Raw genomic sequence first — 56,723 nt, forward strand, 5'->3', positions numbered from 1 at the left:
CGGGTCATCGCCGACCAGCGGCCGGAACAAGCGCATTTCCTTCTTCACCAACGCGGTTTTCTCGCGATGGGGAAACATCGGGTCGAGGTAAATCACCTGCGGCGGCTCGCCTTCCCAGTTGCGCATCACTTCGATCGAGTTGCCCTTGAGCAAACGCATCCGCGCCACGATCGGCGCCACGTCGAAGTCTTCCGCGCCGCGCGCCAGGCCATCTTCAAGCAACGCGCCGATCAGCGGCTGGCGCTCGATCAGGCTCATCTCGCAGCCCAGGCTGGCCAGCACGAACGCGTCCTTGCCCAGCCCCGCCGTAGCATCCAGCACCCTCGGGCGCACGCCTTGGGCGACGCCGACCGCCTTGGCGATCATCTGACCGCTGCCGCCGCCGTACAACCGACGATGGGCCGCACCGCCCTCGACAAAATCCACCCGCACCGGTCCCGGTGCGTCCGGCCCCAGTTGTTGCAGCTGCAACCCCTGCTCGCCCACCTGCAAGGCAAACTCACCGTCATCCACCTGCAACGGCAACCCCAGGCGCTCGGCCCATTGCTCGGCCTGTGGCTGAAAGGTCGTGCCCAAGGCCTCGACATGGATGCGGCAGGCCGCAGGTTGCTCAATCATGGAAAACACGCTCGAAAAAATTAATGATCGGCAAAAACGGCCGATAACCAAACTATCGAGCATTTTGCCAGAGCTGAGCGTCGACCGAGAGAAATGTCAGACATTCAACGCACATCGATAGGTTACATCTCGCCCCACGGCGATTTTGGCCTGCGAAATTCCCAAGCACTGAGCGGCGTCAGTCACCTGTGGCAGGATTTTTTTGCCCAGGCTCTGGCCGATCAGTCGAGTGATGTTGCGCCCGCGTCTGGCACCTTCCCACCGGTCGATCTCGACAGCCCGGTCGAACCGACCGTTGGCAGCGAGCTGCTGGCACACATCATTTCCCAGCGCGAATGTGATGTAACAGAAACCGCAGTCCGCCCACCCGAGCCTCTGTTCCTGCCGATTGCCGAGTTCGAAATGGACTTGGCCGACAAACCGTTCCCGCCGTTCCCGCCGCAAGAAATCGTCGCGCAACAGAAACAACAGGACTTCGAAAGCGGCTGGGTACGCCCAATCGTGCTCACTGCCGGTCAACCGCTGCCAGAGCCTGCCACCGCACCGCAACCGCGTCCGCTGCACTTGCCAATCGCCGAGTTCGAACTCGATCTGCTGGACAAGCCGTTCCCGCCGTTCTCGCCCGAAGAGCTGGTGGAACAACAGAAACAACTCGATTTCGATAACGGCTGGGCACGCCCGATCGTTCTGCAGAACCTGCGCATCGCCGCATAATCCTTCAGCGGCACCGCCACCACGGCCCGACATCCACATGAAAGTGATTGCGATGGGCGGCGTTGTAGTCCGGGCTCAATACCACACTGAACATGTCGCACGCACCGTCGCGGACCTGATGGAGAAATCTCGCGTCCTGGTTATCCTTCGGCCAATCCTTGAGCACGCTGACGAATCGGCCGTCCGCCAGCCGGAATCCGCTGATATCCAGCGCATCGGCAGTGGCATGCTGGCTGCGTCTGCCGTTTTCACGGTTGTAGACGTTACGACAGGCGAAGCTGCCGAGATGGTCGACCCGTTTCACAGCCTGCCCGTAGACAGCCTGAGCCGCCGGTTGCAGGGCGTGGCGCTCGAACAAGGCGAACGCTACTGCCAGGCTGCAACTGGCGAGGAAACTGCTGCTCAGCGCCGCCTCGCCACTTTGCACACGCAAGGTGTTGGTCAACGGGCAAGTCGCGTCCGGGTTGTCGGCCTGACGGGCCACCCGCAAACCTGAGCTGCTCAGAACCTGGTCGCATAACTGCGGGTCATCGCGCAGGCGCATCAGTTTGTAGCGGGTCAGCAGGTTCGGTTCGGCCTTTACGTCCAGCGGCGCCCATGGGTTCCATTGCGCAGGAATGGAAACCCAGCCGCGCCAGACGCTTAACCCGGCAGCGCCGATGATCAACAGCACCAGCAACAGCCCCCACCGAAACCGCATCGTCAGCCTTTGAACAATTGATTGGCCTTCTGGAACGGCATCGAGCGGGAGGTAAAGCCGAAGGTCCCGTGTTGCTGGATTTCCTCGGCGGCGCGGAAGAACTCGCCATACGCCGCCAAAGCCAGGGCCGAACCGACGCTGATGCGTTTGACGCCCATTTCACTCAACTGCTCGACCGTCAGCTTGAGCCCGCCGGACATCAATACATTGACCGGTTTCGGCGCCACGGCTCGGACCACCGCCAAGACCTCTTCAGCGCTGCGCAGGCCCGGTGCGTAAAGCACGTCGGCTCCCGCCTCGGCGAATGCCTGCAAGCGTCGAATGGTATCGTCGAGGTCAGGATTGCCGTGCAGAAAGTTCTCGGCACGCGCCGTCAGCACGAAGGGAAAAGGCAAACTGCGAGCCGCCGCGACGGCCGCTTCGATACGCGCCACGGCATGCTCGAAGCAGTAGATCGGACCGTCTTCGCGCCCCGTGGCATCTTCGATCGAACCGCCAACGGCACCGGCCTTGGCTGCCCGCAGAATACTTTGGGCGCAGTCTGCGGGGGCATCGGCAAAACCGTTTTCGAGATCCACCGCTACCGGCAGATCAGTGGCCGCGACAATCGCTTCAACGTTCGCCAGGGTCTCGTCGAGCGTCAACCCACCATCGGGACGCCCCCGGGAAAAGGCGTAACCGGCACTGGTGGTCGCCAGCGCCTCGAAGCCAAGGCTGGCGAGCATTTTCGCCGAGCCGGCGTCCCAAGGGTTGGGAATGACAAAAGCGCCCTCGCGTTCGTGCAGTGCTTTGAACGCCTGGGCTCGAAGGGTTTGCGCATCCATTGGCAGACTCCTGAAAAAGGGGAAAGATGAACCGCTTTTCGTAGGAGCCAGGCTTGCCGGCGAAGGCGCACTCAAGGACGCCTTCGCCGGCAAGCCTGGCTCCTACAGCTGGGAAAGAAGCCGCTTCAGAGCAAGCCAAGTTGCTCGGCGGCGGGTTCTCTGTATAGCTCAGGTAGCGGCGGCAAGCCAGGCAAACGCAGCATCAGTTGTGCGTGAAAACGTTGTGCCAGTTTCGCTGCCAGCAGGTTATCGGCGGTGTGCAGGAAGATATAGGGCATGCGGCCCTCTTCGATCCAGACAGCGATTTTCTCGACCCACGGCACCAGGAATGGATCGTTGGCTTCAAGCACAGGATGGCCGATGAAACGCACCTGTGGAAACTGAGTAAACGCCGCGGGTCGAGGCGGCACCCTGGGCTTTTTCGATTGGGCGTGGAGCACCGAAGGATCGGTCGAGGTGCAGCTGAACAGCGCTCGCGGATCGAGGCAGATGCGCTCGACACCGCGGTCCAGCAACAGGCGATTGAGCATCCGCTCGGCATCGCCCTTGGCGAAGAACTCATCGTGCCGCACTTCGACCGCCAAAGGCCGGTCCACCGCATCGATAAAGCCGGCCAACTCGGACAAGCGTTGAGGGGTGAAGCTTTTGGACAATTGCAGCCAGAGGGGAGAAACCCGTTCACCCAGAGGGCTGAGCAATTGCAGAAAAGTCTCGGCGGCGGTCAATTGTTCGCGCAGGTCACCGCTGTGGCTGATGTCGCCGGGGAATTTGGCGGTGAAACGAAAGTGTTCGGGCATGATTTCGGCCCAACGCTGCACAGTGGCGGCAGAGGGGCTCGCGTAGAAGGTCGTATTGCCTTCCACGGCGTTGAACACTTGAGAATAAAGATTGAGAAACTCGGTGGGCCTGGCGTCTTGTGGATACAAGTAATCGCGCCAGGCGTTTTCACTCCAGGACGGGCAGCCGAGGTAGTAAGGCTGCAGCATCAGATGTACAGGTCGAGACCCAGTACATCCGCTTCCCAATCGACAAAAGTGGCGGTGCTCAGGTAACTGGCCAGTGCCATCGCCACGCTTTTGCTCATGGCGCGGTGATAAATCATGTCTTGTTGACGCGCGGGGAGATTGCTCAGGCGTTGTGCGGAAGCTTTGGCGGCGCGAGCGGCCAATTGCTCTTCGGTAGGGAATTCCAGCTCGCCGTCGATATCGACGTAGTCGTCATCCGCCACAGGGCCTTTGCGGGGCTTGCGCTTGATGGGGTAGGACTGGGAGGAAACGCCGTCTATACGCATGAGTACATGTCCGGTATCAGTGATGGCAGCTTAGTGGCACATAGCCCACTTCGCAAACTGCCGAGTGATAACTAGAACACAGAAAAGCGAAAAGGTTTAAAAGCGCAGGTTAGAAAGTGACGATTGGCTAGAGATGAAATGCTGATTGTGGCGAGGGGGCTTGCCCCCGTTGGGTCGCGAAGCGGCCCCAAAAACCACCACCACATTCCCCTGACACACCGCATTGGCTGGTTTTGCGACTGCTTCGCAGCCGAACGGGGGCAAGCCCCCTCGCCACAGGACCGTGTGGATTAACGCGCTTTGGGCGTCGCGACTTTATCGCGCAGATACACCGGCTGCGCCTCATCGGCCACGATCGCTTCACCGCGCTCCCAGGCAAAGCGCGCCAGGGTCAGCAGGTCTTCGGCGTGGGGCAGCATGCCGGCATCCGAGCCGCTCAGGTTGACGGCAATGCGCTCGGCATAGCCCCAACCGGTGCCCGCGCCGAACCACTCGCCGCTGGCATCGGCCGGCAATGCGGCGACTTCGGGTGGCAACACAGCTTCGTTGCCCACCAACCGCATCTCCCCCGCCGTTTCGCGGTAGCACCCCCAATACACCTCATCCATGCGCGCATCGATAGCTGCCGCGACTTGGCTGACGCCGTGTTCGCGATAGGCCCGCTGGGCGAGTACGGCGAGATTGGAGACCGGCAACACCGGGCGATCCAGCGCAAACGCCAGACCTTGCACCACGCCGATGGCGATCCGCACACCGGTGAACGCGCCCGGTCCACGGCCGAAGGCAATGGCATCGACCGCTTGCAGCGTGGTCCCGGCATCGGCCAGCAGTTGCTGGATCATCGGCAGCAGCTTCTGCGCATGCAGGCGCGGGATCACCTCGTAATGACTCGTGACGTTGCCGTCATGCAGCAAGGCAACGGAGCAAGCTTCAGTCGCGGTGTCCAGGGCCAGCAAGGTGCTCATCGATGTTTCCGTAAGAGAGGTCAGAAAAAGTGCGCCAGTATAAACAACTACGGCCCGCAAGCGGGCCGTAGAAGATGAAGCCGATCAGACTTTTCAGCTCAGTGCTTCAAGCACCTTGCCGGTGATCACTTCAACCGAGCCAACACCCGGAATATGGCTGTATTTCGGCTTGCCCTGCGCAGAGGCCAGCCCCTGGTAGAACTCTACCAGTGGTTTGGTCTGGGAGTGGTAGACCGACAGGCGATGACGCACGGTTTCTTCGGTGTCGTCCTTGCGCTGCACCAGCTCTTCACCGGTGATGTCGTCTTTGCCGGCGATTTTCGGCGGGTTGTAGACGGTGTGGTACACGCGGCCGCTGGCCTCGTGAACGCGACGACCGGCGATACGCTGAACGATTTCTTCGTCATCGACGGCGATTTCGACCACGTTGTCCAGTTCCACACCAGCATCTACCAGCGCTTCAGCTTGCGGAATGGTGCGCGGGAAACCGTCGAACAGGAAACCATTGGCACAGTCAGGCTGCGCGATACGGTCCTTGACCAAAGCGATGATCAGATCGTCGGAGACCAGACCACCGGCATCCATGATGCCCTTGGCTTTAACACCCAGCTCGGTACCGGCTTTTACAGCAGCACGCAGCATGTCGCCGGTAGAGATTTGCGGAATGCCGAATTTCTCGGTGATGAACTTAGCCTGAGTACCTTTACCGGCCCCGGGAGCTCCCAGCAGAATGACGCGCATTAGATGTGCTCCTCAATTTTTTATTTAGAATAACTTAAACAAAACAATGGATTCGCCACGTGGGGCCAATCTCAGAAATAGGGTCGTGACCGCCCAAACGGTCAAAGGCTGATCAAGATACACAGCAGGCCCTGCCCACACAAGCCGCCGAAAGTCGGAGAAACCCGCACCTGATGAGACCTTGCGAAGGGGTAACCCAAGTCGCAACCCCATCATTAACTGTCGCGTGACAGACCTTTTCGACCGCTCGCCAGCAGGCACTCGACGCTCACGCCGGGTGCCTGTCCCCCACGATGAAAACCTTAGCCGGTATTTCGCAAACCGGCGGCAATCCCCGCCACAGACACCAGCAACGCCTGTTCTACCGGGCTGCCCTGGGCCACATCCTGTTGCCGCGAACGTGCCAACAGTTCGGCCTGCAATAGATGCAGCGGGTCGAGGTAAGTGTTGCGCAGGCGGATGAATTCAAGGGTAGCTGGGCTATGTGCCAGTAGCTGCGACTGGCCGGTCAACCCCAGGACCACCGCACAGGCCTGCGACAATAGGTCGCGTAAATGCGCACCCAAAGGGAGCAGATCCGGCTCGACCAAGCGCTCATCGTAAGACTGGGCGATGTCGGCGTCGGCCTTGGCCAGTACCATTTCCAGCATATCGATGCGGGTACGGAAGAACGGCCACTGCTCGCGCATCTGCCCCAGCAACTCACCCTCGCCGCGCTCCAGCGCCTTGCTCAATGCCGCTTCCCAGCCGAGCCAGGCCGGCAGCATCAGGCGCGTCTGGGTCCAACCGAAGATCCACGGAATGGCGCGCAGGCTTTCAATCCCGCCAGCGCGACGCTTGGCCGGGCGGCTGCCCAACGGCAAACGCCCCAACTCCTGTTCCGGGGTGGACTGGCGGAAATACTCGACGAACTGCGGATTCTCCCGCACCACGGCGCGGTAAGCCTTGACGCCGTCGGCGGCCAATTCGTCCATCAAATGGCGCCAGGCAGGCTCGGGTGGTGGCGGCGGGAGCAAGGTCGCTTCCAGTACCGCTGCCAGGTACAGATTGAGGTTTTGCTCGGCGATGTCCGGTAGACCGAATTTGAAACGAATCATTTCCCCCTGCTCGGTGGTGCGGAAACGCCCCGCCACCGATCCCGGCGGCTGCGACAGAATCGCCGCGTGCGCCGGACCACCACCACGGCCCACGGTACCACCGCGACCGTGGAACAACAGTAGCTCCACTTGCTGCTCGCGACAGATGTCGACCAAACGCTCCTGCGCCCGATACTGCGCCCAGGCCGCTGCGGTGGTGCCAGCGTCCTTGGCCGAGTCGGAATAACCGATCATCACTTCCTGCGGCCCTTGCAGGCGCGAGCGATAACCGGGCAGCAGCAACAGTTTTTCGATCACCGGGCCGGCGTTATCGAGGTCGGCGAGGGTTTCGAACAGCGGCACCACGCGCATCGGCCGCAATACACCGGATTCTTTGAGCAGCAATTGCACGGCCAGCACGTCGGAAGCGGCACCGGCCATGGAAATCACATACGAACCGAGGGAAGCCCCCGGTGCCGCAGCGATTTCCCGACACGTCGCCAGCACTTCGGCGGTGTCGGCAGACGGCTTGAAGTACGCGGGCAGCAATGGGCGGCGATTGTTCAGTTCGCGCATCAGGAAGGCGATGCGCTCTTCCTCACTCCAATCCTCATAACGGCCCAGGCCGAGGTAATCGGTGATTTCGGTCATGGCCGCCGTGTGGCGGGATGAGTCCTGTCGCACATCAAGGCGCACCAGAAACAGCCCGAATGTCACCGCACGGCGCAGGCAATCGAGCAACGGGCCATCGGCGATGACGCCCATGCCGCATTCATGCAGCGAGTGGTAGCACAGCTCCAGCGGGTCCAGCAGGTCGCGGTTGTTTTGCAGCACATCGGCGGATGCTGGCGTGTTTGCCGTCAGGGATGCATGGGCCCAGTTACGGGTCGCGCGCAGGCGTTCACGCAATTGTTTGAGCACTGCGCGGTAAGGCTCGGCGCTGTCGCCGGCCTTGGCTTTCAAGGCGTCGCTGGCCTGCTGCATCGACAACTCGGCGGCGAGGTGATCAACATCGCGCAGATACAAATCGGCGGCCATCCAGCGCGCCAGCAGCAACACTTCGCGGGTCACTGCGGCGGTGACATTGGGGTTGCCGTCACGATCGCCGCCCATCCACGAGGCAAAGCGAATCGGCGCGGCCTCCAGCGGCAAGTGCAGGCCGGTGGCGTAATGCAGGGCCTGATCGGCCTTGCGCAAATAGTTGGGAATCGCCTGCCACAGCGAATGCTCGATCACTGCGAAGCCCCACTTGGCTTCATCCACCGGTGTCGGACGGGTACGGCGGATTTCTTCGGTGTGCCAGGCTTCAGCGATCAGGCGCTGCAACTTCGTCTTGATCTGCTCGCGCTCGGCGGTGGTCAGGTCGCGATGGTCCTGTGCGGCCAATTGCGCGGCGATCGCATCGTACTTCTGGATCAGCGTGCGACGCGCCACCTCGGTGGGGTGCGCGGTCAATACCAGCTCGATTTCCAGCCGGCCCAATTGCCGCGCCAGGGACTCGGCGTCATGGCCCGCGGTCAGCAGGCGAGCGAGCAATTCCGGCAACACCCGGGCCTCGAACGGCGCAGGCTGCGATTCTTCACGGCGATGAATCAGCTGATATTGCTCGGCGATATTGGCCAGATTGAGGAACTGGTTGAACGCCCGCGCCACCGGCAGCAACTCGTCTTCGCTCAACTGGTTGAGGCTCGCGCTGAGTTCGGCGTCCATCGAACCGCGACGGTCGGCCTTGGCACCTTTGCGGATCTGCTCGATTTTGTCGAGAAAGTCGTCCCCGTACTGTTCACGAATGGTGTTGCCCAACAGCTCACCCAACAGGTGAACGTCCTCGCGCAAGCGTGCATCAATGTCAGTCATCAGCAATTCTCCAGCGAAAATCCGGGCGGCTGTGTTCAATGTCAGTGTAGGAGCCAGGCTTGCCGGCGAAGGCGCTCTCAAGGACGCCTTCGCCGGCAAGCCTGGCTCCTGGACTGGCATTGGCGGCTATGCTTTGTTGTTAGAAGCTCTGTCATAGAGAGTGCCGTCGTAAAGCGGTTCTTACAAGCAGACGACGCCAAGGACTTCAAACACCGAGCGTTACCGCTAATCTCAACCATAAGCCGTACAACGGCGTACCACCGGCCACCGCCGGACACTCACCCGGCCTGCCACGAGCAGGTGCGCAACGAGGTCATCATGAAAATCCGCGAGCTCGCCAAGCATTGGGAAGAAAACGCCAAGGGTCGTCTGACCGACTCTGGCTACGCGATTCATCTGGACGTGGAAGCCGCCGCACGGCTGGCGGCAATTATCGACATGTACCCTAAACGGCACCCCGAAGAACTGCTCGGCGAGTTGATCGGCGCCGCCCTGGAAGAACTCGAAGCGAGTTTTCCGTACGTGAAAGGGTCAACGGTGGTGGCCACCGATGAAGAAGGTGATCCGCTGTACGAAGACGTCGGCCCGACCCCGCGTTTTCTCGCCTTGTCCCGTCGTCATTTGCATGATTTGTCGGGCGATAACGACAAGCAAAAACACTGATTCCTGTGGGAGCGAGCCTGCTCGCGAAGGCGTCAGTACAGTCAACATTGCGGATGACTGACCTACCGCTTTCGCGAGCAGGCTCGCTCCCACAGTTTGATGGCATTCTTCCTTCAAGACGGTGAATTTCCGGGCCACTTAAAGACCCGGGAGTATCCCTGCGTCGCCCGAAAATTCCCGACTTAGAGCCTTGTCCACTCGATCAGGTTTTTTTCGGTCGATAGCATTTTCTCTGAACTTTTGAAAAACACCTCGGGTCACACCCAGTAACCATGCCTGGGACGGCCGTTTCAAAAAGCACTCTGGAAATTGATGGTTGCGGCTCCTTGCCCAGGATGGATTCAGATGTTTTTCAGGAGTTATCCAATGGAGTTGAAAACCATGAAGACCAGCACCGCATCATCCTCGTTCCCCCCTCTGCGCGGTCTCAAACTGGCTGCTCTGGCCATCGGCAGCAGCTTCGTTCTGGCCGGTTGCGCCGGTAACCCGCCGAGCGAGCAATACGCTGTAACCCAATCGGCGGTGAACAGCGCCGTCAGCGCCGGTGGTACCGAATTCGCCGCCGTGGAAATGAAGGCCGCTCAGGACAAGCTCAAACAAGCCGAAATAGCCATGCACGACAAGAAGTATGACGAAGCCAGAATGCTGGCCGAGCAAGCCGAGTGGGACGCCCGTGTCGCCGAGCGCAAGGCCCAGGCGATGAAAGCCGAACAAGCTGTGAAGGACTCTCAGAAAGGTGTTCAGGAACTGCGTCAGGAAAGTCAGCGCACCGTGCAGTAAGCGCGCATCCCGACTTTCAGACCTGAAACTCTTATCGATAGAAAGGACGAACTATTATGCGCAAACAATTGATGATCCCCGCCCTCCTGGCCGCAAGCGTTGCACTGGCTGCCTGCTCCACACCGCCCAACGCGAACCTGGAGCAAGCCCGCACCAACTACACCGGCCTGCAAGCCAACCCGCAAGCCAGCAAAGTCGCGGCGCTGGAAACCAAAGACGCCAGCGAATACCTGGATAAGGCCAACAAGGCTTACCTGGATAGGGAAGACCAGGCCAAGGTCGACCAACTGGCTTACCTGACCAATCAGCGTGTTGAAGTGGCCAAGCAGACCATCGCCCTGCGCACCGCTGAAAACAACCTGAAAAATGCCGCGGCACAACGGGCCCAGGCTCGTCTGGATGCCCGCGACCAGCAGATCAAACAGCTGCAGGACAGTCTGAATGCCAAACAGACCGATCGCGGCACGCTGGTGACGTTTGGTGATGTGCTGTTCGCCACCAACAAGGCTGACCTGAAGTCCAACGGTTTGGTGAATATCAACAAACTGGCGCAGTTCCTTCAGGAAAACCCGGACCGCAAAGTGATTGTCGAGGGTTACACCGACAGCACTGGCTCGGCGTCGTACAACCAGTCGCTGTCCGAGCGTCGAGCGACCTCGGTGCAAGTGGCCCTGATCAAGATGGGTGTCGACCCGGCGCGCATCGTGGCCCAGGGTTATGGCAAGGAATACCCGGTTGCGGAGAACGCCAGCGTCTCGGGCCGTGCGATGAACCGTCGGGTGGAAGTGACCATTTCCAATGACAACCAGCCTGTCGTCCCGCGTTCGGCGATCAGCTCGAACTAAATTGAACCTGCGGTAACGCAAAAGCCCCTGTAGGAGCGAGGCTTGCCCGCGAAGAACGATGACTCGGTTTATCTGTTAGACCGCATCATCGTTCTTCGCGGGCAAGCCTCGCTCCTACGGGATGTTCATTGCTCGAGTTTTTGCGGGGTTTCCTGGCCCATGCAGCGCACGGCTTTTTTCTTGCTGTTGATCAGCACGCCGGTCAGGCCTTTCTGGTCGGTGTCGAACAGCACCAGCACGCCATCGATGCACTGGGCCACTTGCGGGGCCGGTTCCAGGGAGACCTTGTAGTCTTCGCCCGGCACGGTCTTGAGCATGGTGAAGTCGCTGAGCAGCAGCGCATCTTCGGGTTTGGCGAAGTGCAGGTAGCCGTACCACCACAGGGCGCCAACGGTGCCGAGGATGCTGCAAATACCGGTGATGATCAGCGGGATGGCGTTACGTTCTTCACTCATTGCGGACTCTCTGGTGGTTCATCTTCAGAATTCAGGGGCGCCGGGTAATTCGGGATTTCACCCAGGCGGCGCAAGCCGTTGAAATGCTGCGGGTCTTCGAGGTAGCGCAGCATGACCTTTTGCCAGACCGGGTCGGCGAAGGTTTGCACATGACCGCCCCGGGTCAGTTGCAGCACTCGCGGCGGCGGCGCAGCTTGATACAGTCGGATGCCATTGGAAAGGGGCACCAGTTGATCATCGATACTGTGATAGATCAGTTTCGGTACGCCGTTGAGCTGCTTCATGGAATGGATCGCGCTGTCGCCGTCCGGCACCAACCAGGACAATGGCACCTGGAACGGCCAGGTCATCCATGACGTGCTCAGGGCGAAACGCCCGACATCGCGGTAGCTGGCAGGCACACCATCGAGCACAAAAGCCTTGAGTTGCCGCTGGCGCTCGGGATGTTGGGCCAGGAAATGCACGGCCATCGAACCGCCAAGGCTCTGACCGAGAAGGATCAGCGGCTTGCCCTTGACCTCCGGGGCCTGGTCGAGCCATTTGAACGCGGCGTCGATGTCCTGATAAATCGCCGGCAACGCCGGTTTACCTTCGGACCAACCGTACCCACGGTAGTCCACCAGCAACACTTGATAGCCCTGCTCCGGCAACCACCAGCTCCCCCCCAAATGCCACGCCAGGTTGCCGCCGTTGCCGTGCAAATGCAGCACCGTGCCTTTGACCTCGACACCTTTTTTCGCCGGCAGCCACCAGCCATGCAGCTTGAGGCCGTCGGCAGTAATCAGGGTGACGTCGCGGAATTCGAGTTTGGCTTTTTCCGGGGTGAACGGCTGGCCGGGCTCGGGATAGAACAGCAGAGAGTCGCAACCGCCGAGGGCCAGGAGCAGGCAAAAGATGCCGAGGATTCTCATCCGGTGAAACCTCGCACTAACGATTGATAGCAGGTCCGTAGGATCGAGGCTTGCCCGCGAAGAACGATGACGCGGTAGATCAGATAGAGCGCGTTATCGTTCTTCGCGGGCAAGCCTCGCTCCTACAGGGTGTGTTGTGCTCACAAAATGTTGGAATAATCCGCTTCGATCCGGTCCAGGCTCAGGTGGTTGAGGAAGTTGGAAAAGCACATCCAGGCCGATAGCGCGTTCATGTCGCGGAATTGGTCGGGCAGGTACTTGGGCGGCACCACCAGGCCTTCGTCCACCAATTGGCGCAAGGTCCGCATGTCTTCCAGCGTGGTCTTGCCGCAAAACAATAGCGGTATCTGCTCCAGCTTGCCTTTACGCACGGCCAACTGAATGTAGTTGTAAACCATGATAAAGCCCTTGAGGTAGGACAAGTCTTTGGTAAATGGCAGACCGGTCGGCACCGAGCCGCGGAAAACCCGACTGGCGTTGCCGTAGCTTTCGGCCATTTCGAAGCCTTGCTCACAGAAGAACTCGTAGATCTGCAAGAAGTCCGCGCCCTCCTCCACCATGTGAATGGCACGGGTGCGGTTGGTCAGTTTGCGCAGGCGGCTCGGGTAGGAGGCGAAGGTGATGATTTCCATCAGTATCGCCAGGCCTTCCTGGGTCACGGTGGACGACGGCGGGCCTTTGGACAGGAAGGTGCAGATCGGCTGATTCAGGCCGTTGAGCGTGGTGCCCACATGCACCAACCCTTCGTGGACTTCCAGCGCACGCACGTCACGGTCGTTGAACATCGCGTCGGCGCGGATCTTGATGTAGTCGGCGCCGGCCGCCGCATCGGCGACGATCCCGTCGGACTCGAATACCCGAATGGTTTCCTCGGCCTCGCCAAACACCTTGTTCAACCGATGTTGCAGCAGGTCGACGGCTTCCTTGGCGGTAAGGATTTTCGGTTCGTCCTTGAGGTCGCCACGGCCGTCGATGTTGTTCAGGTAATCGGAGAGCATCAGGCCCAAGTCGGCCAGGGTTGGGTCGCCAGCGTGAAACGCATCGGACGCCGCGCCATACAACTCCTGGGAAATCAGCCCGAAATCCTCGGTGCCGCGCGCTTCGAGCATGCGCACCACCATCCGGTATTCCTTGCACATGCGGCGCATGATCTGGCCGACCGGGTTGAACTGGCCGAGCTGGCGGGTGATGTCGCGCTCGATGTTCTGGAATTCCAGCTTCACTTTGCTGGAATCAAATGCCAGAGGTCGATTGAGGTAGTAGTCGCGGTCCACGGCCGGCATTTCCTTGCCCTTGCCTTTGAAGAACCCCTTGCGAATGCTGTCGTCCCACTTGACCGCATCCAGAACGCGAATCGGCGTCTGCGCCAGCACTATGCGATCGGACAAAATGCGTATCGTCTGCTGGTATTCGTCCACCCGAAACTCCTGTAGTAAAACCGTTACGTGCTGGGTTTATTTGGTTTTGGCCTGGCGCTGATAACGCACCGCTTCGACGAAAACATCGGAATTGGCCGGGTCATCGAGGTAGGCAAACACCTGATCCAGGCTGTTGTTGATCAACACCCCGTCGCCGTCGTCGGTCCGGAAGCCTTGGCCACTGAGAGCTTCTTGGCCCATGGCCTGTTTTATCTGCTCGAGGTCGAGGTTGTAGACCACCAGTTCGTGCTTATCGTTGAGCTCAAAACCAGTGATGGTGAAGTTCCCGCCGAACTGCGCCGGCACCTTCGCCGACAGGTACCAGCGATTGCCATGGCGCGACACGGTGAAGGGATAGGCTTCACGCTCATGGGGCTTGGCCTTGAAGTAGCTGACCGCCTGATAGCGATTGTCGCCGATGCGCGTCAGTTCCAGATTCATCGGCTCGCCCCAGGCATTGGTGCTGGTCCATTTGCCGAGCAGCCCTTTGGGCGCGGGCTCGCTGGCGGGCAGCGGCTCCTTGAAAGTCACCAGACAGCCACTGAGCAGCAGGATCGACAAGGCGATCACAATGACGCGCCAGGCTTTCATTCAACACTCCCTATGAACACAGCGCCCCGAATGGTCACCGAACCTGTAGGAGCGAGGCTTGCCCGCGAAGGCGTTGTGTCAGTCAACACATATGTTGAATGTTATACCGCCTTCGCGGGCAAGCCTCGCTCCTACAGGGTCGAGTTGTCCTGCGGGATTTACACCGACGCCAGTACCAAATGCATGTAGCGGTTGAGGATGCCGAGCATTTCCTCTTCGGCCACAGGCTCGGCGTCGTTGAGCAGGCCCTGATATTCCATCCGTCCGATAATAGCAGTCAACACTTTGGCATCCTGTTGTGGCTCACGGGAACCCAATACTTCGAAAAGCTGGCAGGTGCCCTGCAGGAGAATTTGCTGATGGGAGCGCACCAGCAAGGCCAGGCGCGGGTTGAGCAACGCTTCCTGGCGGAAGGCTTGCTCAGCCATCAAGTGCTCGCGGCGATTGATCAGTTGCCGATGAACATAGTCTGCCATCAGCCGTGCGATATCGTCCGCCAGCTGTGAGCGGGACTCGGGAGTGCCATCGCCGCTGACAACCATCTCGCGCAACAGGCCTTCGTTGCTGGCCCACAACCGGGCCATGAACGCCGCGCTGCGTTCCACATATTGGGCGAAGGTATCGGTGAGCAGGTCATCGATGTCCTTGAAATAGTAGGTAGTGGCCGACAGCGGCACACCCGCTTCAGCGGCCACCGCACGGTGCCGCACGGCCCTCACGCCATCACGCACGACAATGCGCATCGCCGCGTCAAGAATGTCCTGTCGACGCTGTTCACTGCCCTGTCGGCTGGCTTTGCGGCCCTGGTACTGAACACTTTCAGCGACCGCAGTGGCGATACCCGCTGCACCTTCTTGAGCAATTGCACGATTCACGACAGGTATTCCTCTCTAAACGTCAAAAGTAACCAATTGATACGTTTGTACCAGACAGGCAATAAAAAGCCGCCTGTTATAGGCGGCTTTTTAATTGAAACACTTACGCTTGTGGCCGCATGTGCGGGAACAGGATCACGTCGCGGATCGACGGTGAGTTGGTCAGCAACATCACCAGACGGTCGATGCCGATCCCTTCACCGGCGGTCGGCGGCATGCCGTACTCCAGCGCGCGAACGAAGTCAGCGTCGTAGTGCATGGCTTCGTCGTCGCCGGCGTCCTTGTCGGCCACCTGCGCCATGAAACGCTCAGCCTGGTCTTCCGCGTCGTTCAACTCGGAGTAGGCGTTGGCGATTTCACGGCCACCGATAAACAGTTCGAAACGGTCGGTGACGTTCGGGTTCTCGTCGTTACGACGGGCCAGCGGCGACACTTCGAACGGGTACTGGGTGATGAAGTGCGGCTGTTCCAGCTTGTGCTCGACCAGCTCTTCGAAAATCATCACCTGCAGCTTGCCCAGACCTTCAAAGCCGAGCACCTTGGCGCCGGCCTTCTTGGCGATGGCGCGGGCCTTGTCGATGTCGGTCAGGTCGTCAGCGGTCAGCTCAGGGTTGTACTTGAGGATCGAGTCGAACACCGACAGACGCACGAATGGCTCGCCGAAGTGGAACACCTTGTCGCCGTACGGCACGTCGGTGCTGCCCAGAACCAACTGAGCCAGCTCGCGGAACAGCTCTTCGGTCAGGTCCATGTTGTCTTCGTAGTCGGCGTAAGCCTGGTAGAACTCCAACATGGTGAATTCAGGGTTGTGACGCGTCGAAACGCCTTCGTTACGGAAGTTGCGGTTGATCTCGAAGACTTTCTCGAAACCGCCGACAACGAGGCGCTTGAGGTACAGCTCAGGCGCGATACGCAGGAACATTTCCATGTCCAGCGCGTTGTGGTGAGTCTCGAACGGCTTGGCCGCCGCGCCGCCTGGAATGGTTTGCAGCATCGGCGTTTCCACTTCCAGGAAGTCGCGCTTCATCAGGAAGCTGCGAATGTGCGCAATCACTTGCGAACGAACGCGGAAGGTCTGGCGCACCTCTTCGTTGACGATCAGGTCGACGTAACGCTGGCGGTAGCGCTGTTCGGTGTCGGTCAGGCCGTGGTGCTTGTCCGGCAGCGGGCGCAGGGATTTGGTCAGCAGGCGCACGCTGGTCATTTCAACGTACAGGTCGCCCTTGCCGGAACGCGCCAGGGTGCCAACGGCTGCAATGATGTCGCCCATGTCCCAGGTTTTCACCGCGGCCAGGGTGTCTTCGGACAGGGTTTTACGGTTGACGTAAACCTGGATGCGACCGGTCATGTCCTGAATCACCATGAACGAGCCACGGTTGAGCATGATGCGACCCGCCACCTTGACCGGGATTGCAGCCTCTGCCAGCTCTTCCTTGGTCTTGTCCGCGTACTGTTTCTGCAAATCTTCGCAGTAATTGTCGCGACGGAAGTCGTTGGGGAAGGCATTGCCCTTGGCGCGCTCGGCAGCAAGCTTTTCCTTGCGCAGGGCGATCAGGGAGTTTTCTTCCTGTTGCAGGGCTTGCGGGTCGAGTTGTAGGTCGCTCATGTCTTTAAAAATTCCATCTCAGGTTCGTTGCCCCCGGCATTCGCCGGGGTTCGCGGGCAAGCCTCGCTCCTACAGGGTGGTGACAACCCTGTAGCGCGGGCCTTAGAGCCCTTGTTTCAGGCTGGCCACCAGGTATTCGTCGATGTCGCCGTCGAGCACCTTGTCGCAGTCGCTGCGTTCGATGTTGGTACGCAAATCCTTGATCCGCGAGGCATCGAGCACGTACGAACGGATCTGGTGACCCCAGCCGATATCCGACTTGGTGTCTTCCAGGGCCTGGGAGGCGGCGTTGCGCTTCTGAACTTCCTGCTCATACAAACGCGCCCGCAACATTTTCATCGCGGTGTCTTTGTTCGCATGCTGGGAACGTTCGTTCTGGCAGCTGACCACAGTGTTGGTCGGTACGTGGGTAATCCGTACGGCCGAGTCGGTGGTGTTAACGTGCTGACCACCGGCACCGGAGGAGCGGTAGGTGTCGATGCGCAGGTCCGACGGGTTGATGTCGATTTCGATGTTGTCATCGATTTCCGGCGACACGAACACGGCCGAGAACGAGGTGTGACGACGGTTGCCGGAGTCGAACGGGCTCTTGCGCACCAAACGGTGCACGCCGATTTCGGTACGCAGCCAGCCAAAGGCGTATTCGCCCTTGATGTGCACGGTAGCGCCTTTGATACCGGCGACTTCACCGGCCGACAGCTCCATGATGGTCGCGTCGAAACCGCGTTTATCCGCCCAGCGCAGGTACATGCGCAGCAGGATGTTGGCCCAGTCCTGGGCCTCGGTGCCGCCGGAACCGGCCTGGATATCCAGGTAGGCGTTGTTGGCGTCCATCTCACCGCTGAACATGCGACGGAATTCGAGTTTTTCCAGGGACTCGCGCAGGCGCTCGACTTCGGCAGCGACGTCATCGACGGCGGCCTGGTCTTCTTCTTCGGCGGACATCAGCAGCAAGTCTTTGGCATCGGCCAGGCCACTGTGCATTTCGTCGAGGGTTTCGACGATCTGAGCCAGCAGCGACCGCTCGCGGCCCAGTTCCTGAGCATACGACGGGTTGTTCCAGACAGACGGATCTTCAAGCTCGCGATTGACTTCAGTCAGACGCTCATGCTTTTGATCGTAGTCAAAGATACCCCCGAATAGTTTCGGAGCGCTCGGACAGGTCCTTGATACTGTTAAGGATCGGGTTGATTTCCATGGCGGGCAGCACTCGTTGGCGAACTTTTGAAAGCCGGCGAGTATAACGTAATCAAGCTGTCACGGCAGCCCGCCTGGCGGCTTTAGCGGTGAATGAACCCGATGGTTCATTCAATCCCCACCTGATTACGCCCATTGTTCTTCGCCAGGTACAGCCCCTTGTCCGCCGCCGAGATCAATTGCCGGCAATCGCTGCCCGGCTGCGGAATCATGGTCGACAGGCCGATACTGATGGTCAGGCACGAACCTTCGATCGGGAAAATGTGCGGGATCTTCAACCCGGCCACGGTCTGGCGCAGTTTTTCCGCCACCATTCGCGCACCGCCCGGCGAGGTGTTGGGCAAGACCAGGACGAACTCTTCGCCGCCGTAACGGGCCGGCAAGTCCGAAGGTCTGGAGCTGGCGTCGCGAATCGCCGTAGCGACTTTGCGCAAGGCCTCATCGCCTTCGAGGTGGCCGAAGCTGTCGTTGAAGGACTTGAAGTAGTCGACATCGATCATCAGTAGCGACAATTGAGTCTGGTCCCGCAGCGAACGCCGCCACTCCAGCTCCAGGTATTCGTCGAAATGCCGACGGTTCGACAGCCCGGTCAGGCCGTCGGAGTTCATCAAGCGTTGCAGCACCAGGTTGGTGTCGAGCAACTGCTGCTGGCTGACCCGCAGCGCGCGATACGCCGCGTCACGCTGCAGCAGGGTCATGTAGGAGCGCGAGTGATAGCGGATGCGCGCCACCAGTTCGATGTTGTCCGGCAGTTTGACCAGATAATCATTGGCACCGGCGGCAAACGCCGCGCTCTTGATCAGCGGGTCTTCCTTGGTCGACAGGACAATGATCGGGATATCCTTGGTCGCCGGGTGATTACGGTATTCGCGCACCAGGCTCAGGCCGTCGAGGCCGGGCATGACCAGGTCCTGAAGGATTACGGTCGGCTTGATGCGAATCGCCTGGGCGATGGCCTGGTGCGGGTCGGCACAGAAATGGAAGTCGATGTTTTCTTCGTTCGACAAACCACGCCGCACTGCCTCGCCGATCATCGCCTGATCGTCCACCAACAACACCATGGCGGCGTTTTCATCGGTTTTGAAGTCGTCGAGCTGTAATTCATTCATGTGCGGTCACCTGAGTACTGCTTTGGCCACGATTGCTGCTAATGATAGTCATTTTGAGAAGATCTCCAGCAATCGTGGCGCTATCTTGTCCAGTGGGCGAACTTCCACAGCCGCGTTAATGGCCGCGGCCGCCTTCGGCATGCCGTACACCGCACTGCTTTGTTGATCCTGAGCGATGGTCAGGTAGCCCTGTTGGCGCATGAGTTTAAGCCCCTGCGCGCCGTCGCGCCCCATACCGGTCAGCAGAACACCCACGGCGTCACCGCTCCAGTAACTGGCCACACTCTCGAAAAACACATCGATCGAGGGCCGATAGATCTCGTTGACCGGTTCGGCGGTGTAGGCCAGCGTGCCGTTTTTCAGCAAGCGAATATGATGGTTGGTCCCGGCCAGCAGGACCGTGCCGCTTTGCGGCGGTTCGCCTTCCTGGGCCAGGCGCACGTCCAGGCCACTGGCGCTGGCAAGCCATTCGGCCATGCCGGCGGCGAATACCTGATCCACATGCTGGACCAGCACGATGGCCGCCGAAAAATCTCGTGGCAGGCCCTTAAGCAACACTTCCAGTGCCGCCGGCCCGCCGGCGGATGAACCGATGGCCACCAAATGCTGGCGCGAGGACGAGTGGCGGTGCGAGCTCGGTGCCGATCGCACCCGGTTGCTGTGGTCACCAATCAGCCAGCCAATGTTCATGATCTTGCGCAGCAGCGGTGCGGCGGCTTCCTGAGGATTGCCGCCCCCGATAGCCGGGGTATCAACCACATCCAGCGCGCCGTAGCCCATGGCTTCGAACACCCGGTGCACGTTCTGCTCGCGGTCGACAGTGACAATGACAATCGCGCACGGGGTCTCGGCCATGATTCGCCGGGTCGCTTCCACACCGTCCATCAACGGCATGATCAAATCCATCAGGATCAGATCCGGGGTGTATTCGGTGCAACGTTGCACCGCCTCGGCCCCGTTGCTGGCGACCCAGACCACCTCGTGCGCCGGTTCGAACGCCAAAGCGCGGCGTAAAGCCTCTACCGCCATGGGCATGTCATTGACGATAGCGATTTTCATGCCCGCGCGCCTCCAATGAGCTCAACCACTGCATCCAGCAAAGCGTCATCATGAAAACTCGCTTTGGCTAGATAATAGTCGGCTCCGGCGTCCAGTCCACGGCGGCGGTCCTCTTCGCGGTCCTTGTAGGACACCACCATCACCGGCAGGGATTGCAGGCGGTTATCGCGGCGCAACAAAGACACCAGCTCGATGCCGTCCATGCGCGGCATGTCGATGTCGGTGATCAGCAAATCGAAATCCTCCGAACGCAGGGCGTTCCAGCCATCCATGCCGTCCACCGCCACCGCGACGTCATAGCCGCGATTGAGCAGCAATTTGCGCTGCAACTCACGAACGGTCAGCGAGTCGTCCACCACCAGAATCCGTTTACGCGCCGCTTCGACGGCCTGATTGGCATGCCGGGCAATGCGCTCCAGACGCCCGGTATTGAGCAGTTTGTCCACCGAACGCAGCATGTCTTCGACGTCGACGATCAGCACCACCGAGCCGTCGTCGAGCAAGGCCCCGGCGGAAATGTCCTGCACCTTGCCCAAGCGCTCATCCAGCGGCAGCACCACCAACGTGCGCTCGCCGATAAAGCGCTCGACTGCCACCCCGTAGATCGCCTCGCGCTCGCGGATGACCACGACTTTGAGGGTTTGCGCGTTGTTCTGGCTCGCCGGGCGATGCAACAGCTGACTGGCGGCGACCAGCCCGACATGCCGGCCTTCGTGCCAGAAGTGCTGCCGGCCTTCGACCTGCACGATATCTTCCGGCGCCAGGTCGCACATTCGCTCGATGTGCGCCAGCGGGAAGGCATACGCCTCATCACCGACTTCCACCACCAGGCTGCGCACTACCGACAGCGTCAGCGGCACTTCCAGATGAAAGCGACTGCCCTCGCCCGCTGTCTGCTCCAGCACCACGGCGCCGCGCAACTGGCGAACCATGTGCTGAACCGCATCCAGCCCGACGCCGCGCCCGGAGACTTCAGTGACGGAGTCGCGCAGGCTGAAACCCGGCAGAAACAGAAACGTCAGCAGCTCTTCTTCGCTCAACTGGGCAGCGGTTTCGGCTGGGGATAACTGCCGCTCGACGATGTTGCGACGGAGTTTTTCCAGATCGACGCCATTGCCATCATCGCTGAGTTCCAACACCAGCAAACCGGCTTGATGGGACGCGCGCAGACGGATCAGGCCCTCCTCCGACTTGCCGGCCAATAGCCGTTGTTCCGGGGTTTCGATGCCGTGATCCACCGCATTGCGCAGCAGGTGCGTCAGCGGCGCTTCGAGTTTTTCCAGCACGTCGCGATCGACTTGAGTCTTGTCGCCTTCGATCTCCAGCCGCACCTGTTTGCCAAGGCTGCGGCCGAGGTCGCGGACCATGCGCACCTGCCCGCTCAGCACGTCGGCGAATGGCCGCATACGACAGGCCAGCGCCGTGTCATACAACACCTGCGCACGCTGGCTGGCGTGCCAGGCGAACTCATCGAGCTCGGCGTTTTTTTCCGCCAGCAATCGCTGGGACTCTGCCAGTAACCGACGGGCATCACCCAAGGCTTCCTGAGCTTCGAGGCTCAAGCCAAGGTCTTTGAGATGGACGTTGAGATTTTCCAAGGCCCGCAAGCCGTTGCTCTGCATGCGCTTAAGGCGCTGCATAGTGGCCAGGTGCGGTTTGAGCCGCTGGGTTTCCACCAGGGATTTACTCGACAGGTCGAGCAAGCTGTTCAAACGCTCGGCCGTGACGCGCAACACACGTTCGCCACTTTCGGTGGTGCGTTTAGTCGTGGGCGCTGGCTCGGCGGGCGCTGCCGGTGGCGCTTCGGTGGTGGCCGGCATGATCGGCTCAACCTTGGGCGTCGGCGGTTCTAGCTGAAGCTCTGCCATCGGCGGCGTCATGGGGGCAGTGGCCGCCATGTGATCAAGCAGCCGCCCCATCAAGATGACGTAAGCGTCGATATCCGCAGGCGCCGGAGCATTGCCCGGCGTCGCAATCCGCATCAGCAGATCGGTGCCTTGCAACAGTGCATCAATGTGTTCGGGCCGCAGGTACAGGCGCCCTTCCTGGGCGCTGACCAGGTAATCTTCCATCACATGGGCGACACGGACCCCGGCATCGACACCGACAATCCGCGCCGCGCCCTTGAGTGAGTGGGCGGCGCGCATGCACGACTCAAGGTAATCGGCTTGGGTCGGATCACGCTCAAGCGCCAAAAGACCTGCGCTCAGCACCAGGGTCTGGGCCTCGGCTTCGAGGCTGAACAGTTCCAGCAAAGAGGCGTCACGCATCTGCTCGGGGGTCATGTGAGGCTCCGGGTCACGGCGGACAGCAGCTGCTCTTCATCCAGCCAACGCAGGCTGCGACCTTTGAATTGCAAGACACCACGGGTGTACTTGGCGCTGGCCTGAGTGCCGGACTGAGACGCCGCCTCGAGAATGCGCTCGTCGATGGCGTGAATCCCGTCGACCTCGTCCACCGGTACCACCACTGGCCCGCCGTGAGCGGCAATGATCAGCATCCGCGGCATCACCCGCGCGCCGGACGCCACGCCACTGGTAGCGTCGAGCCCCAGCAGTTCCACCAGCGACAGGCAAGCCACCAACGCACCGCGCACATTCGCCACGCCGAGCAACGCCCGGGAGCGCTGATGCGGCAAGGAATGAATAGCCTGCAGCGGCGCCACTTCGACCAGGCTGCGGGTGGCCAGGCCCAACCATTCTTCGCCGAGGCGAAACATCAGCAGCGAGCGGGTTTTCACATCGCTCCCGGCCACGGTGGAGACTTGCTCGCGGTCGTCCTGCTGCAACGCATAGCGGTCGAGCAAACGTGTGGCGGCAGCCGAATACACCGCGCAATTGCGACAATGAATGTGCTCGCTCAGCAATGGGCAGGACTTGTCGCCGTGGATACCGATGCGGTTCCAGCAGTCGTCGATGGCCTGGGCATCTTCATGGGTGACGCTCAAGGTGTCGGCGGCGCTCATCGTTTACGCTCACTGTCTGCGGCGCGCTCGCTGCGGACGGCGCGGGCCTGCAATCGTCTGGCACCGGCCGTGTCGCCCTGGGATTGCAGCAAGGTGGCCAGGTGCATCAACGCGTCGGGGTGTTGCGGTTCGAGGTACAACGCCTTGCGATAAAAGCCCTGGGCCTCGAGGGCGCTGCCGGCGACATCGCTGAGCAACCCCAGCCAATAGAACACCTGCGCCACTGGCTCGTGACTGCGCAAAAAACTGTCGCACGCAGCGCGGGCCTCAGCGCTTTTGCCTTCATTGGCCAGCGCAGCGATGTTCGCCAGCAGCGTGGCAGCGTCCGAAGGGGTAGCGTCCGAAGGGGTGGCCGAAGGGGCGGCGGCGACCTGAGGCATCGGCACGACCGTTGCGAAAGGCCGACTGCGCACTGGCGGCGGTGTCACGCTGCGCACCGGTTGCTGCACCGGCAGCGGCGTCGGCACGAAGGTCGCGAGCGGTTCCGGCGCACTTTGACGACTGAAGGCAAACGACTGCGGGATACCAATCGAGCGCATGCCGAAACGCCCCAGCAGACTGCCCTCCGCCGGGCCGATAAACAGCACGCCGTCGACGTGGGTCAGGCGCTTGAGCACTTCGAACACTTGCTGCTGGGTCGGCTGGTCGAAATAAATCAGCAAATTGCGACAGAACACGAAGTCATAAGGTGGCTCACTGGCCAGCAAGGCCGGATCCAGCAGATTGCCGACCTGCAGGCGCACCTGTTCAAGCACGCGCCCGCTGAGGCGATAGTTGTCGTTTTCAGCCGTGAAATGCCGCTCGCGGAAGTCGATGTCCTGGCCGCGAAACGAATTCTTGCCATACAGCGCGACCCTGGCCTTTTCCACCGACAGCGGGCTGACATCCATGCCGTCGACCTTGAACTGGTGCGGCGCCAGCCCGGCATCGAGCAACGCCATGGCGATAGAGTACGGTTCTTCGCCGGTGGAACATGGCAGGCTGAGAATCCGCAGGGCGCGCATGTTATTGATCGCCGCCAGACGTTTGGCCGCCAGTTTCGCCAGCGTGGCGAAAGATTCCGGGTAACGGAAAAACCAGGTCTCGGGGACGATTACCGCTTCGATCAGCGCCTGTTGTTCGTCGCGCGAGCCCAGCAAGGTGTGCCAGTACTCATCAGCCGTTAACGCCCGAGCCGCCGTGCAGCGCTGGCGCACCGCGCGTTCGATGATCGCCGGGCCGACCGAGCCCACATCCAGGCCGATACGTTCTTTGAGAAAATCGAAAAACCGTTGATCGCTGCTCATCCCTGCTCCTCAAACTGCGCCAGGTCCAACGGCGGCGAGGGAAACAACAAGGCGCGGACCTGTTCGTCCAGCAAATCGGCAACCCGCACCCATTGCAGTAAACCCTGGGCATCTTCGCGCACCGGCCCGAGGTACGGCGCCTGGCGATTGTCCAGGCCATAAGGCTGAAAGTCCGCCGGGTTGCAGCGCAACGTGTCGGTGGCCTGTTCCAGAACCAGCCCGAGCAATTGCGCGGGCGTCGCCTCATCCGGCCGATAGTGCACCAGCACCAACCGCGTGCTGGTGCGGGCCTGGGCCGGTTGGCCAAATGTCAGGGCGCTGAGGTCGATCACCGGCACCACCGCACCGCGATAAGCGAACACCCCCGCCACCCAGTGCGGCGCCCGGGGAATGGGTTTCAACGGCAGTTGCGGCAGCACTTCGGCCACCTCGATGGCCTGCAAGGCGTAACGTTCGCTGCCGATGCGGAACACCAGAAACAACGATTGTTTCACCGGCATCACCGCGCCGCGTTTGACCGCGAGCTCGCTCATCAGACTTTGAATCGCGAGACGCCGCCACGCAGCCCCACGGCCACCTGGCTCAATTCGTCGATGGCGAAACTGGCCTGACGCAGAGATTCGACGGTCTGGCTGCTGGCATCGCCCAACTGCACCAACGCGTGGTTGATCTGCTCGGCGCCGGTGGCCTGGGCCTGCATGCCCTCATTGACCATCAACACCCGTGGTGCCAGCGCTTGAACCTGATGGATGATCTGCGACAGTTGCTCGCCCACCGACTGCACCTCGGACATGCCTCGACGCACTTCTTCGGAAAACTTGTCCATGCCCATGACCCCGGCCGACACCGCCGACTGGATCTCGCGCACCATTTGTTCGATATCGTAGGTGGCCACAGCGGTTTGGTCCGCCAGACGCCGCACTTCGGTGGCGACCACGGCAAACCCGCGACCGTATTCGCCAGCCTTCTCGGCTTCGATCGCGGCGTTCAGGGACAACAGGTTGGTCTGGTCGGCGACTTTGACGATGGTCACCACCACCTGATTGATGTTGCCGGCCTTCTCGTTGAGGATCGCCAGCTTGGCGTTCACCAGATCCGCCGCGCCCATCACCGAGTGCATGGTGTCTTCCATGCGCGCCAGGCCTTGTTGACCGGAACCGGCCAGCACCGAAGCCTGATCGGCGGCGGTGGAGACTTCGGTCATGGTGCGCACCAGATCCCGTGAGGTGGCGGCAATTTCACGCGATGTCGCGCCGATTTCGGTGGTAGTGGCAGCGGTTTCGGTGGCCGTGGCCTGCTGCTGCTTGGATGTCGCGGCGATTTCCGTGACCGACGTGGTGACCTGCACCGAGGAGCGCTGGGCCTGGGACACCAGCGAGGTGAGCTCGGTCATCATGTCGTTGAAGCCGGTTTCCACCGCGCCGAACTCATCCTTGCGATCAAGGTTCAGGCGACTGCTGAGATCGCCGGTGCGCATGACTTCGAGGATATCCACGATGCGATTCATCGGCGCCATGATCGCGCGCATCAGCAGCAGGCCACAGAGACCGGCGACGATGATTGCCACCAGCAGAGAGACGCCCATGCTGATTTTGGCGGCTGTCACCGCTTCACCGATGGCCAGCGTGGCCTTTTCAGCCAGCTCGTGATTACTCTCCAGAAGGCTATTCAACTGCTTGCGCCCATTGATCCAGGCTGGCGCGAGTTTCTGCTCCAGGGCCAGGCGTGCTTGCTCGTACTCTTTGCGTTGATAGAGGTCGAGTACGTTGGTCATTTCTTGATTGTAGAGCCGATGACGCGCTTCGAATTCGTCGAAGAGGACCTGGTCTTCCGCGGTAAAAATGGTTTTGCGGTAATTGGCCATCTGCTCGCTCAAGCGCTCTTCGAAGCTCTTGTACATGGCCTGGTCGGCGGCGGTCATTTCGCGTTGCCCGGAAAGGCCGACAAGCTGCTGGGTGAGGTTAAAACTGTCGACCCAGGCACCGCGGATCATCGAACTGAAATACACCCCGGGCACTGCATCGGTGCGGACCCGGTCGGCGCTGGAGTCGATCGTCATCAGCCGAGAAAAAGACACCACGACCATCAACAGCATGATCGCGATAATCACCGCAAAGCTCGCCAAAATGCGTTGGCGCAACGTCCAGTTCTTCACAGTCAGTCCTCGGTGCGGTTCAAATTGCGAGGGAGTATAGCCGAGGGCCTGTGGGAGCGGGCTTGATCGCGAAGAACGAAAACGCGGTAATTGACGAACCTTGTGGCGAGGGGGCTCGCCCCCGTTCGGCTGCGCAGCAGTCGCAAACTCGGAACATGCAATTTCGCTGAATCACCGCGATTACTGATTTGGGGGAGGGCTTCGCCACCCAACGGGGCGATGCGGCGTTCCGACAAGCCCTCTCGCCACAAGCCAAAAATCTGTTGCCTGACACACCGCCTTCGCGGGCAAGCCTCGCTCCTACGGTTAATGGTCGTACGCCCCCCTTGTCGTTCGACACGATCCTGTAGGAGCGAGGCTTGCCCGCGAAGGCGGTCTGAAGACCTACATAGAAGCCTGCCGCACCTGCTTCTCCAACTCGGCCTTCAACCCCGGTTCCAGCTTCAACTGCCGCGCCAGTTCATCCAGATAGGACTTCTCCATGAAGTTCTCCTCATCCACCAGCATCACACTGGCGATGTACATTTCAGCCGCCATTTCCGGCGTGCTGGCGGCGCGGGCGACGTCGGTCGGGTCCAGCGGTTTGTTGAGTTCGGCGTGCAGCCAGTGTTGCAGTTCCTGATCATTGTCGAGTTTGCTGAACTCGCCCTCGATCAATTGGCGCTCACGCTCATCGACATGCCCGTCAGCCTTGGCCGCGGCCACCAACGCCTTGAGAATCGCCTGGCTGTGTTGCTCAACCTGGGCTGCTGGCAAGCGGTCGATAGTTTGCGGTTCGGTTGTGGCTGCGGTGCCTTGTTGAGCCTGCCAGTTGCCGTACGCCTTGTAGGCAATCACGCCCAATGCCGCGAGACCGCCGTAGATAGCCACTTTGCCGCCGACCTTGCGCACCTTCTTGTTGCCGAGCAACAGGCCCATGGCGCCAGCCGCCAGAGCACCGCCGCCGGCGCCGGATAGCACACTGCCGAGGCCACCCGAACCACTGGAGCCTGCGAGCAAACCGCCCAAACCACCGTTGGACGCTTTGTTCTGGACGCCACCAGCCTTGTTCTGCAACAGATCCTGACCGGATTTGAGTAGTTGATCGAGCAATCCACGAGTGTTCATTTTGCTGCCTCCACGAATTCGGGTTAACCGGATCTTTAAGGCCACCAGCCTGGATCGAAAGTGCCCGACGCCTCTCGATGAGAGTGCTTCCAGATGTTGCTCACGCTTAGGCAAACAGGCTGGAGCGCGCCCCCACGTAAACTATTTCATCGAATGCAGCCTTTGAGATTTGTCGACCGTGGGACCGAGCACTAGGCTGGATAAATCCATAAGACAGCCCGGCCTCAATCTGCCTCTCACAAAGCGCACTAAGCTAATAACAAGCCACTCACGGCGCATCACCCCGTTCAACATTGCCCCGACCATAATTTAAAGAAGAGGGTTCACCCATGCTTGTGCACAAGACCGCACTGCTCAGTGCAATCACCACGGCGCTGCTGGCCAGCACCAGCCTGCAGGCCGCCGAGCCGCTGAAAGCTGTCGGCGCCGGCGAAGGTCAGCTGGATATCGTCGCCTGGCCCGGCTACATCGAACGGGGCGAAACCGACAAGGCCTATGACTGGGTGACCGGTTTCGAGAAGGAAACCGGCTGCAAGGTCAACGTCAAGACGGCCGGTACGTCCGATGAAATGGTCAGCCTGATGGCCAAGGGCGGTTACGACCTGGTGACGGCATCGGGTGATGCCTCCCTGCGGTTGATCGCCGGCAAACGTGTGCAACCGATCAACACCGCACTGATTCCCAACTGGAAGAATCTCGATCCACGCCTCAAGGATGCACCGTGGTATGTGGTCAACAAACAGATCTACGGCACCCCATACCAGTGGGGTCCGAATGTGCTGATGTACAACACCACGGTGTTCAAGCAGCCGCCCACCAGCTGGAGCGTGATATTCGACGCGCAAAACCTGCCTGACGGCAAACCCAACAAAGGCCGGGTGCAAGCCTACGACGGCCCGATCTACATCGCCGACGCGGCGCTGTACCTCAAAGCCACCAAGCCGGAGCTGGGTATCCAGAACCCCTACGAGCTGACCGAAGCCCAGTACAAGGCAGTGCTCGACCTGCTGCGCGCCCAGCAAAAGTTGATCCATCGCTACTGGCACGACACCACCGTGCAAATGAGTGACTTCAAGAACGAAGGCGTGGTGGCTGCCAGCGCCTGGCCCTATCAGGTCAACGGCCTGATGAACGAAAAACAGCCGATCGCCTCGACCATCCCGAAAGAAGGCGCCACCGGATGGGCCGACACCACCATGCTGCACGCCGAGGCCAAGCACCCGAACTGTGCCTACAAGTGGATGGATTGGTCGCTGCAACCGAAAGTCCAGGGTGATGTGTCCGCCTGGTTCGGCTCGCTGCCGGCGGTCCCGGCGGGGTGTAAGGAAAGCGAACTGTTGGGCACCGAGGGTTGCAAGACCAACGGTTTCGACCAGTTCGAAAAGATCGCCTTCTGGAAAACCCCGCAGGCTGAGGGCGGCAAGTTTGTGCCTTATAGCCGCTGGACCCAGGATTACATTGCGATTATGGGCGGTCGTTAAGCCCTCTTCGCGAGCAGGCTCGCTCCCACATTTGATCGCGTTCCCCTGTGGGAGCGAGCCTGCTCGCGATGCTCTTGAAGACTCAGATTTTTGGAGCACCGCACCATGACGCTTGCAGTCCAGTTCACCAACGTTTCCCGTCAGTTCGGCGAAGTGAAGGCCGTTGACCGGGTTTCCATCGATATCCAGGACGGCGAGTTCTTTTCCATGCTGGGCCCATCCGGCTCGGGCAAAACCACCTGCCTGCGCCTGATCGCCGGTTTCGAACAACCCAGCGCTGGCTCCATCCGCATTCATGGCGCCGAAGCCGCCGGGCTGCCGCCGTATCAGCGTGACGTGAACACCGTGTTCCAGGACTACGCACTGTTCCCGCACATGAACGTACTCGACAACGTCGCCTACGGTTTGAAAGTCAAAGGTGTTGGCAAGTCCGAACGCCAGAAACGCGCCGAAGAAGCCCTCGACATGGTCGCCCTCGGCGGTTATGGCGAGCGTAAACCGGTGCAACTGTCCGGTGGCCAGCGTCAACGTGTGGCCCTGGCCCGCGCCTTGGTTAATCGCCCTCGCGTATTGCTGCTCGACGAGCCCTTGGGCGCCCTCGATCTGAAACTGCGCGAGCAAATGCAAGGCGAACTGAAAAAGCTGCAGCGCCAGCTCGGCATCACCTTTATCTTCGTCACTCACGATCAGACCGAAGCGCTGTCGATGTCCGACCGCGTGGCCGTGTTCAACAAGGGCCGCATCGAACAGGTCGACACACCGCGCAACCTGTACATGAAACCGGCGACCACTTTCGTCGCCGAATTCGTCGGCACCTCCAACGTGATTCGCGGTGATCTGGCGCAGCAGTTGAGCGGCAATCCACAGCCGTTTTCGATTCGCCCGGAACACGTGCGTTTCGCCGAAGGCCCGTTGGCCAGCCATGAAATCGAAGTCAGCGGCCTGCTGCACGACATCCAGTACCAAGGCAGCGCCACCCGCTATGAACTGAAACTGGAAAACGGCCAGACCCTGAACATCAGCCAGGCCAACGTCCAGTGGCTGGACGTCAGCGCGCAACATCAGACCGGGCAACGCATCAGCGCTCGTTGGGCGCGTGAAGCGATGATCCCGCTGCACGACAATGTTGTGGGCGGGGTGTGAGATGAACAGCGTGGCACCCTCTCAAACCCCGGCCAGCGGCTCGCCGCTGCGCCGGTTTTCCAACCTGCTGTACCGCCGGCCGAACCTGTATCTGTCGCTGCTGCTGGTGCCGCCGTTGCTGTGGTTCGGTGCGATCTACCTCGGTTCGCTGCTGACCCTGTTGTGGCAAGGCTTCTACACCTTCGATGATTTCACCATGGCGGTCACGCCCGACCTGACCCTGGCGAATTTCACCGCACTGTTCCAGCCGTCGAACTTCGACATCATCCTGCGCACCCTGAGCATGGCCATTGTCGTGTCGATCGCCAGTGCAATCGTGGCGTTCCCTATCGCCTACTACATGGCGCGCTACACCAGCGGCAAGACCAAGGCGTTTTTCTACATCGCGGTGATGATGCCGATGTGGGCCAGTTACATCGTCAAGGCCTACGCCTGGACCTTGCTGTTGGCCAAGGGCGGCGTGGCCCAGTGGTTTGTTCAGCACCTGGGGCTGGAACCGGTGTTGCAATTAGTACTCGGGATTTCGGGCGTCGGCGGCAGCACCTTGTCGACCTCGCACCTGGGGCGGTTCATGGTGTTCGTCTACATCTGGCTACCGTTCATGATCCTGCCGATTCAAGCGTCACTGGAACGCCTGCCGCCGTCCTTGCTGCAAGCCTCGGCCGACCTCGGTGCCAGGCCGCGTCAGACCTTTATGCAAGTGATTCTGCCGCTGTCGATTCCGGGCATCGCGGCCGGTTCGATCTTCACCTTTTCGTTGACCCTGGGCGACTTCATCGTGCCGCAACTGGTGGGCCCGCCGGGTTACTTCATCGGCAGCATGGTCTACGCCCAGCAAGGGGCGATTGGCAATATGCCGATGGCGGCGGCCTTCACGCTGGTGCCGATCGTGCTGATCGCCATTTACCTGTCCATCGTCAAACGTATGGGGGCTTTCGATGCGCTCTGATGCTTCATCTCAAGATCGGGCATCCCTGGGCCTACGTATCGCCGCCTGGGGCGGGTTGATGTTTTTGCACTTCCCGATCCTGATCATCTTCCTCTACGCCTTCAACACCGAAGACGCGGCGTTCAGCTTTCCGCCCAAGGGCTTTACCCTGAAGTGGATCGGCGTGGCGTTCTCCCGGCCCGACGTACTGGAAGCGATCAAGCTGTCGTTGCAAATCGCGGCCGTCGCCACATTGATTGCGATGATCCTCGGCACCCTTGCGTCGGCGGCGTTGTACCGACGGGATTTCTTCGGCAAGCAAGGCATCTCGCTGATGCTGATCCTGCCGATTGCCCTGCCGGGGATCATCACCGGCATCGCGCTGCTGGCGACCTTCAAGACTTTGGGGATTGAGCCGGGAATGTTCACCATCATCGTCGGTCACGCGACCTTCTGCGTGGTGATTGTCTATAACAACGTCATCGCCCGCTTGCGCCGCACTTCCTACAGTTTGATCGAAGCCTCGATGGACCTCGGCGCCGACGGTTGGCAGACCTTCCGCTACATCGTCCTGCCGAACCTTGGCTCGGCATTGCTGGCCGGGGGTATGCTGGCGTTTGCCTTGTCATTCGACGAAATCATCGTCACCACCTTCACCGCCGGCCATGAACGCACCTTGCCGCTGTGGCTGCTCAACCAGCTCAGCCGCCCACGAGACGTACCGGTGACCAACGTCGTCGCGATGCTGGTGATGATGGTGACCATGCTGCCGATCCTCGGCGCCTATTACCTGACCCGGGGTGGCGAAAGCGTTGCGGGCAGTGGCGGGAAATAGATCAGGAACAGACAACAACAATCTCCTGTAGGAGCGAGGCTTGCCCGCGAAGCTTTTAACATTCTTGAGGACGCCTTCGCGGGCAAGCCTCGCTCCTACAGGGATTCGGTTCCGACAGAAAAACAACAGCTTCGATGAGGACATAGCCATGCAAACAAAACTCTTGATCAACGGCCAACTCGTCAATGGCGACGGCCCCGCCCAAGCCGTGTTCAACCCGGCTCTGGGCCGTGTGCTGGTAGAAATCAACGAAGCCAGCGAAGCCCAAGTCGACGCCGCCGTGCGTGCCGCCGACAACGCCTTCGAAGCCTGGTCGCAAACCACGCCGAAAGAACGCTCGTTGCTACTACTCAAACTCGCCGACATCGTCGAAGCCCATGGCGAAGAGCTGGCCAAACTGGAATCGGACAATTGCGGCAAACCCTACAGCGCTGCACTGAACGATGAGATCCCGGCGATTGCCGACGTGTTGCGGTTCTTCGCCGGCGCCAGTCGCTGCATGAGCGGTGCGCTGGGAGGGGAATACCTGCCCGGCCACACCTCGATGATCCGTCGCGATCCAGTGGGCGTGATTGCCTCCATCGCGCCGTGGAACTACCCGCTGATGATGGTCGCCTGGAAAATCGCCCCGGCCCTGGCCGCCGGTAATACCGTGGTGCTCAAGCCGTCGGAACAAACCCCGCTGACCGCCCTGCGCCTGGTAGAACTGGCGTCGGACATCTTCCCGGCTGGCGTGCTTAACCTCGTATTCGGGCGTGGTCCTACGGTCGGCAGCCCATTGGTTACACATCCGAAAGTGCGCATGGTGTCGCTGACCGGCTCGATCGCCACTGGCTCGAACATCATTTCCAGCACGGCCGGCAACGTCAAACGCATGCACATGGAACTGGGCGGCAAGGCGCCGGTGATCATCTTCGACGATGCCGACATCGACGCCGCCGTGGAAGGTATCCGCACCTTCGGTTTCTACAACGCCGGCCAGGACTGCACCGCCGCCTGCCGTATTTACGCGCAAGCCGGCATTTACGACCAGTTCGTCGAAAAGCTCGGTGCGGCAGTCAGCAGTATCAAGTACGGCCTGCAGGACGATCCATCGACGGAGCTTGGCCCGTTGATCAGCGCACAACATCGCGACCGCGTGACCGGATTGGTCGAGCGTGCCATGGCGCAACCGCACATTCGTTTAATCACTGGCGGCAAAGCGGTGGAAGGCAATGGTTTCTTCTTTGAACCGACGGTGCTGGCCGATGTGCAACAGGACGACGAGATCGTGCGCCGCGAAGTATTCGGGCCGGTAGTGTCGGTCACCAAGTTCACCGATGAAGCACAGGCACTGGCCTGGGCCAACGACTCAGACTACGGCCTGGCGTCGTCGATCTGGACCGCGGACGTCGGCCGCGCCCATCGCCTGTCTGCACGTTTGCAGTACGGCTGCACGTGGGTGAATACCCACTTCATGCTGGTCAGCGAAATGCCGCATGGCGGTCAGAAACTGTCCGGTTATGGGAAGGACATGTCGATGTATGGGCTGGAGGACTACACCGTTGTGCGGCATGTGATGTTCAAGCATTAAAAGCTTCGCGGGCAAGCCTCGCTCCTACAGGGATCGCGTCGTTTGATCGATCGACACAAAACCTGTAGGAGCGAGGCTTGCCCGCGAAGGCCTCACCGCACAATCAAGGCAGACATCGGCGGCTTAACTCCGTAAAAGCCAAATGGCTCTCACGGTAACCACCTCCACTTAGAACCGCGAAACACTCCTCATCGCATCCACCAGATAGCGCATCGCAATCCGGTCGCTCTCCGACAGTTCGCGATACCGCTCCACCAACTTCAACTCCTCCGAACTGAGCCGACGCCTTCGTCGACCGGTGGTCAGGCAGGGGAAGATTCCTAATATTTCAGTGATGCCTTGTACTTTCGACATGGACGATGTCCTTCTATACGTCAGAGAAAACTTCAAAACCGCATCGCCCTATCACTTTCAGCGACCACCTTGTGCCTGCTGAACCCACCGGCCTGAAGGGCCGAAACCGGTCATGCCCATAGAATAGAAATTAAATCGGCGCTGAAAAGCAGTTTTTAGAGTAATTAGTCGAGAAAAGCAGATATGCCCTATAAATCAGAAAGTGCTGTGAGAAACGTTACCTGACATGTCTTGTTTCATTGCCGCACTGTCGTCGTGCCATCAATCATTTTTGCTCTGCAACCGAACGGTTTAAGCTATTTGGCATCTGTTCTAAAGTCCGTTGCGTTTGGCCAAGGCATGTCCGAACCGATATTTCTGATCCAGCACGTGCCAGGAACGGCGCGGGATTGTTCACGACAGGTTGTACTTATGCACCGCAGGAATTTGCTCAAAGCCTCCATGGCCATCGCGGCTTACACTGGTCTTTCGGCCACCGGCCTATTGGCTGCACGCGCCTGGGCTGGCAGCAGCGCTGCTGATGGCGACGCTGTGCCGTTCGACTTCGAAGCGCTGAAGAGCCAGGCAAAACAGCTCGCAGGCAAGCCTTATCAGGACACCAAGCAGGTGCTGCCGCCGACGCTGGCGACCATGACGCCGCAGAACTTCAACGCGATCCGCTATGACGGCAATCACTCGCTGTGGAAGGACCTGAAAGGTCAGCTGGACGTGCAGTTTTTCCACGTCGGCATGGGTTTCAAGCAACCGGTGCGCATGTACAGCGTCGATCCCAAGACTCGACTGGCGCGCGAGGTGCATTTCCGCCCGTCGCTGTTCAACTATGAAAAAACCACCGTTGACACTAAACAGCTCAAGGCCGATCTGGGTTTCTCCGGGTTCAAGCTGTTCAAGGCCCCGGAACTGGATCAGCACGACGTATTGTCCTTCCTCGGCGCCAGCTATTTCCGTGCGGTAGATGCCACCGGCCAGTACGGTTTGTCGGCCCGCGGCCTGGCGATCGATACGTACGCCAAGAAGCGTGAAGAATTTCCGGACTTCACCAAGTTCTGGTTCGAGACACCGGACAAGGACAGCACCCGTTTCGTGGTTTACGCCCTGCTCGATTCGCCGAGCGCCACTGGCGCCTACCGTTTTGACATCGATTGCCAGGCCGAGCGCGTGGTGATGGACGTCGACGCCCACGTCAATGCCCGCACCGCCATCGAGCAGCTGGGCATCGCGCCGATGACCAGCATGTTCAGCTGCGGCAAGCATGAACGGCGCATGTGCGACACCATTCACCCGCAAATCCACGACTCCGATCGCCTGGCCATGTGGCGCGGCAATGGCGAGTGGATCTGCCGCCCACTGAACAACCCGGCCACCCTGCAATTCAATGCCTTTGCCGACACCGACCCGAAAGGCTTTGGTCTGGTGCAGACCGATCACGAGTTCGCCAATTATCAGGACACCGTCGATTGGTACAGCAAGCGCCCGAGCCTGTGGGTAGAACCTACAACCGCGTGGGGCGAAGGCTCTATCGATTTGCTGGAAATTCCTACAACCGGCGAAACCCTGGATAACATCGTTGCGTTCTGGACACCGAAGAAACCGGTCGCGGCCGGGGACTCCCTCAATTACGGCTACAAGCTCTATTGGAGCTCCCTGCCACCGGTGAGCACGCCTCTGGCGCGGGTCAACGCTACCCGTTCGGGCATGGGCGGTTTCATTGAAGGCTGGGCGCCGGGCGAGCATTACCCGGAGGTCTGGGCACGACGCTTTGCCGTGGATTTCACTGGTGGTGGTCTGGACCGTTTGCCCGAAGGCGCGGGGATCGAGCCGGTGGTGACCTGCTCGAACGGCGAAGTGAAGGACTTCAACGTGTTGGTGCTCGATGACATCAAGGGCTACCGCATTACCTTCGACTGGTACCCGACCAATGACAGCGTGGCGCCGGTGGAGCTGCGGTTGTTCATTCGCACCAATGACCGGACGTTGAGTGAAACCTGGTTGTACCAGTATTTCCCGCCGGCGCCGGAGAAACGTAAGTACACCTGAGGGTAAGAGGTTGTCTGGGCGGTCCCCTTCGCGGGCAAGTCGGATCGCCGCACCGCTCGCTCCTACGGGATCGGTGATGAACGCTCCGCCTTGTAGGAGCGAGGCTTGCCCGCGAAGACGGCCTGACAGACAACAAACATCTCAGCACAGAAACGCAAAAAAGCCCCGGTCAACACGACCGGGGCTTTTTGGTTTTTACAGCGGCATTCAGTCACGCAAATCCGATTCATGAATCGGCTGGTCACGATGGGTGGCCCGCTGGTATTGCGCCGGCCAGATAGCTTTGTGCCCGCCCAGATCGTCATCGGCATGCAGCGGCCAATACGGATCACGCAACAATTCCCGGGCGAGGAAGATGATGTCGGCCTGACAGGTGCGCAGAATGTGCTCGGCCTGGGCCGGCTCGGTGATCATTCCTACGGTACCGGTGGCAATGCCTGACTCTTTGCGTACGCGTTCGGCGAAACGGGTCTGATAACCGGGGCCTGTAGGAATCTCGGCGTTTACCGCCGTACCGCCCGATGAGACGTCGATCAGGTCCACGCCCAGATCTTTGAGGCGTCGCGCCAGCTCCACGGTTTCATCGGGGTTCCAGCCGTCCTCCACCCAGTCGGTGGCCGACACCCGCACAAATACCGGTAACTCTTCAGGCCACACGGCCCGCACCGCTTCGGTGACTTGCAGTACCAGCCGAATCCGATTCTCGAACGAACCGCCGTACTGATCGCGCCGCTGATTGCTCAGGGGCGAAAGAAATTGGTGCAACAGATAACCGTGGGCGGCGTGTACTTCGACCACTTTGAAACCGGCGGTCAGCGCCCGTTTGGCCGAATCGACGAAGGCTTGGATAACGTCAGCGATCTCGCCCTCATCGAGCTGCTTCGGTGGTGTGTGCTGTGGGTCGAAAGCGATCGGCGAAGGACCGACCGGGGTCCAGCCGCCGTCTTCCGGCTTGACGCTGCCATGCTTGCCGAGCCACGGCCGATGCGTGCTGGCCTTGCGCCCGGCATGGGCCAACTGGATACCGGCAACGGCGCCTTGGGCGGCGATGAAGCGCGTAATACGTTGCAAGGGTTCGATCTGTTGATCATTCCAGAGACCGAGGTCTTGGGCGGTAATCCGCCCGTCGGCGGTGACCGCCGTGGCTTCGGTGAATACCAGACCAGCGCCGCCGATAGCACGGCTGCCGAGGTGGACCAGATGCCAGTCATTGGCCAGCCCATCGACGCTGGAGTATTGGCACATCGGTGATACCGCGATGCGGTTAAGCAGGGTCAATTGACGAAGGGTATAGGGTTCAAGCAGCAGACTCATGGGGCACCTCTCGAATCAGTGGGCAGGCTCCAGGGTTCTGTTTGAATAGTCGACGAGTGACAGGAAAAAAGGTGCAGCACCCGCCCCCGCGGGCAAAAAATTCGACAAGACGTCACAAGGATAATCAAGCAGTGCTTAGAGCCTAGTCGACATCGGGGGATGAGGGAGGGTTTAGAGAGATTCGGTGTGAGGGAAATTGCTTTCGCGGGCAAGCCTCGCTCCTACAGATTTCGGTGATCTGTAGGAGCGAGGCTTGCCCGCGAAGGCCTTAACGCGGTTCGATGTGGGCAATCATCAACTGAACGGTCTCGTTCCCACGGAACTCATTGAGGTCGAGCTTGTAAGCCAACTCGACCCACTTGATGGTCGGATTTGGCCAGATATCACGGTCGATACCGAAGGCGATTCCATCAAGCTTCACCGAACCGCATTCACTCTTCAGCACCACTTTGAGGTGCCGCTCACCCACGACGCGTTGCTCGACCAACTGGAACACCCCGTGAAACAGCGGCTCCGGGAAGTGTTGCCCCCAAGGTCCGGCGTGGCGCAGGGCGCGGGCCAGTTCCAGGTGAAACTCTTCGACCGCCAACGTGCCGTCCGACAACAGTCGCCCGGTCAGGTCTTCTTCGCGCAGTTGCCTACGCACTTCAGCGTCAAAGGCCTCGGCAAACAACGGAAAATTCGCTTCCGGCAACGTCAGGCCAGCCGCCATGGCGTGGCCGCCGTATTTACTGATCAGGTTCGGATGCTGCGCCGCGACCACGCTCAAGGCATCGCGAATGTGAAAACCCTGAACCGAACGCCCCGAGCCCTTGAGCAGGCCATCGCCGGCATCGGCAAAGGCAATGGTCGGACGGAAATAGCGCTCTTTCATACGAGAGGCGAGGATACCGATGACACCCTGGTGCCACTCGGGATCGAACAGGCACAGGCCGAACGGCATCGATTCCAGCGGTAAATCCTTGAGCTGGGCCAGCGCCTCACGCTGCATGCCCTGCTCGATGGATTTGCGGTCCTGGTTCATGCCATCCAGCTGAGCGGCCATTTCACGGGCAGCGCCCGCGTCTTCGGTGAGCAGGCATTCGATGCCCAGGCTCATGTCGTCCAGACGCCCCGCCGCGTTCAGACGCGGGCCAAGGATGAAGCCCAGATCAGTGGAGGTGATGCGCGAATGGTCACGCTTGGCCACTTCCAGGATCGCCTTGAGCCCCGGCCGCGCGCGCCCGGCGCGAATCCGCTCCAGGCCCTGATGCACCAGAATCCGGTTGTTGGCATCCAGCGGCACCACGTCGGCGACGCTGCCCAATGCCACCAGGTCCAGCAATTCGCCAATGTTCGGCTGCGGCTTGCTCTCGTACCAACCCAGGCTGCGCAAGCGCGCGCGCAGGGCCATCAGCACATAAAAGATCACCCCGACACCGGCCAAGGCTTTGCTCGGGAACGCGCAACCCGGCTGATTCGGATTGACGATGGCATCGGCCAACGGCAGCTCATCACCGGGCAAGTGGTGATCGGTGACCAGCACCTTGAGCCCGGCCTTTTTCGCCGCCGCCACGCCTTCGACGCTGGAGATGCCGTTGTCCACGGTGATCAGCAGGTGCGGTTCGCGGGTCAGCGCCACTTCGACGATCTCCGGCGTCAGGCCATAGCCGTACTCGAACCGGTTCGGCACCAGATAGTCGACATGCGCCGCGCCCAACAGGCGCAACCCCAGCATGCCCACGGTACTGGCCGTCGCACCGTCGGCGTCGAAGTCGCCGACGATCAGAATCCGCTGACGTTGCTCCAGGGCCGTCACCAGCAAATCCACCGCCGCATCGATGCCTTTGAGTTGCTGGTACGGAATCAGCCGCGCCAGGCTCTTGTCCAGTTCAGCCTCGGACTGCACGCCCCGCGCTGCGTAAAGGCGAGTCAGCAGCGGTGGAATATCACCGAGGAATGGCAGGGTGTCGGGCAACAGGCGAGGTTCGATGCGCATGGGGTGACAGGTGCTTCTCTTGAATACGTAGGATAAAACCGGGTAACTCGGTTCAGCGGCGAGTAATCAGCCGCGTTCACCGCTCAGCCATTGCAACTGGACTTCGTGCTGACCACGGTCGTCGGTGACGAAAATCGTTCCTTCGCTGATCATCACATCCCACTTGATAACGCGCGGCATGTCCTTGGCCAGGGTTTCCAGCACTTCCTGGGGCACAGCGGCGATGTGAACGTTTTTCAGGTTTTTGATCGCCGGGATCACTTTGGTTTCCCAGACACGCAGGCTGCCGTAAGCCAGCAGGCTGGTGCGCTCGGTGCGGCGCGAGCACCAGGTCAGGCGATCGGCGTCTGGTTGGCCGACTTCGATCCAGTGTAGGACACGATCATCCAGGCTCTTTTCCCACAGCGCTGGCTCATCCACGTCTGACAGACCGCGACCGAAGGACAGCTGCTCGTTGTACCAGAAGGCGTAGGCCAGCAGCCGCACGGTCATGCGCTCTTCGGTTTCCGAAGGGTGACGGGCGATGGTCTGCTTCACGCTCTCGTAGACGCTGCGGTCGAGGTCGGTGAGGTTCAGTTCAAACTTGTAGGTCGTGGACGGCTGGGCCATGAACGGGCTTCTTGATACGAGGAAAGGCGGCAAGTCTAACCGATGCAACAGGCAATCCACGAATTGAAGGCGATCAACTTTGGGCGATGGACGTCGGCCTATGTTAAAACTCTGCATCCGCCCAGCCTTTGTCCTACAGGATTCAGCATGCCGTTTTCCAACAAACCGCTCTCCGGTCTGAAAGTCATCGAATTGGGTACGTTGATTGCCGGGCCGTTTGCCTCGCGTATTTGCGGCGAGTTCGGCGCCGAAGTGATCAAGATCGAGTCCCCGGACGGCGGCGATCCGTTGCGCAAATGGCGCAAGTTGTATGAAGGCACTTCGCTGTGGTGGTTCGTTCAGGCGCGTAACAAGAAGTCTTTGACCCTGAACCTGAAACACCCGGATGGCCTGGCGATTCTGAAACAGCTGCTCAGCGAAGCGGACATCCTGATCGAGAACTTTCGCCCCGGCGTGCTGGAGAAACTCGGCCTGGGTTGGGAAGTCTTGCACGCGTTGAACCCGAAACTGGTGATGGTGCGGCTTTCGGGCTTTGGCCAGACCGGGCCGATGAACGATCAGCCGGGCTTCGGTGCGGTCGGTGAATCGATGGGCGGCCTGCGCTACATCACCGGGTTCGAGGACCGGCCGCCGGTGCGCACCGGGATTTCCATCGGTGATTCGATTGCCGCGCTCTGGGGTGTGATCGGTGCACTGATGGCCTTGCGTCATCGCGAGGTCAATGGTGGCTTGGGACAAGTGGTGGATGTGGCGCTGTACGAAGCGATCTTCGCCATGATGGAAAGCATGGTTCCTGAGTTCGACGTGTTCGGCTTCATCCGTGAACGCACCGGCAACATCATGCCGGGCATCACGCCCTCCTCCATTCACACCAGCGCCGATGGCAAACACGTGCAGATCGGCGCCAACGGTGATGCGATCTTCAAGCGTTTCATGCTGATCATCGGTCGCGAAGACTTGGCCAACGACCCTGTGCTGGCCAGTAACGACGGACGCGATAGCCGTCGCGACGAGATTTACGGGGTGATCGATCGCTGGGTCAACTCACTGCCACTGGACGCGGTGATCGAGCAACTGAACCAGGCCGACGTTCCCGCCAGCCGGATCTTCAGTGCCGAAGACATGTTCAGTGATCCGCAGTACCTGGCCCGGGAAATGTTCCTGCAAGCCAAGCTGCCCGACGGCAAGGACTTCAAGATGCCCGGCATTGTGCCAAAACTCTCTGAGACGCCCGGCAGCTCCGAATGGGTCGGGCCGCAGCTGGGTGAGCACAATGCGCAGGTCCTCCACGACCTTGGCTACGACTCGGCACAGATCGCACGGTTACGTGAAGACGGGGCCATCTAAGCTGAAGCGTCTGCTTTCATCCGCAATCGATTACGCCGGCATCGGGCGTGTGCTGGCGGTGCTCGGGCTGTTGGCGGGGCTGATATCCCCGGCCCTGGCGCAACCTAAAGAACATTTGCTCTGGCTGCTGCGCGATCTGCCGCCCGTGACAATCTTCGAAGGCCCGAAAAAAGGCCAGGGGGTTATCGATCAACTGATGCCGCTGTTGATCGCCGGTATGCCGCAGTACGAACACACTCTGATGCGGGTCAATCGCGCCCGCGGCATGCAAATGCTCCATGAAGAATCCTTTACCTGCGATCCCTCGCTGATCTGGAGCAAGGAGCGCGAACAATGGATCGCCTTTTCCATTCCGGCCTTCCGGGCCGTCAGCAATGGGCTGGTGATTCGACGTGAAGAGCGGTCGGTGCTGGAGCCCTTTCTCATTGGTGATGAAGTCGATCTGGCAGCACTGTTGGCCAGCGGTCGAGAGAAAGTCGGTGTGGTCGCCGAGCGCCGTTACGGTCAGTTCCTCGACACGCTGCTGCAACAAGCGCCGCCCGGCGCGCTGATGCGCCACTACGGCAACAACGCCCTCGGCAGTCTGTTGCAGATGCAGCGCCTGGGTCGTTTGCAGGTGGTCTTGGGTTACTGGCCGGAAATCCGCTATCAGGCTCGTCAGGAAAATATTACCGATGAGCAGTTGGAATTCTATCCGGTCAAAGGCACGGGCAAATACTTGTCCGGGTACATCGGTTGCTCGAATACGCCCCAGGGGCGACAGGCAATCAGTGAAATCAATAAGCTCTTGCGCGCCCTGCCCCGCGAGCGCCTGGACCCGCTGTACGCCGGTTGGCTCGATCCGCAAAGACGCAAGGACTACCTGGAAGAAACCAGGGCCTTTTTCGAGCGTCAGGCCGCACAGTGACAAATCGCAGGCAAAAAGAAACCCCGAGAAGTGGGGAGACGACTCGGGGTTAAACGTGGCCTAAATAAAGACCAGTGGCAACAAGCTACAAGCACCGGAGCACAATGCTTGATCCTGCTGTTACATGGTCTGACTGACCTTGGCGCAGGAAGGTTCCCACAAAAAACAATTCAATTCCGGCTGCCCAGGATTTTGTCCTGAGCAGCATTGCGCAACGCCGCGATGACACAGGGCTCCAGACGTCCTTCAGCGATCAGCACGTCGCGGTGCAGCCCGTCGACGACATCCGTCAGCAGACGTTTATCGGTTAACTGGGCCTGATTGAACGCCCGTTCGACCACGATAGCGCCGCTCGTACTCTTCAGTGTCACCAGGCATTCGCCATGGGCACCCGATGGGGTCAACTTGACCAGATACGGGCTCAGAGCCTCACCGAGCAATAGACTGATACTTTCCATCTCGATCACCACTCAATAGTCCGAAAACAAAGTGCCTGGGGCGTGTCCACAGCAAATGACCACAGGCCCGAGAAGAAAGTTCTGGATTCCAACGGCAGGCGCACCGGCGCCTCTGGTAGATAGAGCATGCACGGTAAAGATGACAGTAAAAAAACAGCCGCTTCATGCCTGACAGGTCAGTCAAGACGCAGAACCTGTGGGAGCGTGGCTTGCCCGCGAAGAATGCACCGCGGTTTTGAGGGTTAATACGCGTCATCGTTCTTCGCGGGCAAGCCACGCTCCCACAGAATTTTCGGCGCTCAAATTTCTTAACTTAACGCTTCACCCCTGCCTTGTACGCTGGCCGATATCGCTCCATCCGCCCAGTAGTCCTCGCAATTGACCGTCCGCACTGTAAAACGGCACCGTCCACTGGTAGATATCCCTGGCGCCATCCTTGAATATCAACTGACGTTCGCTGAAGCGGGTCTTGCGAGTACCGAGCTGAGTCATGAACTCGGCGTGCAACTGCTCGGCAGTCTCTTTGGGCAAGACATCGAGTTCGATCAGTTGTCGCCCCTGAACCTGGTCGAAACGGGTCGACAAGCGCTCCTCATAGCTTTTGTTGCACATGATCAAACGCCCTTCCAGATCACGCACGAACATCGGATCGGGCATGGCGTCTATCAATGCGTGCTGGAATGCGAGCTGGTCATTGAGGTCTTTCTCGGCGTCCCGACGTTGCTTGATCAGTGCAGCGAGCCGGCGGTTCCAAAGCAATGAGAGCAAGCCGAACAGGCTAACGATGAACAGGCTCCAGCAACCCCACTGGGTTATCCGCTGCCAGGCCGAGGGCGCGTGTACCGGAGCAATTCCGTTCAGCCATTGCAGCCGTATGGCGAGTAACTCGGCGGGTGGAAATGCCTCCAGCGCCTTGTTGAGGATGCTCAATAACTGCGGCTGTCCTTTGCGGACTGCCAAATGATCAGCCTCCCATTTGCCTTCCACCGCATGCCCTACCTTGAGCCGGCCCGAAGGATAGAGCTGCGCTCCGATTTCGTTTTCAATGGTGGCGTAGGCCTCGCCACTTTCCACCAGTGCCCGGGCTTCAGCGTAGGTTTTGACCGAGCGCAGCTCGATCGCCGGGTAGTCACGACGAATCGCCCCCTCCAGAGCGTGCCGGGCCGGCAGAACCAGAACCCTTTTCGAAAGCTGTTCCAGGGACTGTAACGCAGGCGTGCCGGCCAGCCCCACGAGTACCCAGCCCGCCCCGCCGAACGCATGGCTGAAATCCAGAAACACCTTGCGCTCGTCATTCATTGCCAGTGTCGTGCTCATGTCCGCCGCGCCGCTTTCCAGTCGCTCCAGCAGTTGGTCGGTGGAAAAAGACTCTTCATGGACGAACCGCAACCCTGTCATGGCGCTGATGCGGTTGAGCACATCGTTGTTCAAACCGCTCCAGTGACCGTGCTCATCCTTGAACAGGTACAGCGGGTACTGCGCCGACGCGACGATAACCATCGGATGTTCAGCAATCCATTGCCGCTCCTGAGCATTCAGCTCAATGCGTGCGACGGTGGCTGACTCCCGGGGTTCATGTGTCGCCAATTGTGCGGCCTTTACCCATTGCCCAAAGCCCAGGGCGCCCAATAAAAATATCCAGCACACGGCTGGTTTAAACCCTCTGAAAAACAACATTGCCACTTCCTTGGTGATCGTCTCGCCCGTCCTTCATGGGCGGCTCTTCTTTTACGAAACCCGACAAGTGTGGCATGCAGAAATGAGAAAGCCCGTCAGGAGACGGGCTTCAAAATGTGACAGCTTTTACCGGTTACAGCGGCTTGCCGCGGTTGCCATGCTGACTGACAAAGGCCTGCACGGCTTTCAGGTCGTTCGGCAACACGGTGCAACGCTCATCTCGCTCAAACAAATCAGAAAGATGTGCAGGTAGTTCGAGCGCTTTTCCTACACCAGCTTTTTCCACTGCGTCCGGGAATTTGACCGGATGGGCCGTGCCCAGGATCACCATCGGGATATCCAGGCTGCGACGGCATTCGCGCGCGGCCTTCACGCCGATGGCAGTGTGCGGGTCCAACAGCTCGCCGGTTTGCTCAAAGACTTCGGCAATGGTTTCGCACGTTTGGGCGTCGTCCACGGCCAGCGAATCGAACAGCTTGCGTGCTTCGGTCCAGCGTTCCTGTTCAACGCTGAAACCACCGCCCTGCTTGAAGGTGTCCATCAAACCGGCAATCGCCGCGCCGTTGCGACCGTGCAGGTCGAACAGCAGGCGTTCGAAGTTCGACGACACCATGATGTCCATGGACGGCGACAGCGTGGCGTGCAGGGTTTCCTTGACGTACTGATTGCCGCTCATGAAGCGGTGCAGGATGTCGTTGCGGTTGGTGGCGACGATCAACTGGTTGATCGGCAGGCCCATGTTGCGCGCCAGGTAACCGGCGAAGATATCGCCGAAGTTGCCGGTCGGCACCGAGAACGACACCGAACGCGCCGGGCCACCCAACTGCAGGGCTGCATGGAAGTAGTAAACGATCTGGGCCATGATCCGCGCCCAGTTGATCGAGTTCACCGCCACCAGGCGCGTGCCCTTGAGGAAGCTCTGGTCGGCGAAGCTGGCCTTGACCATTTCCTGGCAGTCATCGAAGTTGCCTTCAATGGCAATGTTATGGATGTTCTCGCCGAAGATGGTGGTCATCTGGCGACGCTGCACTTCGGACACACGGTTGTGCGGGTGCAGGATGAAGATGTCGACGTTTTCGCAGTGCTTGCAACCTTCGATCGCCGCCGAGCCGGTGTCGCCGGAGGTAGCGCCAACAATCACCACGCGTTCGCCGCGCTTTTCCAGCACGTAGTCGAGCAGACGACCCAGCAGTTGCAGGGCGAAGTCCTTGAATGCCAGGGTCGGGCCGTGGAACAGCTCCAGTACCCATTCGTTGCCATTGAGCTGACGCAGTGGCGCAACGGCGTTGTGGGAAAACACGCCATACGTTTCTTCAAGAATTTTTTTGAAATCGGCATCAGGGATGCTGCCGGTCACGAACGGGCGCATCACCCGGAAGGCCAGCTCGTGATACGGCAGGCCGGCCCAGGAAGCGATCTCTTCCTGGGTGAAACGTGGCAGGTTTTCCGGCACATACAGGCCGCCGTCCGTGGCCAGACCGGCCAGCAGGACGTCTTCAAAATTCAGGGCCGGTGCCTGGCCGCGGGTACTGATATAACGCATGACTGGCTCCAATAGACAGTGTTCGCAATGCCGGGCCCGCGTGCGAGCCCGGTGAACGATAACGGCTTAGTTCAGGTGCTCGACGCGGATCCGTACGACCGGGCCGACCACGCCTTCCAACGCTTCCAGGGCGGTGATCGCGTCACTCATGCGCTGTTCCAGCACACGGTGGGTCAGCAGGATCATTGGCACCAGACCGTCGTGTTCCTCGACTTCTTTCTGCATGATCGATTCGATGTTGATGCCGCGCTCCGACAGGATGCTCGCCACCTGAGCCAGTACGCCCGGATGGTCCTTGGCCTGAATGCGCAGGTAGTAAGCGCTTTCGCAGGCTTCGATCGGCAGGATCGGATGGGCCGACAGCGAATCCGGCTGGAAGGCCAGGTGCGGTACGCGGTTTTCCGGGTCGGACGTCATGGCGCGAACCACGTCCACCAGGTCGGCGATCACCGACGAAGCCGTCGGCTCCATGCCGGCGCCGGCGCCGTAGAACAAGGTCGAACCGGCGGCGTCACCGTTGACCATCACCGCGTTCATCACGCCATTGACGTTGGCGATCAAGCGATCGGCCGGGATCAGCGTCGGGTGCACACGCAGCTCGATACCGGCCGCGGTGCTGCGCGCCACGCCCAGGTGCTTGATGCGATAGCCCAGCGCTTCGGCGTAGTTCACGTCAGCGGTGGTCAGCTTGGTGATGCCTTCGGTGTAAGCCTTGTCGAATTGCAGCGGAATGCCGAACGCGATAGACGCCAGGATCGTCAGCTTGTGGGCCGCATCGATGCCTTCGACGTCGAAGGTCGGATCCGCTTCGGCGTAACCCAGGGCTTGCGCCTCGGCGAGGACGTCTTCGAAGGTGCGACCCTTCTCACGCATTTCGGTGAGGATGAAGTTGCCGGTGCCGTTGATGATCCCGGCCACCCAGTTGATGCGGTTGGCGGACAAACCTTCACGGATCGCTTTGATCACCGGAATGCCGCCGGCCACGGCCGCTTCGAACGCCACGATGACGCCCTTCTCGCGAGCCTTGGCGAAAATTTCATTACCGTGAACGGCAATCAGTGCCTTGTTCGCGGTGACCACATGCTTGCCATTCTCGATGGCCTTGAGTACCAGCTCGCGGGCAACGGTGTAGCCGCCCATCAGCTCTATAACGATGTCGATCTCAGGGTTCGTGGCCACTTCGAACACATCGTTGGTAATCGCAATACCGGTCGTCTGGAACTGAGGCTTTGGCGTGCGCATGGCAATTTGTGCCACTTCGATTCCACGCCCGGCACGACGAGCAATTTCCTCGGCGTTGCGCTGAAGTACGTTGAAGGTACCGCCACCGACGGTCCCTAACCCACAGATGCCTACTTTGACCGGTTTCACTGTGAACTCCCCATAAAACGGCCGACTCAAGGCCGGCCGTGAAAACAACCGCATACTCGCGGCTCTCTATTAATGGCCCGACAATATTGCCGCCGAACCATGATCGTCAAAGGCTGACCATGACGATGCGAAATTATTTCGCGCCCAATGCCAGTTTGGCGACTTGTGGCGCAGGCTGGTAGCCCGGAATGACCTGTCCGTCGGCCAAAACGATGGCCGGTGTACCGTTCACGCCAATCGACTGACCGAGGGCGAACTGCTTGGAGACCGGGTTCTCGCACTTGGCGGCTTTGATTTCCTTGCCATCGACCATTTTGTCCATGGCGGCTTTCTTGTCCTTGGAGCACCACACGGCTTGCAGTTGCTCGTCACCCGGCGAGCCCAGGCCCTGGCGCGGGAACGCAACATAACGCACTTCGATACCCAGCTTGTTCAGCTCCGGCACTTCCGCGTGCAGCTTGTGGCAGTACGGGCAGGTGGTGTCGGTGAAAACAGTGATGTGCGACTTGGTTTCGCCGATGGCCGGATAAACCACGGTTTCAGCCACTGGAATGTTGTTGATCAGTTTTGAAATGCCCAGGCGCTCGGTCTTCTCGGTCAGGTTGACCGGTTTGCCGTCCTTGAGCTGGAACAGGTAACCCTGAACGACGTACTGGCCGTCGGCGCTGGCATAGAGCACGCGACTGCCCTTGAGTTTGACTTCGTACAGACCTGGCAGCGGGCTGGCGGTGATGGTTTCGACCGGCACGTCAAGCTTGAGGTTTTCCAGGCTTTTACGAATGGCTTTGTCGGCCGCGTCATCGGCGACGGCAAAGGTGCTGACCAACGCAATGGCTGCGGCGGCGAAAATCTGGGTCAGACGCATGAGAACTCCTGAAGGCGGACAAATGGGACGATCAGAACACCCGTACCGAAACACCGGGTCATAACCGCCCATCGTACAAACCGGCAAAGCCTACCACATAAGGCCCCCGTGGCGAGGGGGCTTGCCCCCGTTGGGTTGCGAAGCAGCCCCATTTTGACGATCTCAAGCAGCCAGGTAGACCGGTGTGTGAGACTTGACGACTGCTGCGCAGCCGAACGGGGGTAAACCCCCTCGCCACAGGTTCGCATTTCAATTTCGGGAGCTGTGGTTATCCGCGCGGGTGATGTTTGGCGTGCAAGTCCTGCAAGCGTGCACGGGCGACGTGAGTATAGATCTGCGTGGTCGAGAGATCGCTGTGACCGAGCAGCATTTGCACCACCCGCAAGTCGGCTCCATGGTTGAGCAAGTGCGTGGCGAAGGCATGACGCAGGGTATGCGGCGACAATGACTTGCCGATACCCGCGACCTTGGCCTGGTGCTTGATGCGATGCCAGAAGGTTTGTCGGGTCATCTGCTCGCCGCGCAGGCTGGGGAACAGCACATCGCTGGGACGCCCGCCCAGCAGCTCGCCACGGGCATCGCGCATGTAGCGCTCGACCCAGACAATCGCCTCTTCGCCCATCGGCACCAGCCGTTCCTTGCTGCCTTTGCCCATCACCCGCAGCACGCCCTGGCGCAGGTTGACCTGCTCCAGCGTCAGGCTGATCAGCTCCGTCACACGCAAGCCGCAGGCATAAAGCACCTCAAGCATGGCGCGGTCGCGCTGACCGATGGCCTCGCTCAGGTCAGGTGCTTTTAACAAGGCCTCTACATCCGCTTCCGATAAGGACTTAGGCAATGGTCGACCCAGTTGCGGCATATCGACGCGCAAGGTCGGATCGACTGCAATCAGCTTTTCCCGCAGCAAATAGCGATAGAAGCCACGCACGCCGGAGAGAAATCGCGCTGTCGAGCGGGGTTTGTAGTTTTGCTCCAGACGCCAGGCCAAGTGATCGAGGATCAACTCGCGACCGGCGTTGATCAGCTCCAGCCCCTTCTCCTGCAACCAGCCGTTGAACAGGGCCAAGTCGCTGCGATAGGCATCGCGGGTGTTATCGGAAAGTCCTTTCTCCAGCCACAGAGCGTCTAGGAATTGGTCTATCAAGGGATGATCGATGGCGGGCATAAAGGCTCAGGTAGCTGGAATCCGAGAGTAAGTCTTTCATAGCTGCAGAGGCCTTCACAGTGCTGATGCAATTGCGGTGACCACGTCGTGACCTCCTGTAGGAGCGAGGCTTGGCCGCGAAGACGTCATATCAGCCAGTATCAATATTGAATGTAAGTCCGTCTTCGCGGGCAAGCCTCGCTCCTACAGGTAAATTGCAGGCAACAAAAAAGCAGCCCGTAGGCTGCTTCTTTCTGCATCGGAAGCTGGACTTAAGCCAGTTTTTCCTTGATGCGAGCTGCTTTACCAGACAGGTCACGCAGGTAGTACAGCTTGGCTTTACGTACGTCACCGCGACGTTTAACGGCCATGCTGTCGATTTGCGGGCTGTAGGTCTGGAAAGTACGCTCTACGCCAACACCGTTGGAGATTTTACGAACGGTGAAAGCACTGTTTACGCCGCGGTTACGCTTGGCGATAACAACACCTTCGAACGCTTGCAGACGCGAACGGTCGCCTTCCTTCACTTTCACCTGAACGACAATGGTGTCGCCCGGGGCAAAGGTAGGGATCTCTTTGGTCATCTGCTCTGCTTCGAGTGCAAGGATGATTTTGTTAGTCATGCTGTGCTCCTAAGGTAAATCGTCGGATCTACCATCGATACGTTGTTAACTATCGTCCCGCTCGCGGATGTATTCCTCGAGCAGCTTCTTCTCTTCTCCAGAAAGCGAGCGGCTTTCCAGAAGATCGGCGCGTCGTTCAAAGGTCCTACCAAGGGACTGCTGTAAACGCCAACGCCGGATATGCGCGTGATTGCCACTTAGCAATACGTCGGGAACACGCTGATCCGCATACACCTCCGGTCGGGTGTAGTGCGGGCAATCCAGCAAACCATCCGTAAAGGAATCTTCCTCGGCGGAGTCCGCATGCCCTAAAGCTCCAGGCAGCAGTCGTGTAACCGCATCGATCAGGACCATCGCCGGCAGCTCGCCGCCAGACAGTACATAGTCGCCAATCGACCACTCTTCATCGACATGAGCATCAATAAAACGCTCGTCAATGCCTTCATAGCGGCCGGCAATCAGGATCAATGCATCCAGATTCGCCAACTCGCGCACCGCCGACTGAGTCAGTTGACGGCCTTGGGGGGACAGGTAAATTACCTTCGCCGCCTCCCCGGCTGCTGCCTTGGCCTGAACCAACGCATCTTCCAGGGGCTTGATCTTCATCACCATGCCCGGACCACCGCCAAATGGGCGATCGTCCACAGTGTGATGTCGATCCGTCGTGTAGTCTCGCGGATTCCAACAGGTGAGCTGCAACAGCCCCTGTTTCACCGCCCGACTGGTGATGCCGTACTCGCTGATGGCGGAGAACATCTCGGGAAACAAACTGATCACTTCTACGCGCAGGTTAGCCACGTTTAGAAGTCCGCATCCCATTCCACCTTCATCTCGCCTGCGGCAAGGTCGACAGCCAACACGCATTGCTCCGTATAGGGCAACAGGCGTTCGCGATCATCCAGGCTGCCAGCGCAAGGCTTGACCACCATTACATCATTGGCGCCGGTTTCCAGAAGATGATCGATTTTCCCGAGCAATTGCCCGAGTTGATCAATAACCTTCAGACCTTCCAGCTGGTACCAGTAGTACTCGCCATCGGTCAATTCAGGGAACAGGTTGCGCGGCACACAGATCTCATAACCAGCCAGAAGACGTGCTTCTTCACGATCATCAAGACCCTTGAGCTTTGCGACCAGGAACTTGTCGTTCCCACGTCCGCTGACCAGCTCGACCTGCTTCACATTGCCTTCGCGCTTGAGCGTCCAGGTTTTGTACTGCAACAGGTTTTCAGTCGGATCAGTAAAGGAATACACCTTCACTTCGCCGCGAACGCCATGAACAGAATAAATTTTGCCAATAACGATCAAATCATCGGCAATAGCTGGCGTCGCGTTCATATTGCTCAGGCCGCAGCCTTAGCAGATTCCTTCAACAACTGAGCAACGCGCTCAGAAGGTTGTGCACCAACGCTCAGCCAGTAGGCTACGCGCTCTTGGTTCACGGACAGACGAACTTCTTGACCACGAGCAACAGGGTTGAAGAAACCAACCTGTTCCTTGTGCGAACCGTCACGCGGGTTGCGGCTGTCGGTTACGGTCAAGTGGTAAAACGGGCGCTTTTTGGAGCCGCCAAGGGCAAGACGGATTGTTAGCATGTGAACATCGTTCCTGTAGTCGGTGCTGCAAATCTAAAGGCACAGCGGGCATAGGTGCCCGAAAGGCCGCATATTCTAAGGAATATCCGGACTTTTGCAAATGTCTTTTTCCGGCGGCCTATCGGTCGCCATCCAGATTTGCTATAGAGCCGTCGTTGAAAACGGCCAGTCAGCTCCCGCCAAGTGCGGGTTTGCTGGAGATCCCACTTCCTTGTGGGCAGCGCCGACATGACTGCCGGCGCGAATTCTTTACATTTTCGGCATGCCGCCGCCGGGCAACATACCGCCCATGCCGCGCATCATTTTGGCCATTCCGCCTTTCGCGGAGAACTTCTTCATCATCTTCTGCATCTGCTTGTGCTGCTTGATCAAGCGGCCGATGTCCTGCACCTGAGTGCCGGAACCCATGGCGATCCGGCGCTTGCGCGAACCGCTGATCAGCTCAGGGTCGCGGCGCTCGGCCGGGGTCATGGAGTTGATGATGGCTTCCATCTGCTTGAACTGTTTCTCTGCCGCGCCCTGGGCGTTGCCCATTTGCGCCAGATTCACACCACCGATGTTCGGCAGTTTGTCCATGAGGCCACCGAGGCCGCCCATGTTTTTCATCTGTTGCAGCTGATCACGGAAGTCTTCGAGATCGAAGCCCTTGCCCTTCTTCAGCTTCTTGGCCAGTTTATCGGCCTTGTCTTTGTCGAGGGTCTGTTCGGCCTGCTCGATCAGGCTGAGCACGTCGCCCATGCCAAGGATGCGCGACGCAATACGCTCAGGATGGAACGGTTCGAGCGCTTCGCTCTTCTCGCCCATACCGATGAACTTGATCGGCTTGCCAGTGATGGCACGTACCGACAGCGCGGCACCGCCACGGGCATCGCCGTCGACTTTGGTCAGGATCACACCGGTCAGCGGCAGCGCATCGCCGAAGGCCTTGGCCGTGTTGGCGGCGTCCTGGCCGGTCATTGCATCGACCACGAACAGGGTTTCGACCGGGTTGATCGCGGCGTGCAGCGCCTTGATCTCGCCCATCATCTCTTCGTCGATGTGCAGACGACCGGCGGTATCGACGATGACCACGTCGATGAATTTCAGTTTTGCTTCTTTAATAGCTGCTTGCGCGATGTCGACCGGCTTCTGGCTCAGGTCGGACGGGAAGAAGGTAACGCCAACTTCACCCGCGAGCATTTCAAGCTGCTTGATCGCCGCCGGACGGTAAACGTCCGCGGACACGACCATGACCGACTTCTTCTTGCGCTCTTTAAGGAAGCGCGCGAGTTTGCCGGCGGTGGTGGTTTTACCCGCACCCTGCAAACCGGCCATCAACACGACCGCAGGAGGAACGGCGCTCAGGTTCAAGTCTTCGTTGGCCGCGCCCATCAGGCTTTCGAGTTCGGCCTGGACGATTTTCACGAAGGCCTGGCCCGGCGTCAGGCTGCGCGACACCTCGGTGCCGACAGCGCGCTCCTTGACCGAGTTGACGAAGTCTTTGACCACCGGCAAGGCGACGTCGGCTTCGAGCAACGCCATGCGCACTTCGCGCAGGGTGTCTTTGATGTTGTCTTCGGTCAGTTTGGCCTTGCCGGTGACATGGCGCAGCGTCTGCGAGAGACGGTCGGTTAAGTTTTCAAACATTGCGCGATCCTTTCAGGCCCTGTGTAGACCGGGATAATGGCGGCCCAGACCGGAATAAACATGTGCTCGGCGAGCCTGCGGCGTGGGCAGGTCGCGGATTATAGCGAAGACTGCGTCTGGCGGACACCTCGCCGTCAGGTTGCATGGTCTTTCGTGTGATGTGGGTTCTATGCCAAACTCAGCGCCTTTCGGGCTTGCCTAACAGGATTTATGCTCCCCTTGTCACCCAGTTTGCTTACCACCCTCGCCGCCGCCTGCTTATATGCCGCTGCGACCCTCTATCAGGGCACTCGTCTGGCCACCGGCGCCAAGGCGAACAAGCGCCTGCTGGTCACGCTCGGTGTGCTGGCCGTGCTGGCCCACAGCGTCAGCCTGATCACCTATCTGCTGACACCGATCGGCCTGGCCCTGGACTTTTTCAGCGCCGCCAGCCTGATCGCCGCGGCGGTCATCGCCCTGACCCTGCTGGCCTGCTCGCGGATCCCGGTGGAAAACCTGCTGCTATTGCTGTTCCCGCTGGGCGCCGCCACCGTGCTGCTGGCACAGTTCGCCCCCGCCGGTACGGTGCAGATCATTGACGAAGAGCCAGGCATCCTCGCCCACATCCTCTTGTCGATCCTCGCTTACGGCATGTTCACCATCGCGGTGTTCCAGGCTTTGCTGCTGCTGGTTCAGGACCATCAGCTCAAACACAAGCATCCATCCGGGCTGATCAAGAACTTCCCGCCGCTGCAAACCATGGAAAGCCTGCTGTTTGGTTTCCTCTGGGCCGGCTGGAGCCTGCTGTCCCTGTCCCTGATCTCCGGCTGGCTGTTCGTCGAAAACCTGTTCGCCCAGCACCTGGTGCATAAAACCCTGCTGGCGTGCCTGGCCTGGATCGTGTTCAGCGTGCTGCTTTGGGGGCGCAACCGCCTCGGCTGGCGCGGACACAAAGCCATCCGCTGGACCCTTGCCGGTTTTTGCCTGCTGATGCTGGCGTATTTCGGCAGCAAGCTGGTCCGCGAATACATTCTGCATATCTGACGGGCGGCATTAATGGACGACTTGCCCATAGGGCCGATGCTCGCAGTGCTGGCCCTGCTGATTTTATGGTCGGGGCTGTTTACCGCCATCGAAATTGCACAACAGCAATTGCTGGCCCAGCGCACGGCCTCGCGCTCGAGCGACAAACCCGTGGCCAAGCTGAGTTTCCCACTCAACAGCCTGATCCTCTGCAACACCCTGTGTCGCGCGCTGGTGGTGGTCATCAGCACCTTGCTGGCGATTTTCACCTGGGCACAAAACGGTCCATGGATTGCCTGCCTCGGTGCCAGCGCGGTGCTGCTGGTGTTCGCCGACTACCTGCCGCGCACCCTTGCCGTGCGCTATCCGGATGCCGTCCTGGCTCTGGGCAACACTCTGCTCGGCATACCCTTGAAGATCGTCTACCCGGCGGCCTGGCTACTCAATGCCATCAGCCAACTGCTGATGCGACCATTCGCCCGCAAAATCAATGTGGTGCAGCAAAGCGAAGACGAAGTACCGGCAGATCGGCACGACGATCACGAACACGCGGCCAGTCGCCCGCATTCGCTGTCAGGTATCCATGCGCTGGATAACATCACGGTCAACGATATTCTGGTACCGCGCAGTGACGTCGACGGAATCAATCTGGACGATTCCCTCGAAGAAATCATCGAGCAACTGCGCCATAACAGGCGCACCCGCCTGCCGGTATTCCACAGCGACATCAATCAGGTCGAAGCGGTGCTCAACACCCGACAGATCCGTCATTTGCTGCCGGATTCAAGCCTGACGCGGGAAGCGCTGCTGGCAGCCAGTCACGAACCGTACTTCGTACCGGAAAGCACCCCGCTGCAGCTGCAATTGCTGAACTTCCACAAGCAGCAGCGGCGTTTGGGCATGGTGGTCGACGAGTACGGCGAAGTGCTGGGCATCGTGACCCTGGAAGACATTCTCGAAGAAATCGTCGGTGAGTTCGAAAGCCAGCACAGCCTGGATAATCCGCACATCCATCCGCAGGCCGATGGACGCTTGGTCATCGAGGGTGCGGCGTCGATTCGTGAATTGAACAAAAGCCTTGGCTGGCACTTGCCCAGTGATGGTCCGAAAACCCTCAACGGGTTGGTGACCGAAGCGCTGGAAACGATTCCGGACAGTGCGGTTTGCCTGAAGATCGGGCGTTATCGGCTGGAGATTCTGGAGACGGAAGACAATCGCGTCACGCGGGTGTTGATCTGGCATACCAGTTCGACGCCTGCAATTGCCTCTATCCGTTAGATCGTTAAAAGATCGCAGCCTCGCTTCGCTCGACAGCTCCTACAGTTTGGAATGCGTTCCCTCGTAGGAGCTGTCGAGCGAAACGAGGCTGCGATCTTTTTCAATATCTATGCCCTTGTTAGATCGTTAGCCGCCTTCCTATAATCAAGCCGCTTACCCAAGCCCCCCCCGCCGAACCACGTGCTTACCCCGCACGCAGCAGGTTCCGGCCAGATCATCGACGATATCCGCACCACTGCGACGACTGTTCCTACCTTGAACAGCGACCGTGTCTCCACCCACATCCCTGGGTATTCGACCATAATAATTCGCTCCACTGGGGCACATGACTGTCAGGGATTACCGCATGACGACCAGCACAACGTTCAGCACCACCGCGCCTGTCCAACCAACCAACTCCGCCACCCGAGTCGCCACCGCGAGTTTCATCGGCACGGCCATCGAGTTCTACGACTTCTACGTCTATGCCACTGCGGCAGCGCTGGTGATCGGTCCGGTGTTCTTTCCGCAGACCTCCGGCACCGCCCAGATGCTGTCGGCGTTCCTCACCTTCGGTATCGCCTTCCTTGCACGGCCACTGGGTTCGGCGCTGTTCGGCCATTTCGGTGACCGCATTGGGCGCAAATCGACACTGGTCGCCTCCCTGCTGCTGATGGGCGTGTGTACCACGCTGATTGGCGTGCTGCCGGGTTACGACAGCATTGGCGCCTGGGCGCCGATCCTGCTTTGCGTGCTGCGTTTCGGCCAGGGCCTGGGGCTGGGCGGTGAATGGGGCGGCGCCGCATTGCTGGCTACGGAGAACGCGCCCAAAGGCAAGCGCGCGTGGTACGGCATGTTCCCGCAACTCGGCCCATCGATCGGATTTCTGGCAGCCAACGGGTTGTTCCTGACCCTGGCCATGAGCCTGAACGACGAGCAGTTCCGTTCGTGGGGCTGGCGGATTCCGTTCCTGCTCAGTGCCGCGCTGGTGATGGTGGGCTTGTACGTACGCCTCAAGCTCCACGAAACCCCGGTGTTCGCCAACGCCATGGCTCGCCAGGAGCGGGTGAAGATCCCGTTGGTCGAGCTGTTCAGCCAATACTGGGCGCCGATGCTGCTGGGTGCCGGCTCGATGGTGGTGTGTTACGCGCTGTTCTACATCTCGACGGTGTTTTCGCTGAGCTATGGTGTGTCGACGCTCGGCTACACCCGCGAAACCTTCCTCGCTCTGCTGTGTTTCGCCGTGCTG

General features: G+C 59.9%; 53 protein-coding genes (2 of these 53 cut by a window edge). 15 read left to right on the forward strand and 38 right to left on the reverse strand.

The features are described 5' to 3' along the window. Positions 1-618: the 5' portion of a class I SAM-dependent methyltransferase gene (locus AB7M22_RS21075; RefSeq protein ID WP_008012270.1), read on the reverse strand. 165 nt of this gene lie to the left of the window's left edge; only the first 618 of its 783 coding nucleotides appear in the window; it begins with the start codon at positions 616-618; the stop codon falls past the left edge of the window. A gap of 93 nt (positions 619-711) precedes the next feature. On the opposite strand from AB7M22_RS21075, the gene AB7M22_RS21080 reads away from it, so the two are divergent. Further along, positions 712-1,332 (forward strand): energy transducer TonB, encoded by a 621-nt coding sequence (locus tag AB7M22_RS21080; protein ID WP_454187678.1) that lies wholly within the window; start codon positions 712-714, stop codon positions 1,330-1,332. Between the two features lie 4 nt (positions 1,333-1,336). Here the strand turns inward: AB7M22_RS21080 and AB7M22_RS21085 are convergent, their stop codons facing one another. From AB7M22_RS21085 to ppc, 7 genes are all read right to left on the reverse strand, one after another. Beyond that, positions 1,337-2,032: an extensin-like domain-containing protein gene (locus tag AB7M22_RS21085; protein WP_454187679.1), complete on the reverse strand. Its 696-nt coding sequence runs from the start codon at positions 2,030-2,032 to the stop codon at positions 1,337-1,339. Between the two features lie 2 nt (positions 2,033-2,034). Next, the gene (locus AB7M22_RS21090) at positions 2,035-2,856 is read right to left on the reverse strand and encodes an isocitrate lyase/PEP mutase family protein (protein ID WP_007906280.1); all 822 of its coding nucleotides are present in this window, start codon (positions 2,854-2,856) and stop codon (positions 2,035-2,037) included. A 125-nt stretch (positions 2,857-2,981) separates the two neighbouring features. Further along, positions 2,982-3,842: a DUF72 domain-containing protein gene (locus tag AB7M22_RS21095; protein WP_454187680.1), complete on the reverse strand. Its 861-nt coding sequence runs from the start codon at positions 3,840-3,842 to the stop codon at positions 2,982-2,984. Then, positions 3,842-4,147 carry a hypothetical protein gene (locus AB7M22_RS21100; RefSeq protein ID WP_454187681.1) on the reverse strand — a complete coding sequence of 102 codons (306 nt, stop codon included), beginning with the start codon at positions 4,145-4,147 and terminating at the stop codon, positions 3,842-3,844. Before AB7M22_RS21100 ends, AB7M22_RS21095 begins: the two co-directional genes overlap by 1 nt. Before the next feature lie 290 nt (positions 4,148-4,437). After that, positions 4,438-5,112 carry a tRNA (adenosine(37)-N6)-threonylcarbamoyltransferase complex dimerization subunit type 1 TsaB gene (tsaB, locus tag AB7M22_RS21105; RefSeq protein WP_454187682.1) on the reverse strand — a complete coding sequence of 225 codons (675 nt, stop codon included), beginning with the start codon at positions 5,110-5,112 and terminating at the stop codon, positions 4,438-4,440. A gap of 93 nt (positions 5,113-5,205) precedes the next feature. Next, the gene (adk, locus tag AB7M22_RS21110; RefSeq protein ID WP_454187683.1) at positions 5,206-5,853 is read right to left on the reverse strand and encodes an adenylate kinase; all 648 of its coding nucleotides are present in this window, start codon (positions 5,851-5,853) and stop codon (positions 5,206-5,208) included. A gap of 302 nt (positions 5,854-6,155) precedes the next feature. Then, complete coding sequence (gene ppc, locus AB7M22_RS21115; RefSeq protein WP_454187684.1) at positions 6,156-8,786, reverse strand: phosphoenolpyruvate carboxylase; 2,631 nt, start codon at positions 8,784-8,786, stop codon at positions 6,156-6,158. Positions 8,787-9,104: 318 nt separating this feature from the next. On the opposite strand from ppc, the gene AB7M22_RS21120 reads away from it, so the two are divergent. From AB7M22_RS21120 to AB7M22_RS21130, 3 genes are all read left to right on the forward strand, one after another. After that, on the forward strand, positions 9,105-9,449 hold the full coding sequence (locus AB7M22_RS21120) for a hypothetical protein (protein ID WP_007897668.1): 345 nt from the start codon (positions 9,105-9,107) through the stop codon (positions 9,447-9,449). A 366-nt stretch (positions 9,450-9,815) separates the two neighbouring features. Then, positions 9,816-10,229, forward strand: coding sequence for a DUF4398 domain-containing protein (locus AB7M22_RS21125; RefSeq protein ID WP_454187685.1), 414 nt, complete (start codon positions 9,816-9,818; stop codon positions 10,227-10,229). A gap of 56 nt (positions 10,230-10,285) precedes the next feature. Then, positions 10,286-11,074, forward strand: coding sequence for an OmpA family protein (locus AB7M22_RS21130; protein WP_008012253.1), 789 nt, complete (start codon positions 10,286-10,288; stop codon positions 11,072-11,074). Positions 11,075-11,199: 125 nt separating this feature from the next. On the opposite strand, the gene AB7M22_RS21135 is transcribed toward AB7M22_RS21130, so the two are convergent. From AB7M22_RS21135 to AB7M22_RS21205, 15 genes are all read right to left on the reverse strand, one after another. Continuing rightward, a complete protein-coding gene (locus AB7M22_RS21135; protein ID WP_008014068.1) occupies positions 11,200-11,529 on the reverse strand; it encodes a hypothetical protein in 330 nt (109 codons plus the stop codon). Then, complete coding sequence (locus tag AB7M22_RS21140; protein ID WP_454187686.1) at positions 11,526-12,440, reverse strand: alpha/beta hydrolase; 915 nt, start codon at positions 12,438-12,440, stop codon at positions 11,526-11,528. The genes AB7M22_RS21135 and AB7M22_RS21140 overlap by 4 nt, the downstream gene beginning before the upstream one ends. Positions 12,441-12,580: 140 nt before the next feature. Continuing rightward, the gene (locus tag AB7M22_RS21145) at positions 12,581-13,858 is read right to left on the reverse strand and encodes a flavohemoglobin expression-modulating QEGLA motif protein (protein ID WP_008014064.1); all 1,278 of its coding nucleotides are present in this window, start codon (positions 13,856-13,858) and stop codon (positions 12,581-12,583) included. 36 nt (positions 13,859-13,894) lie between these two features. Next, complete coding sequence (locus tag AB7M22_RS21150; protein ID WP_454187687.1) at positions 13,895-14,449, reverse strand: hypothetical protein; 555 nt, start codon at positions 14,447-14,449, stop codon at positions 13,895-13,897. 158 nt (positions 14,450-14,607) lie between these two features. Then, positions 14,608-15,324 (reverse strand): TetR/AcrR family transcriptional regulator, encoded by a 717-nt coding sequence (locus AB7M22_RS21155; protein WP_007897654.1) that lies wholly within the window; start codon positions 15,322-15,324, stop codon positions 14,608-14,610. 103 nt (positions 15,325-15,427) lie between these two features. Continuing rightward, positions 15,428-16,930, reverse strand: a complete 1,503-nt coding sequence (gene lysS / locus AB7M22_RS21160) for a lysine--tRNA ligase (protein WP_008014060.1) — start codon at positions 16,928-16,930, stop codon at positions 15,428-15,430. A gap of 102 nt (positions 16,931-17,032) precedes the next feature. Next, positions 17,033-18,128 (reverse strand): peptide chain release factor 2 gene (prfB, locus tag AB7M22_RS21165; RefSeq protein ID WP_095920368.1). Its coding sequence is split into 2 segments (ribosomal slippage): positions 17,033-18,055 and positions 18,057-18,128, totalling 1,095 coding nucleotides; the frame shifts between segments, so codons are not numbered across the junction. A 106-nt stretch (positions 18,129-18,234) separates the two neighbouring features. After that, the gene (locus AB7M22_RS21170) at positions 18,235-19,236 is read right to left on the reverse strand and encodes a diguanylate cyclase domain-containing protein (RefSeq protein WP_454187688.1); all 1,002 of its coding nucleotides are present in this window, start codon (positions 19,234-19,236) and stop codon (positions 18,235-18,237) included. A 48-nt stretch (positions 19,237-19,284) separates the two neighbouring features. After that, positions 19,285-20,295, reverse strand: coding sequence for a chemotaxis-specific protein-glutamate methyltransferase CheB (gene cheB, locus AB7M22_RS21175; protein WP_454187689.1), 1,011 nt, complete (start codon positions 20,293-20,295; stop codon positions 19,285-19,287). Beyond that, positions 20,292-22,580 carry a response regulator gene (locus tag AB7M22_RS21180; protein ID WP_454187690.1) on the reverse strand — a complete coding sequence of 763 codons (2,289 nt, stop codon included), beginning with the start codon at positions 22,578-22,580 and terminating at the stop codon, positions 20,292-20,294. The genes cheB and AB7M22_RS21180 overlap by 4 nt, the downstream gene beginning before the upstream one ends. After that, positions 22,577-23,260, reverse strand: a complete 684-nt coding sequence (locus tag AB7M22_RS21185; RefSeq protein ID WP_008014051.1) for a chemotaxis protein CheW — start codon at positions 23,258-23,260, stop codon at positions 22,577-22,579. The genes AB7M22_RS21180 and AB7M22_RS21185 overlap by 4 nt, the downstream gene beginning before the upstream one ends. Beyond that, on the reverse strand, positions 23,257-24,546 hold the full coding sequence (locus tag AB7M22_RS21190; protein WP_454187691.1) for a CheR family methyltransferase: 1,290 nt from the start codon (positions 24,544-24,546) through the stop codon (positions 23,257-23,259). The genes AB7M22_RS21185 and AB7M22_RS21190 overlap by 4 nt, the downstream gene beginning before the upstream one ends. After that, positions 24,543-25,079: a chemotaxis protein CheW gene (locus AB7M22_RS21195; RefSeq protein WP_454187692.1), complete on the reverse strand. Its 537-nt coding sequence runs from the start codon at positions 25,077-25,079 to the stop codon at positions 24,543-24,545. The genes AB7M22_RS21190 and AB7M22_RS21195 overlap by 4 nt, the downstream gene beginning before the upstream one ends. Next, complete coding sequence (locus tag AB7M22_RS21200; RefSeq protein ID WP_454187693.1) at positions 25,079-26,701, reverse strand: methyl-accepting chemotaxis protein; 1,623 nt, start codon at positions 26,699-26,701, stop codon at positions 25,079-25,081. The genes AB7M22_RS21195 and AB7M22_RS21200 overlap by 1 nt, the downstream gene beginning before the upstream one ends. Before the next feature lie 384 nt (positions 26,702-27,085). Beyond that, positions 27,086-27,808 carry a tellurite resistance TerB family protein gene (locus tag AB7M22_RS21205; RefSeq protein ID WP_454187694.1) on the reverse strand — a complete coding sequence of 241 codons (723 nt, stop codon included), beginning with the start codon at positions 27,806-27,808 and terminating at the stop codon, positions 27,086-27,088. 329 nt (positions 27,809-28,137) lie between these two features. On the opposite strand from AB7M22_RS21205, the gene ydcS reads away from it, so the two are divergent. The 5 genes from ydcS to AB7M22_RS21230 all read left to right on the forward strand — a co-directional run bounded on the left by ydcS (position 28,138) and on the right by AB7M22_RS21230 (position 33,768). Continuing rightward, on the forward strand, positions 28,138-29,289 hold the full coding sequence (ydcS, locus tag AB7M22_RS21210; protein ID WP_454187695.1) for a putative ABC transporter substrate-binding protein YdcS: 1,152 nt from the start codon (positions 28,138-28,140) through the stop codon (positions 29,287-29,289). A gap of 105 nt (positions 29,290-29,394) precedes the next feature. Beyond that, a complete protein-coding gene (locus tag AB7M22_RS21215; RefSeq protein WP_454187696.1) occupies positions 29,395-30,432 on the forward strand; it encodes an ABC transporter ATP-binding protein in 1,038 nt (345 codons plus the stop codon). A gap of 1 nt (position 30,433) precedes the next feature. Then, a complete protein-coding gene (locus AB7M22_RS21220) occupies positions 30,434-31,381 on the forward strand; it encodes an ABC transporter permease (RefSeq protein WP_454187697.1) in 948 nt (315 codons plus the stop codon). Beyond that, positions 31,371-32,195 carry an ABC transporter permease gene (locus tag AB7M22_RS21225; protein ID WP_008014035.1) on the forward strand — a complete coding sequence of 275 codons (825 nt, stop codon included), beginning with the start codon at positions 31,371-31,373 and terminating at the stop codon, positions 32,193-32,195. Before AB7M22_RS21220 ends, AB7M22_RS21225 begins: the two co-directional genes overlap by 11 nt. A gap of 148 nt (positions 32,196-32,343) precedes the next feature. Beyond that, positions 32,344-33,768 (forward strand): gamma-aminobutyraldehyde dehydrogenase, encoded by a 1,425-nt coding sequence (locus AB7M22_RS21230; protein WP_454187698.1) that lies wholly within the window; start codon positions 32,344-32,346, stop codon positions 33,766-33,768. Positions 33,769-33,936: 168 nt separating this feature from the next. On the opposite strand, the gene AB7M22_RS21235 is transcribed toward AB7M22_RS21230, so the two are convergent. Beyond that, positions 33,937-34,122, reverse strand: a complete 186-nt coding sequence (locus AB7M22_RS21235; protein ID WP_008014027.1) for a hypothetical protein — start codon at positions 34,120-34,122, stop codon at positions 33,937-33,939. 411 nt (positions 34,123-34,533) lie between these two features. Between AB7M22_RS21235 and AB7M22_RS21240 the strand changes: the two genes are divergently transcribed. Beyond that, positions 34,534-36,159 carry a glucan biosynthesis protein D gene (locus AB7M22_RS21240; protein WP_454187699.1) on the forward strand — a complete coding sequence of 542 codons (1,626 nt, stop codon included), beginning with the start codon at positions 34,534-34,536 and terminating at the stop codon, positions 36,157-36,159. 207 nt (positions 36,160-36,366) lie between these two features. Here AB7M22_RS21240 and AB7M22_RS21245 read toward each other — a convergent pair whose 3' ends face one another. From AB7M22_RS21245 to AB7M22_RS21255, 3 genes are all read right to left on the reverse strand, one after another. Continuing rightward, positions 36,367-37,473, reverse strand: a complete 1,107-nt coding sequence (locus tag AB7M22_RS21245; RefSeq protein ID WP_454187700.1) for an NADH:flavin oxidoreductase/NADH oxidase — start codon at positions 37,471-37,473, stop codon at positions 36,367-36,369. 268 nt (positions 37,474-37,741) lie between these two features. Continuing rightward, positions 37,742-39,451, reverse strand: a complete 1,710-nt coding sequence (recJ, locus tag AB7M22_RS21250) for a single-stranded-DNA-specific exonuclease RecJ (protein WP_454187701.1) — start codon at positions 39,449-39,451, stop codon at positions 37,742-37,744. A gap of 66 nt (positions 39,452-39,517) precedes the next feature. Next, entirely contained in the window at positions 39,518-40,060 is a 543-nt protein-coding gene (locus AB7M22_RS21255; protein ID WP_007897614.1) for a YaeQ family protein, read from the reverse strand. Between the two features lie 147 nt (positions 40,061-40,207). Between AB7M22_RS21255 and AB7M22_RS21260 the strand changes: the two genes are divergently transcribed. Together AB7M22_RS21260 and AB7M22_RS21265 are read left to right on the forward strand one after the other, a co-directional pair. Beyond that, positions 40,208-41,407, forward strand: coding sequence for a CaiB/BaiF CoA transferase family protein (locus AB7M22_RS21260; protein WP_454187702.1), 1,200 nt, complete (start codon positions 40,208-40,210; stop codon positions 41,405-41,407). Beyond that, positions 41,388-42,314: a TIGR02285 family protein gene (locus AB7M22_RS21265; protein ID WP_454187703.1), complete on the forward strand. Its 927-nt coding sequence runs from the start codon at positions 41,388-41,390 to the stop codon at positions 42,312-42,314. The genes AB7M22_RS21260 and AB7M22_RS21265 overlap by 20 nt, the downstream gene beginning before the upstream one ends. Positions 42,315-42,484: 170 nt before the next feature. Here AB7M22_RS21265 and AB7M22_RS21270 read toward each other — a convergent pair whose 3' ends face one another. The 11 genes from AB7M22_RS21270 to ffh form a co-directional block, all read right to left on the reverse strand. Next, positions 42,485-42,772 carry a DUF3509 domain-containing protein gene (locus AB7M22_RS21270; protein ID WP_454187704.1) on the reverse strand — a complete coding sequence of 96 codons (288 nt, stop codon included), beginning with the start codon at positions 42,770-42,772 and terminating at the stop codon, positions 42,485-42,487. 321 nt (positions 42,773-43,093) lie between these two features. Further along, a complete protein-coding gene (locus tag AB7M22_RS21275; RefSeq protein WP_454187705.1) occupies positions 43,094-44,449 on the reverse strand; it encodes a transporter substrate-binding domain-containing protein in 1,356 nt (451 codons plus the stop codon). 133 nt (positions 44,450-44,582) lie between these two features. Next, positions 44,583-45,992, reverse strand: coding sequence for a threonine synthase (thrC, locus tag AB7M22_RS21280; protein ID WP_007897604.1), 1,410 nt, complete (start codon positions 45,990-45,992; stop codon positions 44,583-44,585). 66 nt (positions 45,993-46,058) lie between these two features. Beyond that, positions 46,059-47,363: a homoserine dehydrogenase gene (locus AB7M22_RS21285; protein WP_032836218.1), complete on the reverse strand. Its 1,305-nt coding sequence runs from the start codon at positions 47,361-47,363 to the stop codon at positions 46,059-46,061. A gap of 133 nt (positions 47,364-47,496) precedes the next feature. Continuing rightward, a complete protein-coding gene (dsbC, locus tag AB7M22_RS21290) occupies positions 47,497-48,228 on the reverse strand; it encodes a bifunctional protein-disulfide isomerase/oxidoreductase DsbC (RefSeq protein ID WP_454187706.1) in 732 nt (243 codons plus the stop codon). 268 nt (positions 48,229-48,496) lie between these two features. Beyond that, the gene (xerD, locus tag AB7M22_RS21295; protein WP_063342599.1) at positions 48,497-49,393 is read right to left on the reverse strand and encodes a site-specific tyrosine recombinase XerD; all 897 of its coding nucleotides are present in this window, start codon (positions 49,391-49,393) and stop codon (positions 48,497-48,499) included. 251 nt (positions 49,394-49,644) lie between these two features. Beyond that, the gene (gene rplS / locus AB7M22_RS21300) at positions 49,645-49,995 is read right to left on the reverse strand and encodes a 50S ribosomal protein L19 (protein ID WP_003175895.1); all 351 of its coding nucleotides are present in this window, start codon (positions 49,993-49,995) and stop codon (positions 49,645-49,647) included. Between the two features lie 45 nt (positions 49,996-50,040). Beyond that, entirely contained in the window at positions 50,041-50,814 is a 774-nt protein-coding gene (gene trmD, locus AB7M22_RS21305; protein WP_173667518.1) for a tRNA (guanosine(37)-N1)-methyltransferase TrmD, read from the reverse strand. Then, positions 50,796-51,332, reverse strand: coding sequence for a ribosome maturation factor RimM (gene rimM, locus AB7M22_RS21310; RefSeq protein WP_010463008.1), 537 nt, complete (start codon positions 51,330-51,332; stop codon positions 50,796-50,798). The genes trmD and rimM overlap by 19 nt, the downstream gene beginning before the upstream one ends. 5 nt (positions 51,333-51,337) lie before the next feature. Further along, positions 51,338-51,589 (reverse strand): 30S ribosomal protein S16, encoded by a 252-nt coding sequence (gene rpsP, locus AB7M22_RS21315; RefSeq protein ID WP_003198088.1) that lies wholly within the window; start codon positions 51,587-51,589, stop codon positions 51,338-51,340. 249 nt (positions 51,590-51,838) lie between these two features. Then, positions 51,839-53,215, reverse strand: a complete 1,377-nt coding sequence (ffh, locus tag AB7M22_RS21320) for a signal recognition particle protein (protein WP_008014733.1) — start codon at positions 53,213-53,215, stop codon at positions 51,839-51,841. A gap of 210 nt (positions 53,216-53,425) precedes the next feature. Here ffh and AB7M22_RS21325 point away from each other — a divergent pair, with 210 nt between their 5' ends. The 3 genes from AB7M22_RS21325 to AB7M22_RS21335 all read left to right on the forward strand — a co-directional run. Beyond that, positions 53,426-54,238: a cytochrome C assembly family protein gene (locus AB7M22_RS21325; RefSeq protein ID WP_030129838.1), complete on the forward strand. Its 813-nt coding sequence runs from the start codon at positions 53,426-53,428 to the stop codon at positions 54,236-54,238. Positions 54,239-54,250: 12 nt separating this feature from the next. Then, positions 54,251-55,495 carry a transporter associated domain-containing protein gene (locus tag AB7M22_RS21330; protein ID WP_454187707.1) on the forward strand — a complete coding sequence of 415 codons (1,245 nt, stop codon included), beginning with the start codon at positions 54,251-54,253 and terminating at the stop codon, positions 55,493-55,495. Between the two features lie 346 nt (positions 55,496-55,841). Then, on the forward strand, positions 55,842-56,723 hold the 5' portion of the coding sequence (locus AB7M22_RS21335; protein ID WP_454187708.1) for an MFS transporter. Its footprint extends 435 nt past the window's final position; 882 of the gene's 1,317 nt are visible here — the first part of the coding sequence; its start codon is at positions 55,842-55,844; its stop codon lies beyond the right edge, outside the window.

The organism is Pseudomonas sp. ADAK2 TE3594 (assembly GCF_053628675.1).

What these genes read in the sequence shown, in the direction of transcription:
- AB7M22_RS21080 (WP_454187678.1), top strand. Translation starts at nt 712, where the DNA reads ATGTCAGACATTCAACGCACATCGATAGGTTACATCTCGCCCCACGGC.
- AB7M22_RS21085 (WP_454187679.1), bottom strand. Translation starts at nt 2,032, where the DNA reads ATGCGGTTTCGGTGGGGGCTGTTGCTGGTGCTGTTGATCATCGGCGCT.
- AB7M22_RS21090 (WP_007906280.1), bottom strand. Translation starts at nt 2,856, where the DNA reads ATGGATGCGCAAACCCTTCGAGCCCAGGCGTTCAAAGCACTGCACGAA.
- AB7M22_RS21095 (WP_454187680.1), bottom strand. Translation starts at nt 3,842, where the DNA reads ATGCTGCAGCCTTACTACCTCGGCTGCCCGTCCTGGAGTGAAAACGCC.
- AB7M22_RS21100 (WP_454187681.1), bottom strand. Translation starts at nt 4,147, where the DNA reads ATGCGTATAGACGGCGTTTCCTCCCAGTCCTACCCCATCAAGCGCAAG.
- tsaB (WP_454187682.1), bottom strand. Translation starts at nt 5,112, where the DNA reads ATGAGCACCTTGCTGGCCCTGGACACCGCGACTGAAGCTTGCTCCGTT.
- adk (WP_454187683.1), bottom strand. Translation starts at nt 5,853, where the DNA reads ATGCGCGTCATTCTGCTGGGAGCTCCCGGGGCCGGTAAAGGTACTCAG.
- ppc (WP_454187684.1), bottom strand. Translation starts at nt 8,786, where the DNA reads ATGACTGACATTGATGCACGCTTGCGCGAGGACGTTCACCTGTTGGGT.
- AB7M22_RS21120 (WP_007897668.1), top strand. Translation starts at nt 9,105, where the DNA reads ATGAAAATCCGCGAGCTCGCCAAGCATTGGGAAGAAAACGCCAAGGGT.
- AB7M22_RS21125 (WP_454187685.1), top strand. Translation starts at nt 9,816, where the DNA reads ATGGAGTTGAAAACCATGAAGACCAGCACCGCATCATCCTCGTTCCCC.
- AB7M22_RS21130 (WP_008012253.1), top strand. Translation starts at nt 10,286, where the DNA reads ATGCGCAAACAATTGATGATCCCCGCCCTCCTGGCCGCAAGCGTTGCA.
- AB7M22_RS21135 (WP_008014068.1), bottom strand. Translation starts at nt 11,529, where the DNA reads ATGAGTGAAGAACGTAACGCCATCCCGCTGATCATCACCGGTATTTGC.
- AB7M22_RS21140 (WP_454187686.1), bottom strand. Translation starts at nt 12,440, where the DNA reads ATGAGAATCCTCGGCATCTTTTGCCTGCTCCTGGCCCTCGGCGGTTGC.
- AB7M22_RS21150 (WP_454187687.1), bottom strand. Translation starts at nt 14,449, where the DNA reads ATGAAAGCCTGGCGCGTCATTGTGATCGCCTTGTCGATCCTGCTGCTC.
- lysS (WP_008014060.1), bottom strand. Translation starts at nt 16,930, where the DNA reads ATGAGCGACCTACAACTCGACCCGCAAGCCCTGCAACAGGAAGAAAAC.
- AB7M22_RS21170 (WP_454187688.1), bottom strand. Translation starts at nt 19,236, where the DNA reads ATGAATGAATTACAGCTCGACGACTTCAAAACCGATGAAAACGCCGCC.
- cheB (WP_454187689.1), bottom strand. Translation starts at nt 20,295, where the DNA reads ATGAAAATCGCTATCGTCAATGACATGCCCATGGCGGTAGAGGCTTTA.
- AB7M22_RS21180 (WP_454187690.1), bottom strand. Translation starts at nt 22,580, where the DNA reads ATGACCCCCGAGCAGATGCGTGACGCCTCTTTGCTGGAACTGTTCAGC.
- AB7M22_RS21185 (WP_008014051.1), bottom strand. Translation starts at nt 23,260, where the DNA reads ATGAGCGCCGCCGACACCTTGAGCGTCACCCATGAAGATGCCCAGGCC.
- AB7M22_RS21190 (WP_454187691.1), bottom strand. Translation starts at nt 24,546, where the DNA reads ATGAGCAGCGATCAACGGTTTTTCGATTTTCTCAAAGAACGTATCGGC.
- AB7M22_RS21195 (WP_454187692.1), bottom strand. Translation starts at nt 25,079, where the DNA reads ATGAGCGAGCTCGCGGTCAAACGCGGCGCGGTGATGCCGGTGAAACAA.
- AB7M22_RS21205 (WP_454187694.1), bottom strand. Translation starts at nt 27,808, where the DNA reads ATGAACACTCGTGGATTGCTCGATCAACTACTCAAATCCGGTCAGGAT.
- ydcS (WP_454187695.1), top strand. Translation starts at nt 28,138, where the DNA reads ATGCTTGTGCACAAGACCGCACTGCTCAGTGCAATCACCACGGCGCTG.
- AB7M22_RS21215 (WP_454187696.1), top strand. Translation starts at nt 29,395, where the DNA reads ATGACGCTTGCAGTCCAGTTCACCAACGTTTCCCGTCAGTTCGGCGAA.
- AB7M22_RS21220 (WP_454187697.1), top strand. Translation starts at nt 30,434, where the DNA reads ATGAACAGCGTGGCACCCTCTCAAACCCCGGCCAGCGGCTCGCCGCTG.
- AB7M22_RS21225 (WP_008014035.1), top strand. Translation starts at nt 31,371, where the DNA reads ATGCGCTCTGATGCTTCATCTCAAGATCGGGCATCCCTGGGCCTACGT.
- AB7M22_RS21230 (WP_454187698.1), top strand. Translation starts at nt 32,344, where the DNA reads ATGCAAACAAAACTCTTGATCAACGGCCAACTCGTCAATGGCGACGGC.
- AB7M22_RS21235 (WP_008014027.1), bottom strand. Translation starts at nt 34,122, where the DNA reads ATGTCGAAAGTACAAGGCATCACTGAAATATTAGGAATCTTCCCCTGC.
- AB7M22_RS21240 (WP_454187699.1), top strand. Translation starts at nt 34,534, where the DNA reads ATGCACCGCAGGAATTTGCTCAAAGCCTCCATGGCCATCGCGGCTTAC.
- AB7M22_RS21245 (WP_454187700.1), bottom strand. Translation starts at nt 37,473, where the DNA reads ATGAGTCTGCTGCTTGAACCCTATACCCTTCGTCAATTGACCCTGCTT.
- recJ (WP_454187701.1), bottom strand. Translation starts at nt 39,451, where the DNA reads ATGCGCATCGAACCTCGCCTGTTGCCCGACACCCTGCCATTCCTCGGT.
- AB7M22_RS21255 (WP_007897614.1), bottom strand. Translation starts at nt 40,060, where the DNA reads ATGGCCCAGCCGTCCACGACCTACAAGTTTGAACTGAACCTCACCGAC.
- AB7M22_RS21260 (WP_454187702.1), top strand. Translation starts at nt 40,208, where the DNA reads ATGCCGTTTTCCAACAAACCGCTCTCCGGTCTGAAAGTCATCGAATTG.
- AB7M22_RS21270 (WP_454187704.1), bottom strand. Translation starts at nt 42,772, where the DNA reads ATGGAAAGTATCAGTCTATTGCTCGGTGAGGCTCTGAGCCCGTATCTG.
- AB7M22_RS21275 (WP_454187705.1), bottom strand. Translation starts at nt 44,449, where the DNA reads ATGTTGTTTTTCAGAGGGTTTAAACCAGCCGTGTGCTGGATATTTTTA.
- thrC (WP_007897604.1), bottom strand. Translation starts at nt 45,992, where the DNA reads ATGCGTTATATCAGTACCCGCGGCCAGGCACCGGCCCTGAATTTTGAA.
- dsbC (WP_454187706.1), bottom strand. Translation starts at nt 48,228, where the DNA reads ATGCGTCTGACCCAGATTTTCGCCGCCGCAGCCATTGCGTTGGTCAGC.
- xerD (WP_063342599.1), bottom strand. Translation starts at nt 49,393, where the DNA reads ATGCCCGCCATCGATCATCCCTTGATAGACCAATTCCTAGACGCTCTG.
- rplS (WP_003175895.1), bottom strand. Translation starts at nt 49,995, where the DNA reads ATGACTAACAAAATCATCCTTGCACTCGAAGCAGAGCAGATGACCAAA.
- trmD (WP_173667518.1), bottom strand. Translation starts at nt 50,814, where the DNA reads ATGGGATGCGGACTTCTAAACGTGGCTAACCTGCGCGTAGAAGTGATC.
- rimM (WP_010463008.1), bottom strand. Translation starts at nt 51,332, where the DNA reads ATGAACGCGACGCCAGCTATTGCCGATGATTTGATCGTTATTGGCAAA.
- rpsP (WP_003198088.1), bottom strand. Translation starts at nt 51,589, where the DNA reads ATGCTAACAATCCGTCTTGCCCTTGGCGGCTCCAAAAAGCGCCCGTTT.
- ffh (WP_008014733.1), bottom strand. Translation starts at nt 53,215, where the DNA reads ATGTTTGAAAACTTAACCGACCGTCTCTCGCAGACGCTGCGCCATGTC.
- AB7M22_RS21325 (WP_030129838.1), top strand. Translation starts at nt 53,426, where the DNA reads ATGCTCCCCTTGTCACCCAGTTTGCTTACCACCCTCGCCGCCGCCTGC.
- AB7M22_RS21330 (WP_454187707.1), top strand. Translation starts at nt 54,251, where the DNA reads ATGGACGACTTGCCCATAGGGCCGATGCTCGCAGTGCTGGCCCTGCTG.